The organism is Flavobacterium sp. PS2 (assembly GCF_046250155.1).
Lineage (GTDB): Bacteria > Bacteroidota > Bacteroidia > Flavobacteriales > Flavobacteriaceae > Flavobacterium.
This window is the reverse complement of the sequence record NZ_CP176426.1, coordinates 922745-980415: the sequence shown is the minus strand read 5'-3', so window position 1 is coordinate 980415 and position 57671 is coordinate 922745. Positions and strand designations below refer to the sequence as shown.

59 protein-coding genes (2 of these 59 running past the window's edge) are annotated in these 57671 nt (G+C 31.4%); 19 read left to right on the top strand and 40 right to left on the bottom strand.

Going from position 1 to position 57671, the window contains the following annotated elements; all coding sequences use genetic code 11:
- A protein-coding gene (locus ACJ6WR_RS04155; protein ID WP_409417133.1) for a TonB-dependent siderophore receptor crosses the window boundary here: on the bottom strand, window positions 1-2324 show its 5' portion. It extends 97 nt beyond the left edge of the window; the window shows 2324 of its 2421 coding nt (coding positions 1-2324); the start codon lies at window positions 2322-2324; its stop codon lies off the left edge, out of view.
- Window positions 2325-2600: 276 nt separating this feature from the next.
- Here ACJ6WR_RS04155 and ACJ6WR_RS04150 point away from each other — a divergent pair, with 276 nt between their 5' ends.
- Window positions 2601-3761 (top strand): MFS transporter, encoded by a 1161-nt coding sequence (locus ACJ6WR_RS04150; protein ID WP_409417132.1) that lies wholly within the window; start codon window positions 2601-2603, stop codon window positions 3759-3761.
- 544 nt (window positions 3762-4305) lie between these two features.
- On the opposite strand, the gene ACJ6WR_RS04145 is transcribed toward ACJ6WR_RS04150, so the two are convergent.
- The 11 genes from ACJ6WR_RS04145 to ACJ6WR_RS04095 form a co-directional block, all read right to left on the bottom strand.
- On the bottom strand, window positions 4306-4782 hold the full coding sequence (locus ACJ6WR_RS04145; RefSeq protein WP_409417131.1) for a DUF6265 family protein: 477 nt from the start codon (window positions 4780-4782) through the stop codon (window positions 4306-4308).
- Window positions 4783-5050: 268 nt separating this feature from the next.
- Entirely contained in the window at window positions 5051-7354 is a 2304-nt protein-coding gene (locus ACJ6WR_RS04140; RefSeq protein WP_409417130.1) for a DNA topoisomerase 3, read from the bottom strand.
- 320 nt (window positions 7355-7674) lie between these two features.
- Window positions 7675-8529, bottom strand: a complete 855-nt coding sequence (locus tag ACJ6WR_RS04135; protein ID WP_409417129.1) for an SAM-dependent methyltransferase — start codon at window positions 8527-8529, stop codon at window positions 7675-7677.
- Between the two features lie 217 nt (window positions 8530-8746).
- On the bottom strand, window positions 8747-9478 hold the full coding sequence (locus tag ACJ6WR_RS04130) for an XAC2610-related protein (protein ID WP_409417128.1): 732 nt from the start codon (window positions 9476-9478) through the stop codon (window positions 8747-8749).
- A 20-nt stretch (window positions 9479-9498) separates the two neighbouring features.
- Window positions 9499-9984, bottom strand: coding sequence for a hypothetical protein (locus tag ACJ6WR_RS04125; RefSeq protein ID WP_409417127.1), 486 nt, complete (start codon window positions 9982-9984; stop codon window positions 9499-9501).
- A gap of 277 nt (window positions 9985-10261) precedes the next feature.
- Window positions 10262-11341, bottom strand: coding sequence for an acyltransferase family protein (locus ACJ6WR_RS04120; RefSeq protein ID WP_409417126.1), 1080 nt, complete (start codon window positions 11339-11341; stop codon window positions 10262-10264).
- 570 nt (window positions 11342-11911) lie between these two features.
- The gene (locus ACJ6WR_RS04115) at window positions 11912-12340 is read right to left on the bottom strand and encodes a copper resistance protein NlpE N-terminal domain-containing protein (RefSeq protein ID WP_039117712.1); all 429 of its coding nucleotides are present in this window, start codon (window positions 12338-12340) and stop codon (window positions 11912-11914) included.
- Between the two features lie 201 nt (window positions 12341-12541).
- On the bottom strand, window positions 12542-13615 hold the full coding sequence (locus tag ACJ6WR_RS04110; RefSeq protein WP_409417125.1) for a serine hydrolase domain-containing protein: 1074 nt from the start codon (window positions 13613-13615) through the stop codon (window positions 12542-12544).
- Between the two features lie 68 nt (window positions 13616-13683).
- A complete protein-coding gene (locus tag ACJ6WR_RS04105; RefSeq protein ID WP_409417124.1) occupies window positions 13684-14121 on the bottom strand; it encodes an ankyrin repeat domain-containing protein in 438 nt (145 codons plus the stop codon).
- A 133-nt stretch (window positions 14122-14254) separates the two neighbouring features.
- Window positions 14255-14803, bottom strand: coding sequence for a hypothetical protein (locus ACJ6WR_RS04100; RefSeq protein WP_039111120.1), 549 nt, complete (start codon window positions 14801-14803; stop codon window positions 14255-14257).
- Between the two features lie 119 nt (window positions 14804-14922).
- Window positions 14923-15168 carry a helix-turn-helix domain-containing protein gene (locus ACJ6WR_RS04095; protein WP_131474437.1) on the bottom strand — a complete coding sequence of 82 codons (246 nt, stop codon included), beginning with the start codon at window positions 15166-15168 and terminating at the stop codon, window positions 14923-14925.
- Between the two features lie 116 nt (window positions 15169-15284).
- On the opposite strand from ACJ6WR_RS04095, the gene ACJ6WR_RS04090 reads away from it, so the two are divergent.
- The 3 genes from ACJ6WR_RS04090 (at window position 15285) to ACJ6WR_RS04080 (ending at window position 18016) form a co-directional block, all read left to right on the top strand.
- Window positions 15285-15626: a hypothetical protein gene (locus ACJ6WR_RS04090; protein WP_039111118.1), complete on the top strand. Its 342-nt coding sequence runs from the start codon at window positions 15285-15287 to the stop codon at window positions 15624-15626.
- A gap of 156 nt (window positions 15627-15782) precedes the next feature.
- Window positions 15783-16544, top strand: coding sequence for a PKD domain-containing protein (locus tag ACJ6WR_RS04085; protein WP_082001742.1), 762 nt, complete (start codon window positions 15783-15785; stop codon window positions 16542-16544).
- Window positions 16545-17014: 470 nt separating this feature from the next.
- Window positions 17015-18016, top strand: a complete 1002-nt coding sequence (locus ACJ6WR_RS04080; protein WP_409415845.1) for an IS110 family transposase — start codon at window positions 17015-17017, stop codon at window positions 18014-18016.
- Between the two features lie 326 nt (window positions 18017-18342).
- On the opposite strand, the gene ACJ6WR_RS04075 is transcribed toward ACJ6WR_RS04080, so the two are convergent.
- From ACJ6WR_RS04075 to ACJ6WR_RS04055, 5 genes are all read right to left on the bottom strand, one after another.
- The gene (locus ACJ6WR_RS04075) at window positions 18343-18567 is read right to left on the bottom strand and encodes a hypothetical protein (RefSeq protein WP_409417123.1); all 225 of its coding nucleotides are present in this window, start codon (window positions 18565-18567) and stop codon (window positions 18343-18345) included.
- Window positions 18568-18645: 78 nt separating this feature from the next.
- Complete coding sequence (locus ACJ6WR_RS04070) at window positions 18646-19158, bottom strand: hypothetical protein (RefSeq protein WP_409417122.1); 513 nt, start codon at window positions 19156-19158, stop codon at window positions 18646-18648.
- A gap of 108 nt (window positions 19159-19266) precedes the next feature.
- Window positions 19267-19527 (bottom strand): hypothetical protein, encoded by a 261-nt coding sequence (locus ACJ6WR_RS04065; protein WP_409417121.1) that lies wholly within the window; start codon window positions 19525-19527, stop codon window positions 19267-19269.
- 117 nt (window positions 19528-19644) lie between these two features.
- Window positions 19645-20550 carry an S-4TM family putative pore-forming effector gene (locus ACJ6WR_RS04060; protein ID WP_409417120.1) on the bottom strand — a complete coding sequence of 302 codons (906 nt, stop codon included), beginning with the start codon at window positions 20548-20550 and terminating at the stop codon, window positions 19645-19647.
- Window positions 20543-21526, bottom strand: a complete 984-nt coding sequence (locus ACJ6WR_RS04055; protein ID WP_409417119.1) for an SMODS domain-containing nucleotidyltransferase — start codon at window positions 21524-21526, stop codon at window positions 20543-20545. The genes ACJ6WR_RS04060 and ACJ6WR_RS04055 overlap by 8 nt, the downstream gene beginning before the upstream one ends.
- A 436-nt stretch (window positions 21527-21962) precedes the next feature.
- Here ACJ6WR_RS04055 and prfA point away from each other — a divergent pair, with 436 nt between their 5' ends.
- Entirely contained in the window at window positions 21963-23039 is a 1077-nt protein-coding gene (gene prfA / locus ACJ6WR_RS04050) for a peptide chain release factor 1 (protein ID WP_039111112.1), read from the top strand.
- A 276-nt stretch (window positions 23040-23315) separates the two neighbouring features.
- On the opposite strand, the gene ACJ6WR_RS04045 is transcribed toward prfA, so the two are convergent.
- The 10 genes from ACJ6WR_RS04045 to ACJ6WR_RS04000 all read right to left on the bottom strand — a co-directional run bounded on the left by ACJ6WR_RS04045 (window position 23316) and on the right by ACJ6WR_RS04000 (window position 29695).
- Window positions 23316-23657: a hypothetical protein gene (locus tag ACJ6WR_RS04045; protein ID WP_409417118.1), complete on the bottom strand. Its 342-nt coding sequence runs from the start codon at window positions 23655-23657 to the stop codon at window positions 23316-23318.
- A gap of 32 nt (window positions 23658-23689) precedes the next feature.
- Entirely contained in the window at window positions 23690-24043 is a 354-nt protein-coding gene (locus tag ACJ6WR_RS04040; RefSeq protein ID WP_039111110.1) for a hypothetical protein, read from the bottom strand.
- 39 nt (window positions 24044-24082) lie between these two features.
- A complete protein-coding gene (locus tag ACJ6WR_RS04035; RefSeq protein ID WP_086894582.1) occupies window positions 24083-24340 on the bottom strand; it encodes a YtxH domain-containing protein in 258 nt (85 codons plus the stop codon).
- 37 nt (window positions 24341-24377) lie between these two features.
- The gene (locus tag ACJ6WR_RS04030; RefSeq protein ID WP_117590099.1) at window positions 24378-24530 is read right to left on the bottom strand and encodes a lmo0937 family membrane protein; all 153 of its coding nucleotides are present in this window, start codon (window positions 24528-24530) and stop codon (window positions 24378-24380) included.
- A 38-nt stretch (window positions 24531-24568) separates the two neighbouring features.
- On the bottom strand, window positions 24569-25222 hold the full coding sequence (locus ACJ6WR_RS04025; protein WP_409417117.1) for a porin family protein: 654 nt from the start codon (window positions 25220-25222) through the stop codon (window positions 24569-24571).
- Between the two features lie 49 nt (window positions 25223-25271).
- The gene (locus tag ACJ6WR_RS04020) at window positions 25272-25772 is read right to left on the bottom strand and encodes a DUF4142 domain-containing protein (protein WP_242667443.1); all 501 of its coding nucleotides are present in this window, start codon (window positions 25770-25772) and stop codon (window positions 25272-25274) included.
- 202 nt (window positions 25773-25974) lie between these two features.
- Window positions 25975-27762: a CHASE3 domain-containing protein gene (locus tag ACJ6WR_RS04015; RefSeq protein ID WP_039117723.1), complete on the bottom strand. Its 1788-nt coding sequence runs from the start codon at window positions 27760-27762 to the stop codon at window positions 25975-25977.
- Window positions 27763-27772: 10 nt separating this feature from the next.
- Window positions 27773-28222 (bottom strand): response regulator, encoded by a 450-nt coding sequence (locus ACJ6WR_RS04010; RefSeq protein WP_039111106.1) that lies wholly within the window; start codon window positions 28220-28222, stop codon window positions 27773-27775.
- Between the two features lie 11 nt (window positions 28223-28233).
- Window positions 28234-28788 carry a helix-turn-helix domain-containing protein gene (locus tag ACJ6WR_RS04005; protein WP_039111105.1) on the bottom strand — a complete coding sequence of 185 codons (555 nt, stop codon included), beginning with the start codon at window positions 28786-28788 and terminating at the stop codon, window positions 28234-28236.
- A 433-nt stretch (window positions 28789-29221) separates the two neighbouring features.
- On the bottom strand, window positions 29222-29695 hold the full coding sequence (locus ACJ6WR_RS04000; RefSeq protein WP_039111104.1) for a Dps family protein: 474 nt from the start codon (window positions 29693-29695) through the stop codon (window positions 29222-29224).
- Window positions 29696-29849: 154 nt separating this feature from the next.
- On the opposite strand from ACJ6WR_RS04000, the gene pyrF reads away from it, so the two are divergent.
- From pyrF to ACJ6WR_RS03985, 3 genes are all read left to right on the top strand, one after another.
- Window positions 29850-30677: an orotidine-5'-phosphate decarboxylase gene (pyrF, locus tag ACJ6WR_RS03995; RefSeq protein ID WP_409417116.1), complete on the top strand. Its 828-nt coding sequence runs from the start codon at window positions 29850-29852 to the stop codon at window positions 30675-30677.
- A 123-nt stretch (window positions 30678-30800) separates the two neighbouring features.
- A complete protein-coding gene (locus ACJ6WR_RS03990) occupies window positions 30801-31598 on the top strand; it encodes an ABC transporter substrate-binding protein (RefSeq protein ID WP_409417115.1) in 798 nt (265 codons plus the stop codon).
- A gap of 401 nt (window positions 31599-31999) precedes the next feature.
- The gene (locus ACJ6WR_RS03985) at window positions 32000-33493 is read left to right on the top strand and encodes a catalase (RefSeq protein ID WP_039111101.1); all 1494 of its coding nucleotides are present in this window, start codon (window positions 32000-32002) and stop codon (window positions 33491-33493) included.
- Window positions 33494-33825: 332 nt separating this feature from the next.
- Here ACJ6WR_RS03985 and purU read toward each other — a convergent pair whose 3' ends face one another.
- The 10 genes from purU to ACJ6WR_RS03935 all read right to left on the bottom strand — a co-directional run bounded on the left by purU (window position 33826) and on the right by ACJ6WR_RS03935 (window position 41520).
- A complete protein-coding gene (purU, locus tag ACJ6WR_RS03980; protein ID WP_409417114.1) occupies window positions 33826-34680 on the bottom strand; it encodes a formyltetrahydrofolate deformylase in 855 nt (284 codons plus the stop codon).
- A 134-nt stretch (window positions 34681-34814) separates the two neighbouring features.
- On the bottom strand, window positions 34815-35534 hold the full coding sequence (locus tag ACJ6WR_RS03975) for a DUF4197 domain-containing protein (protein ID WP_086894586.1): 720 nt from the start codon (window positions 35532-35534) through the stop codon (window positions 34815-34817).
- Between the two features lie 565 nt (window positions 35535-36099).
- Window positions 36100-36972: a hypothetical protein gene (locus ACJ6WR_RS03970; protein ID WP_409417113.1), complete on the bottom strand. Its 873-nt coding sequence runs from the start codon at window positions 36970-36972 to the stop codon at window positions 36100-36102.
- Between the two features lie 23 nt (window positions 36973-36995).
- A complete protein-coding gene (locus tag ACJ6WR_RS03965; protein ID WP_409417112.1) occupies window positions 36996-37352 on the bottom strand; it encodes a hypothetical protein in 357 nt (118 codons plus the stop codon).
- A 93-nt stretch (window positions 37353-37445) separates the two neighbouring features.
- On the bottom strand, window positions 37446-38093 hold the full coding sequence (locus ACJ6WR_RS03960) for a hypothetical protein (RefSeq protein WP_409417111.1): 648 nt from the start codon (window positions 38091-38093) through the stop codon (window positions 37446-37448).
- Window positions 38094-38343: 250 nt separating this feature from the next.
- On the bottom strand, window positions 38344-38910 hold the full coding sequence (locus tag ACJ6WR_RS03955; protein WP_039111095.1) for a PTS ascorbate transporter subunit IIA: 567 nt from the start codon (window positions 38908-38910) through the stop codon (window positions 38344-38346).
- A 16-nt stretch (window positions 38911-38926) separates the two neighbouring features.
- Complete coding sequence (locus ACJ6WR_RS03950; protein WP_123912089.1) at window positions 38927-39187, bottom strand: hypothetical protein; 261 nt, start codon at window positions 39185-39187, stop codon at window positions 38927-38929.
- 302 nt (window positions 39188-39489) lie between these two features.
- Window positions 39490-39846 carry a hypothetical protein gene (locus tag ACJ6WR_RS03945; RefSeq protein WP_086894592.1) on the bottom strand — a complete coding sequence of 119 codons (357 nt, stop codon included), beginning with the start codon at window positions 39844-39846 and terminating at the stop codon, window positions 39490-39492.
- A gap of 53 nt (window positions 39847-39899) precedes the next feature.
- Entirely contained in the window at window positions 39900-40187 is a 288-nt protein-coding gene (locus ACJ6WR_RS03940; RefSeq protein WP_409417110.1) for a hypothetical protein, read from the bottom strand.
- Window positions 40188-40905: 718 nt separating this feature from the next.
- Window positions 40906-41520 carry a WG repeat-containing protein gene (locus ACJ6WR_RS03935; RefSeq protein WP_086894593.1) on the bottom strand — a complete coding sequence of 205 codons (615 nt, stop codon included), beginning with the start codon at window positions 41518-41520 and terminating at the stop codon, window positions 40906-40908.
- Between the two features lie 237 nt (window positions 41521-41757).
- Between ACJ6WR_RS03935 and ACJ6WR_RS03930 the strand changes: the two genes are divergently transcribed.
- From ACJ6WR_RS03930 to ACJ6WR_RS03905, 6 genes are all read left to right on the top strand, one after another.
- The gene (locus ACJ6WR_RS03930) at window positions 41758-45186 is read left to right on the top strand and encodes a methylmalonyl-CoA mutase family protein (protein WP_086894594.1); all 3429 of its coding nucleotides are present in this window, start codon (window positions 41758-41760) and stop codon (window positions 45184-45186) included.
- 274 nt (window positions 45187-45460) lie between these two features.
- A complete protein-coding gene (locus tag ACJ6WR_RS03925) occupies window positions 45461-46414 on the top strand; it encodes a DUF4062 domain-containing protein (protein ID WP_409417109.1) in 954 nt (317 codons plus the stop codon).
- A gap of 97 nt (window positions 46415-46511) precedes the next feature.
- Window positions 46512-47081, top strand: a complete 570-nt coding sequence (locus tag ACJ6WR_RS03920) for a TIR domain-containing protein (RefSeq protein ID WP_409417108.1) — start codon at window positions 46512-46514, stop codon at window positions 47079-47081.
- Complete coding sequence (locus ACJ6WR_RS03915) at window positions 47082-47924, top strand: macro domain-containing protein (protein WP_409417107.1); 843 nt, start codon at window positions 47082-47084, stop codon at window positions 47922-47924.
- 36 nt (window positions 47925-47960) lie between these two features.
- On the top strand, window positions 47961-48740 hold the full coding sequence (locus ACJ6WR_RS03910) for a hypothetical protein (protein ID WP_409417106.1): 780 nt from the start codon (window positions 47961-47963) through the stop codon (window positions 48738-48740).
- 91 nt (window positions 48741-48831) lie between these two features.
- Window positions 48832-49749, top strand: coding sequence for a hypothetical protein (locus ACJ6WR_RS03905; protein ID WP_409417105.1), 918 nt, complete (start codon window positions 48832-48834; stop codon window positions 49747-49749).
- A 310-nt stretch (window positions 49750-50059) separates the two neighbouring features.
- On the opposite strand, the gene ACJ6WR_RS03900 is transcribed toward ACJ6WR_RS03905, so the two are convergent.
- On the bottom strand, window positions 50060-50383 hold the full coding sequence (locus tag ACJ6WR_RS03900) for a hypothetical protein (RefSeq protein WP_409417104.1): 324 nt from the start codon (window positions 50381-50383) through the stop codon (window positions 50060-50062).
- 208 nt (window positions 50384-50591) lie between these two features.
- Between ACJ6WR_RS03900 and ACJ6WR_RS03895 the strand changes: the two genes are divergently transcribed.
- The 3 genes from ACJ6WR_RS03895 to ACJ6WR_RS03885 all read left to right on the top strand — a co-directional run bounded on the left by ACJ6WR_RS03895 (window position 50592) and on the right by ACJ6WR_RS03885 (window position 53287).
- Window positions 50592-51005, top strand: coding sequence for a helix-turn-helix domain-containing protein (locus ACJ6WR_RS03895; RefSeq protein WP_086894599.1), 414 nt, complete (start codon window positions 50592-50594; stop codon window positions 51003-51005).
- A gap of 137 nt (window positions 51006-51142) precedes the next feature.
- Window positions 51143-51946 carry a hypothetical protein gene (locus ACJ6WR_RS03890; protein ID WP_409417103.1) on the top strand — a complete coding sequence of 268 codons (804 nt, stop codon included), beginning with the start codon at window positions 51143-51145 and terminating at the stop codon, window positions 51944-51946.
- Window positions 51947-52084: 138 nt separating this feature from the next.
- Window positions 52085-53287, top strand: a complete 1203-nt coding sequence (locus ACJ6WR_RS03885) for a hypothetical protein (RefSeq protein ID WP_409417102.1) — start codon at window positions 52085-52087, stop codon at window positions 53285-53287.
- Window positions 53288-53371: 84 nt separating this feature from the next.
- Here ACJ6WR_RS03885 and ACJ6WR_RS03880 read toward each other — a convergent pair whose 3' ends face one another.
- A complete protein-coding gene (locus tag ACJ6WR_RS03880; RefSeq protein ID WP_409417101.1) occupies window positions 53372-53752 on the bottom strand; it encodes a secretion protein in 381 nt (126 codons plus the stop codon).
- Window positions 53753-54151: 399 nt separating this feature from the next.
- Window positions 54152-54556 (bottom strand): hypothetical protein, encoded by a 405-nt coding sequence (locus ACJ6WR_RS03875; protein ID WP_039111083.1) that lies wholly within the window; start codon window positions 54554-54556, stop codon window positions 54152-54154.
- A gap of 187 nt (window positions 54557-54743) precedes the next feature.
- On the opposite strand from ACJ6WR_RS03875, the gene ACJ6WR_RS03870 reads away from it, so the two are divergent.
- Complete coding sequence (locus ACJ6WR_RS03870; RefSeq protein ID WP_409417100.1) at window positions 54744-55616, top strand: AraC family transcriptional regulator; 873 nt, start codon at window positions 54744-54746, stop codon at window positions 55614-55616.
- 378 nt (window positions 55617-55994) lie between these two features.
- Window positions 55995-57671: the 5' portion of a M13 family metallopeptidase gene (locus ACJ6WR_RS03865; protein ID WP_409417099.1), read on the top strand. Its footprint extends 363 nt past the window's final position; 1677 of the gene's 2040 nt are visible here — the first part of the coding sequence; its start codon is at window positions 55995-55997; the stop codon falls past the right edge of the window.

Below are 57671 nucleotides of genomic sequence, written 5' to 3'. Positions count from 1 at the left end.
TTTAAAATATTGTTTACTATTACGTTAAAAGAGATTTTTCCTTTTTGGTAAGTAACACCACCATCTAAACGGAAATAATCTGGTAAGTTTTGTTGAGAACTATTAGATACAAACCAAGGAGATCTGTCTATTTGATATTGGTATCCTAATGAAAGTCCAAAACCATTTAATACGCCGTGATCCATTTTATAGTTAATCCAAGTGTTTTGGATGTGTTTTGATGTACCTGGAACTTGTGTACCTACTAAAGCGGGGTCTGAATCTTGAGTAACTTTTGCTTGAGTAAAGGCATAATTGATAACTACATCTACATTACGAATAATTTGCCCTCTAATATCAAGGTCAAATCCTTTTACTTTTTGTTGTCCGCTTTGTCTGCTATACTGTTTAGCACTAGTCGAATGTTCAGGATCTGCAGTTAGTACATTATTTTTAGTGATTTGGTAAGCCGAGATTACAGAATTCCATTTTCCATTTAACCAATCTCTTTTTAATCCTAACTCTATGTTTGTCCCTGTTTGAGGGTCAAAACTATTCCCTTGCCAGTCGGTTCCGTAGTTTTCGGTAAAAGCTTCATCTCTTACAAAGTAAGCGGCAGTATTTTTATCTATAGAATAACTAATTCCTAAACGTGGAGTAAATTTACTATCTTTAAAAGAACCTGTATAAGCAGTTGAAGTTTTTAAAGTTGTATAACGCCCTGCAACTGTTACACGAAGTTTATCTTCAAACATTCCAAGTTCGTCTTGAACATAAAATCCTGTGTATCCATTTTGGTATTGAACACCTCTTTCTCTGATATCTTTGCTTCTGTTGAATTTAGGCATTTTATCTGCAGGAACATTTCCATGTATTGGGTTGTAAATATCAAAAGGAACAATATTACCATCGGCATCATAACCATCAAGATCCGCAGATTGGCTCCAGTCATGATAATATAATTTATCGCTCATGTCTAGCCCACCTAATATTTTGTGGTTTATAGGCCCAGTTTTTACTTCGCCATTTACAAACATTTGTCCCGTTTTGGTTATTCCTAAAACATCCCATATTGAAACTTTACGATGTAAAATTCCACTTTTAACGCCTAGGCTAGGATCTGGATCGAATGCATTCCAGGCTGGCCACATCGACATTCCTTCTTGCTTGTAATTAAAATAAGCACCTTGAGCTGTAAATTTCCAATTTTGATCAAGTTTATGTTCTAAAATAGCCAAAATGCTTTTGTCATTCATGTTGGTTGGGTCAAAATTAGGTTCTCCAGTTGTGAAACTCCTAGGCAATTCGGCAAACTGTTTATTAGAGAAAACATAGTTAGAACCAATTATATTTACTTGCGAGAATTGTTGGGTATATTCTAAAGTAATAGATGTTTTATCGTCAACAAGATATTTTAATACAGGCGCAATAGAGTAGCGGTTGTTGTAATCATAATCACGGTGACTTTCTTTCATTTGTCCCATTACATTGATTCGATACAATAATTTCCCATCCTTAGATAATTTCCCATCAAGATCAAGAGTTCCTCTATACATATCAAAGCTTCCCAAAGTAAGATTCATTTCTCCTTTTGTACGTCCGCTTGGTTTTTTGGTAACCACATTATAAAATCCGCTTGGGTTTCCGTTAGCCATCATAAATCCAGCCGGTCCTTTTACAAATTCAATACGTTCTACCATACTCATATCTTCAGTAAGAGGTCCCCAATCGGTACTTACGTTCATACCATTTCTAAAAGCAGCAACCTGGCTACCTCTCATCATGATATTGGCATAAGTGTCCCAATGTTCTACTCTTGTTACACCACTTACATTACGAGTAACTCCTTCGAGCATATCATAAATTTGTTGGTCTTGAATTAATTTTCCAGTAATAACCTGAATGTTTTGCGGGATTTCTATAATTGCCGATTGTAAGCGAAGTGATGATGAAACCCTGTTAGTTTTAAAAGCACTTTTATTACTTAAAACTACAACTTGGTTTAGCTCCGTATTAGATAAAGTAAGTTGAACATTTGTAGTAATCGTTTCTCCAGTAGCAACAGTAACTTCTTGCTCAACATCATTATATCCTACCAAGGTTATAATTAATGTTTGTGTTCCTACAGGTACCTTTTTTATTTCGAAAACACCATCATTATCTGCGATAGTTGCTTTGTTTACTCCTTTAATAGAGATAGATACTCCTTCGGCAGGTTTGTTATCGTTTGTAAGGACTTTTCCTTTGATATTACCAGATTCCTGAGCAGAAACGGCTGTTATTGCAAAGAAAAATAAAACTACAATTAATAATATTTTAGTTATTTGTTGGTTTAGATATTTCATTATTTAAAATATAAAATTTGGTTTTAGGTTTAAATTGTGTTTGGTTTTTGAAATATGCAGCAAATGTAAAATTTAATATTTGTTTAACAATGCTTATTTAGACTAATTATTAATAATATTTTGAAATATTTGTATAAAAATTTTAATGTTGAATTAAAAAAATAGGCGAATTATATTTTTATTTATGAGGTAGTTACTTCTTTTACTTTCAGTAAGCAATGGGATAACACTTAATAAAGCTTAATTTTGCAGCTTTTATAAATTGAAATTTGCAAGATGATTGTATCTTATTTTAAGAAATTACAGAATTCCCCAAAAGGATTTAGACTAGCCAATACCGTATTTTTCTTTGTATCAGGATTCGGATATTCATCTTGGGCGTCTCGTATCCCGAATATAAAAGCACAATTAGGTTTGAGCGAAGCAGAATTTGGAGCTGTTTTATTTGCATTTCCGATAGGCTTAATGTTTACAATGCCATTTACAGGAAAGTTATTAAATAAATACAGTAGTAGGTATTGTATGCTTCTTGGAGCAGTTTTATTTAATATTGTTTTGGCATTACCAGGTTTTAGTGCTTTTGTTTGGCAGTTGGTAATTATCCTATTGATATTTGGAGCTTCGCGAAATATTCTCAATTTATCGATGAATGCGCAAGCTTTAGAAGTTCAGAAACTGTATCCAAAATCGATTATGACACGATTTCATGCTGTGTGGAGTTTGGCAGGATTTGCTGGAGCAGGTTTGGGATATGTTATGGTTGCACAAAATATAGCACCATCATATCATTTACTAGGAATAAGTGTTGCTATGATGGCAATTACAGCCTGTTTTTACCCAATGAGTATTCATACAGAACCTATACCGGATAAAAAGAAATTCTTTTCGATGCCTGATAAAAATTTGATAAAGTTTGCTTTAATCTGTTTTGTTTCGATGGCATGCGAAAATACGATGTATGACTGGAGCGGAATATATTTCCAGAATGTATTACACGCTTCGTCAAAACTTACTACGGCAGCATTTGTGTTTTTTATGACAGCTGTTACTTTAGGTCGTTTTTTTGGAGATTATGCAGTACAAAAACTAGGTGTAAAACGCATCTTGTTTTACAGCGGTATTTTTATCACAATAGGATTTTTAATTTGCTTTTTATTCCCTTTTATTTACCCAACAATATTTGGATATCTCTTAATCGGGATTGGAGTTTCTTGTGTTGTTCCGTTGGTTTTTAGTATTGCCGGACAATCAAAAACCTTGAGTAATGGCTCGGCATTAACCTCTATTTCGACTATTGGATATCTTGGATTTTTAATAGTACCACCAATGGTTGGTTTTATATCCGAATTTCTAAACATGAAATGGGCCTTCTTGATTATGGCTTGTCTGGGAGGACTTATGATTGTTATGGTCAATAAGATCGGGGAGGAGGAGTAGGTTTTTTTTAAGGGACAAAGAGACAAAGGTTCTGAGGTTTTAAGTGAGAAAGGTTTTTTTGAAGCATCAGAGGTACAAAGAATCTAAGCTATTAAACTAGAATATCTTTGAATGCTAACTAACGATTTCAGATTTCGTGTGAATAAATAAAAAAACATCTATTTTAAGAGGGTCACACATCTGAAATCAAAAACCGTTAGTCAAAAATCTTAAATCATTTCTTTAGCGCTTTAACAAGTTCGATGATTCCGTATATAATTAAGTGTAGTATTAGAAATGCTAAACCATAAAATAAGACGGATAAGGAACCCCCATATTTAAAATTATTTTCATCAGAAAAAATATAAATCATGAAAAGGGTATAGACTGAAAAGACTATTAAATTTATCTTGAAGCTTTTCTTTTTGGTTAAGAAGAATCCTAAACTAAAATAAAGAAACACAATAATATAGCTTAAATACAAAAATGAAAATTCGGAGTCAGTTGGAAACATTCAAAATGTATTTATTAATATTGAATTTCAGTTTTTAGAACTTTAAAAGACTTACTTCTTAACCATTACAAACTTTTCTGAAGATAATTTTCCTTGTAGTTTCCCTGAAATTTCTGCTGTTAAAGTATTGTTTGCGTCTTTAGTATAGCTAATTTTTTGTGGATAATCGTGTTTTGGATTTTCGAAAACTAATTCTTTCTCGGTCGAAGTAGTTAATTCAAAAGCGACTGCTTGATCATTATTTTGTCCTTTTACAGTAGCGTTATAAGTTAAGTTTTCCCCTTTTTGTTGTAGTTTAATCGATTCAAAATGAATGGTATCTTTTCCTTTTATAAAATAAGAACTCCCTTGAAAAGTACTATCGTTTACTTTACTCCATGTTTCGGTTAAGGTTCCTTGTGGAGAAACGTTTTCCCATTTTCCGATAAGCCAATCGGCAGTTTTTATTTTTTCTTTTTCTGGAGTTTCAGCATTTTTACAAGAAACAACAGCCAATAAAAGTAGTATGAAAGTAATTTTTTGAGTCATTATATATTTATGTTTGATGTTATTTGGAAGTACTAAAGTATGAAAAAAAAGTTAGCCACAAATTTCACTAATTTATTTTGAAACTTGTCACAGATTTAAAGGATTAAAAAGAATTATTGTTTCACGCAGATTTTGCAGATTAAGGCAAATTTAATTTTGATTTAAAATTACATAAATCTGCTAGTATCTGCTTAAATCTGTAGAATCTGCGTGAAAAAAATCATGACGAAAAAATCTTTTTAATCCTTTAAATCTGTGGCAAAAAAAACTAAACGTTTTCTTGTAAAATAGCGTAAACTAACTCTTTGGTAGGTTTTTGATCTTTTAGTTTTTCTCTAACTACATCAAAAGTTACTTTAAAATCACAACCCAATTTATAATCGCCACAACCATAAGCAGTTTTCCCTTTCATAATTGTTCCTTTTTTGCATTTAGGACATATTAATGAGTCAGGTGTCGCTGCTGAAGCTGCTTTTGGTGTTGCTTTCTTAGGTTCTAGTTTTAGTTTGTAATTTTCCTCAAAACGGATTAAACCTTCTACTATACCAGCATCGGTTTTAAAGCCTTTTATATTTACTGTTGATCCTTTTTGGACTAATCTTAAATATTGGTTCTCGGATATTTTCTTGTCTGCAAAAGTATAAGGCAATACAAAATCACAGCCTGCTTTATAATTGCCACAACCGTAAGCAGATTTTCCTTTTATAAGTGTTGCTTTTTGGCATTTCGGACAGGTTTCTGCCAAGATTCCTGCTGCTTTCTTTTTTTCGACTGTCGCTACTTGTTTTTGAATACTTTGTGCATGCGAAATATTGGCGTGTCTGGTTTCGCTTCGTACTTCATATACCAAGGCTTCTACCATGCGTTTCATATTGATAATAAAAGCACCAGCGGTAAAAGTTCCTTTTTCGATATCTTTCAACTGTTTCTCCCAAGAACCGGTAAGTTCTGCCGATTTTATTAATTCATTCTGAATCGTATCAATAAGCTGAATTCCTGTAGGTGTTGGTAAAACCTGTTTTTTGTTTCGAACAATATACTGACGTTTAAACAGCGTTTCGATAATATTAGCTCGGGTAGATGGACGTCCGATACCGTTTTCTTTCATCAATTCGCGTAAATCTTCATCATCAACCTGTTTTCCTGCGGTTTCCATGGCACGTAATAATGTTGCCTCTGTAAACTGATTGGGTGGTTTGGTTTCTTTTTCTAGAAATGAAGGTTCATGCGGGCCTTTTTCTCCCACAACAAAACTGGGTAATAAATCGGCTTCTTTTTCTTTTGCGTTAGGATCTTCAAAAACAACACGGAATCCTTTTTTTAAGATTTCTTTTCCTGTGGTTTTAAAGTGCACTTCGGCTGCTTTTCCTATTACTGTTGTATTGGCTACCAAACAATCATCATAAAATACGGCAATAAATCGTCTTGTAATAATATCATAGACTTGCTGCTGATTGTATTGTAAATTAGATTGTACGCCAGTTGGGATTATCGCGTGGTGATCCGTTACTTTTTTATCATTGAAAACCTTAGGCGATTTTTTAATCTTTTTTTCTAAAAGAGGTTGGGTCAATACGGCATAATTGCTTAAATTTTGTAGAATACCAGGTACTTTCGGATAAATATCATTTGGTAAAAATGTAGTATCAACTCTGGGATAGGTAACAACTTTTTGCTCGTACAATGTTTGCACAATTTTAAGTGTTTCATCTGCCGAGAATCCAAATTTTGTATTGCAATATACTTGTAAACCTGTTAAATCAAATAGTTTAGGTGCAAATTCGTTTCCGTTCTTTTTTTCAACCGAAACAATTTCAAACTCGCTTTCTTTGACTTTATTGGCTAAGAGTTCTCCATCTTCTTTTTTTAAGAAACGCCCTTCTTCATAGCTAAAAAGAGTTTCTCTATATAAAGTTTGTAGTTCCCAATAGGGTTGAGGTTTAAAATTCTCGATTTCTTTCCAGCGATCTACAACCATTGCCAGTGTTGGTGTTTGTACCCGACCAATAGACAATACTTGTTTGTAACCACCATGTTTTACGGTGTACAAGCGAGTAGCATTCATACCCAATAACCAATCGCCAATAGCTCTGGAAAATCCGGCATAAAATAAATTATCGTAGTTGGCAGATGGTTTTAAGTTTTCAAAACCTTCTTTTATGGCTTCGGTTGTTAAGGACGATATCCATAAGCGTTGTACTTCGCCTTTATAGTTGGCTTCATTCATCACCCAACGCTGAATGAGTTCTCCTTCTTGTCCAGCATCCCCGCAGTTTATAACTACTTCGGCTTTGTCAAATAAACTTTTTACAATCTTAAATTGTTTCTGGATTCCTGAATTTTCCACCACTTTGGTTTCAAATTTCTCGGGAAGCATAGGCAGGTTGTTCAAATCCCAGCTTTTCCAGTGTGGTTTGTAATCGTTAGGTTCTTTTAAGGTACATAAATGCCCAAAAGTGTAAGTTACGGCATATCCGTTGCCTTCATAATACCCATCGTGTTTGGTATTGGCTCCTAAAACGGATGCGATTTCGCGCGCTACACTTGGTTTTTCAGCAATACATACCTTCATTTTTCTCCTTCTTATTTGAGGGCAAAATTAACGATTTTTTATAAGAAAGGGGCAAAGGTTCTTAGGAACAAAGGCACAAAGATTCTTTTTAAATATCGTAGAGGTGCAATTTTTTTGTTTCACGCAGATTGTTAAAAGATTAGAGCAGATTTACTCTGTGAAGACATGGATTAATTACGGATTTTTATCTAATCATCATTAAATCCGTTTTTATCCGCGTTTTCGTGAAAGCGAATCTGTTTAATCCGCGTTCCATTTTATACGTAACAATTTGTAAATAGGCGTCGGACTTCGAAAAGCATTTATTGCACAAAAAAATATTAAGCATTTTTCTTTTCTGCCATAACGAGATAGTATCCCCATTTACCATTTTCGTAGGCTTTCTTTTGGGCAATACCAGTCTTATAATGCACCTTTGAAAAGTGACTTACTTTTTTGAATAAATTATATATTTTGGATGCTACCATACCAGCCAATGAAAGGGAATACAGTCTTTCGACAGATTTTTTAACATCTTTTGTTACGTCGTTTATTTGAGGAGTTTCAAAGTTATGATCCTGTGCTAGTTTGGTTAATTCTTCGAGAGATAATATATCCGAAATTGCCCAGCCATTAAGCATTATTTGCATATCAATTTCTTGGTCGATATCATACGGATACGGTTTAAATGTATCGGCAAACAAGATTTTCCCACCTGGTTTTAAGATTCGTTGCATTTCTTTAAAGAAAAGTTGTTTGTCAAAAGAAGAACCAAAACTTTCCATTGCCCATATTTTATCAAAGGATTGATCTGCAAAACCAGTTTCAAGATAATTTAGCTGATAAAAAGATACTAATTGGTCAACAGAATTTTCTATTGCCAGTTTTTTTGCTGTAGCAACTTGTTTTGCGCTTAATGTTACACCAGTAACTTGGCATCCTACTTTTTTTGAAAGATATATGGCTGATCCGCCAATGCCACAACCACAATCTAATACAGAATCTGATGGTTTGATTTCGCCAAATTTCATGAGTAAAAAGTTGGTATTGATTATCGATTCATGAAGTGTTTTGGTCGATTTGTCCCATATGCCGTAATGAAGTCCCATTGATTTTTCTAGTTCCCAATGCAATTTATAGTGAACTTCTGTTTGGTCGTAATAATTTTCGATGTCTTTACTGGTAAATGTTTTCATTATTTAGTGGGGTATTAATTACTGAATAAATTGAACTGAAGTTTACGCTAATAAGTGTGGTATTACTCTTTATAAAAAGAATGCATTATTCTATCAAATATAGAAATTAATAACGAAAATATTGATGGGAATGGATGGTTTTTATGTCTTTATTTTGTTTTAACTTATTTGTTTGTAGGTGTTTAGTTTTTGTGTTGCTGGAAAGTAGAGTGGTTTTTTATTCAAACTTCTTGTAGTTTTTATTCCAATAGTTCTCTATATAATCCCATTTGTCGCTGTAATAACCAGGTTTTCTTTTTTCAGAGAAAATTCTTTTTCTCGAATCTCCTTTTGTTTTATAAATGAATATGCCATTTTCTTTTTCTTCTTCACATCCAATTCCTTCAATTTCTCCTATCTTGATTACTTTAAAGTTTTCAATCTTAAATAATTCACTTCCCCAGTTTATATCAGCACAGCCGCTTCGATGGTAAGAATACCAATATTTTGTGTTCTTGATTTTAGTTGGATTTGGATAATTAGAAAAGTCTTCGACTGCTTTAAAAATTTTATTGTTTTTGTCATAGAAAATCAACTCACTAACTCCACCAACATTAGTGATTTGGTCAAGTCTTATATCTAATATGCCATTATTATCAAAATCTTCAAAGTTAAAACCATTTGTAGCATAAGTATCATGCACATAAATGGTATCCTTTTTACTATTTAATATAGAAAGGTTCATTTGTTTATCGTCTCTTGGGTCATTTTGGATAACAATAAACTTTAGCAAATCAATTTTTAGCGTATCAATTAGTACCGGATATGTTTCATGCGTAGAATCTGGTTTTCTTTCAGCCACATTTTTTATCGGTTTACTATCTAATTTTTGAAAGGCTTTATTAGCTTGCTTATTTTGATGGCAAGATGCTAATATGAATAAAATAAGGACGCTATATATCTTTATCATTTCTAGATTATAATGGTTTGTTATGCTTTAATTTTTTCAAGTTGTTCAATGTCTAATACGTCACTCAATTTATTTAGGCTTGATTTAGAAAATCTTCTGAAAGCTAATTCAATAAAAAAATATCGAATCATAATTACTTGAAGAATAGCGACGACGACAAAAACGATTGTGAATTTTTCTTCATTAAATATAATTTGAGAAATTATACCTAAAAAAGGAAAGCATAAAAATATACTTAATATAATTTGGAAGGCTTTATTTATTTCTACATGTACTTGTCCGTTTTGATTCTTAATTTCTCCCGTTAAAACACAAAAAGCGCCTCTTCCAATTTCTGATGAGATTATTCTAAATGTATTATTTTTAACGATTCCTCGAAATGATTTATCGGTTATTTTTGAAGTCAAGCTTTCAGAAAATTCTGTTCTTCGTTGTAAACGATCAAGAGCATTAGTTTCTTCTCCAATTATTTTGAAAGTGTAATCGCTTGTTGGAAATAGTTTCATTTTTTTATTTATAATTGAGTTTAGCATTGTGATGTTTTCGCGAAGGCGAAAAGCCTCAAAGTTTTTAGAAATTGTTTTATCCTGTCTTGACGTTTTGGTATGTTCTGCCGGCAATATTGCAAAAAATATTCTGATGAAAATCGAAGACCTAGCCCTGATGGGAACGGCATCCTTTTTCTGGCTTCTTTAGCCAGGAAAAGATACAGTGGACGACAGGAAATAGCTCCTTAAGGTTTTAAAAGTGAGAACGTTTTAATTTAACAATCGGTTTCTAAAATTACTCTTTTTTTCTTCTATCTGTTAGATATTTTCGAACCGGAATATCATATAAAACCATTGTAAGGTAGGCGATACCCACCAGAAGAATTGTTCCTATGATTATAATAAAAGTAAGTTGGCTTGTATCTGGTTTGTATTTTGTGTAATAGCCTGCAAACATCCACATTACGGCATAATGCGTCATGTATAAAGGATATGATATTTTCCCGAAGAAGATACATAGTTTTTTGAATACTGGTGCCAGCGTTGCTCCAGCTCCTAATACGATTAATAAAGGGAAATAGAGTAATACAACGATAGGTTCTGTAAGCCAATTCCAGCTTGAAAACGGTACTAAAAAGGCTAGAAGTAGTAATACGGATAAACCGATGAATCCTAGTTTTGATTTAATAATCCAATTAGAACGATAAATAAGCATTCCTGCCAAAAAGGAATATGAAATACGAGCACATCCATCCCAAAAGTTTTCTCCGCTCCATCCGCCCATTAACGAACCTCCCGCACGATGACTGACAAAACAGATTCCTGCTGCGGCAAAAATGGTTAGTAAAAACAGGGAACGACGGCTTAATTTATAAAGGAAAAGAGCATATAGAATATTGGCTACATATTCCCAAAACAGAGACCAACCTGGTGCATTTAAACCAAATAGATTAAAATAACGATCTGCCATTACGGGGAAAGGAATTAGGAAAACGGAAGCCAGAAATATCAAAATCAGTTTGCCTGTTTCGTAGGTTCCAGATTGACTGCCAAAAGGGTCGAAAAGGAAAGCCAAGAATCCTAACACTGAACCAAAAATAACCAAAGGATGTAACCTGATAAGTCTTAATGTGAAAAAATCGGTAATTTTCATTTTATCAATTCGGTCATGATACGCATAAGCAATAACAAACCCAGAGAGACAAAAGAAAAAATCGACGGCTAGAAATCCGTGAGCGATGAAGTTTTCGTTGGGAGGATAAACTATTTCCATAAAATGAAAAATTACTATTGCCACTGCGGCTATTCCTCTTAATCCATCAAGGATTTCAAAATGTTGTTTTGGTTTTAAAACGTTGGTTTCTGGTTTTGTCATGGTTAGTAGTGTGGTATTTTAATATGTGGTTTATTATTTTATATGTGGCGTGTATAATTTTTACGGGTCAAATTTAATGTTTTTTCTTACGGTTAAGTGATTGCTTATAGTTTATTACCAAAGAGGTAAGGAACTTGGTTTTATGTGTTAAAGGACTCTAATTTATTAAGTACCGCCAAAGAATAAAGGGTATTGTTCCTTTTGTTTCTTTGATTTTATCCTATTTTGGTCATAGCCCACGGTTTCAACCGTGCGGTACGAATTGTGGAAATGCATTGCGCTCCAACGGTTGAAACCGTTGGCAATGTTTATAAAATGTTATTAGTGTTTACAATCTGTGTTTTTGGTTTGATTTGCATTGTTTGTTTAAGTTTCCTCATATCAAAAAGTCAAGATTGTGTATGGTTATATTAAAGAGCGTAAGGAAATTTCGAAAGAAAGTTCCTTACGCTCTTAGTTTTTTGGTTGGTTTTTAATTTTTAGGCTAGCGCCAATTAGGAAATATACAAAAGCTTTTATACTGAAAACTTTCTCAAAAACGAAAATATTGCAATAAAGATTGATGCTGTATTATACTTTAAAAACATCAAGTTTTTTGATCCAGAAAATTCCTGATTCTAGAAACGTAAGTTTTGTTTTAATTACCTGATCTGTTTTATCTTTAGGATTTTTGGATGTAAATCTAGCTTTAGAATTATTAAAATCTAATGTATATTTTTCATCAAAGTCTTCTTTTTTATCTGAAGAAAAAGTGATTACATTGTCTTTTGCATTCCATTTTCCTTTTCCGTATTTATCTACTTCAGGAGGATTTCCGCCTTTAATTTTTGAATAGGAATGAAACAAGAAAGTTCCGTCTTGATTTAAGGTTAGTTTATATTCAATTTCATGTTTTCCTTCTTCACTAAGTGTGCGATTATAATCGCCAACGAACGGAGTCGATTGTGCGAATAATGTCAGGTTGAAAATTAAAAGTAAGGTGGTAATTAATAGTTTCATTGATTTGGTTTTATTGGTGTTAAAAATGGATTGTTTATGTTGTCGTATTATTTTGATTTGGTGTTAATAAATAAAAAAAAAGCCTATTTTAAGAGGTTTCATATATCTGAAATCAAAAATCGTTAGTCAAAAATCTTAAATCATTTTAAAATTATTGCTTAGCTTAATGACTGCTCACGCCAAGAGTCATCATTATGTCCTTTATTTTTTATCCGTTAGATATAAATTTGAAATATCTTCTATAAAACGTTGTGGATGTCCTCCTTGTAAATTGGTCAAAATAACTACTGAAACATCATCTTTTGGATAAATATACAAAGCGTTTCTAGCACCGCCTAAAGCAGTAATTACAGGATTTTTATCTCTAAAATTAGTGTCAAAACCAATAGCGGTTCCGTTGGTAGAATCGGCTGAACCTGGTTTTTTTCCGTTGTTCAATAGAGTAGGAGTCCAAAGTGTTTTTAGGGTTTCGGCTTTAAGTAAAGTGTTGCTTTGTAAAGCAATAACCCATTTTGCCATTTCGCTAGCGGTAGAATATATACTTGCTGCTGGATATAAATTTGTTGGTATTACTTCGTAAACATTGGTTAAACTTCCATTTCTAAAATAAGAATAAGGTCTGGCTGAGTGATTCACTATTTTATAATAATCTCCTAAACCAGCTTTGATGGTATTTTTCATACCTGCTTTTTCAAATTGATTTTCTACAAGGAATTGCTCATACGATTTTCCGCTTATTTTTTCGATAATCATTCCAAGCAGCATGTAATTTGTTTGATTGTATCTTCGATCTTCTCCGGGCTGAAAAACCACAGGTAATTCTGTTATCTTTTTGAATAAAGTTTTACTGTCTTCAGACAACATATGTTCTGGTGATTCCCAAATATCAGGAACTCCAGATGTGTGGGTTGCTATTTGTTTTACCGTAATGTTTTTCCAGGAGTTTGGCAGACTGTCCAGATATTTAGAAATAGGATCTTCTAGTTTTAATTTACCCTTTTCTACCAATTGCATAATGGCAACACCCGTAAATGCTTTCGCCATCGAATTAATGCTAAAAACAGTTTTATTGTCAACACGAATGGAATCCTGAATACTGGCTAAACCATAATGATTTTTTTTAACGATTTTATTGTTTTTGATTATTGCCAATTGTAAACCCACAATTTTATTTTTTTGCATTAGCTCTTTTATTGCAAGATCAACCTCGTCTGATTGGGAATGAATGGAATTGCTAAGGGCAAAAAATGATAGTAAAAACAGTTTTTTTTTCATGGTTTTGGTTGGTTTATTTGGTTAGTTTTTTATGGTTTTAAAAACTGATTGTTTACGGAGGGAAGAAACTATTTTAGAAGTTGAATTATTTCGTTATTCTTTGTTTCTTCTGCGGCTTTTAAAGCTGTCATTCCGTTATTATCTTTGATGTTTTTATCGGCACCTTTATTTAATAATAACTTTGTTAGCTCTATGTTTTGGTTTGCTGCTGCCCACATTAAACAAGACATTTTAAAACCATCTGTTTTATTGATATCAGCACCATTTTCTATCAAGAATTTTGAGATTTCATACTCATCATTCATTACAGCTTGCATTAATACAGGGATATAAAAAGATTCGTTTATTTTTCGGATATAATTAGCTTGCGATTTATCTTTTTCGATAATAGTTTTCACAGCATCTAAATTATGGTCAAAAATGGCTTTAAAAAGTTTTTCTCCTGATTCCTGAGAATATGTGCTTATTGAAAATCCTAATAAAAATAAAAGTAATAATTTCTTCATCGAAATGGTTTTTGTGAGGTTTGTAAAGTGTTGGTTAATGTTTGGTTTCTTGGTTATTATTTGTGAATCATTACATGGAGTGAAAGACTTTATAAATCAAGATTAAAATAGGATATCTGAGTATATTACATCATTATTGTTCTTTTTTATTTGTTAAATTAAATACTAATGTGTCAGTTATAATACTTTTTGTCCAGCCAATATTTTCGTTTGGATTTCGTTCTGTCACAATTATTTCTAATTTATTTGGCAAATTTTCAAAATGCATCTCTTTTTTATTTTCATTAAGTCCAAATGATCTTTTACCAAATTTATCTTCTGTTAAAGGCATTAAATTAAAAATGAAATCTTTATTAGTTTTTTTGAATTCAAGAATCACATTATATCCTTCGATTTTTTCGCGTTTAGGAGATTTGCAATCATCAGTATTTATTAGCCAAGATTGTTCAATCCAAACATTTGTTATGATAATTTTTTCGTTGTAGTTTTTTAGTTTGATTGTATCTAATGTAGGTTTATAATTACCAATGTAAAATCCAGATTCTTTTGAAAATTTAATATTTTCGGATGTCTTAGGGCAATTTTTGCATTTAATTTCGCATTTACATAGAAAATCAGTGACGTAATTATAAGCAATTACAATTATTAACAATCCTAAAATGATTCCTATGATTTTTTTCATTGATTTTTTTCAAAAATGTGATTACTTACAAAGATTGATTTTTTCTCTTTATAAATGTTAAAAAGCTACAAAAATATTTTCTTGTAGCTTTTATTTTATCAGATTGAAAGAAGTCTGTATTATTTAGGTTGTAAATCTTTAATTAAATCGCTTGGATCTATTTTTAAAGATTGAGCAATTTTAAACAAAGTACTTATTTTCATTTCTTGAGAACCTTTGATGTACTTTCTTAAGTTTTCTACATCCAGTTCGGCATCATGAGCAACCTCTCTTTGTTTGAGTTGATTGTCTTCTATTATATTTTTTATTCTGATTCCTAATTGTATTACAACTTCAGGAACCTCACTTTTTCTTGTTCTTTTCATGAAGATGAAATTACAAGTAATAGATTGTTTTTGTTTGATTGTAAAAAATCGATTGTTTGCAACCGAATATTTTGTAGTTTTGTTTTTCAATTAGTAAAACATAATCCAATTCAATAATGGAAATAGAACATAAAGAATCAGCCGCAGAATTGTTAGAATTAATGAATAAAGGAAAATATTTCACAAAACTAAAACCAGAGAACAGTATTGATAACTCGTTTAGTGTAACACTAAAAGTATCTTGTTATGATGAACTTAATCTAATGGTTTCTGATTTGCTTAAAGCAAGTATTTTGATACTTAAAACGGAGAATTTGTCAAATCTTACAACTAATGCTGATATTAATGTAATGACTTTGCTTGAAATTGCTTTGCAACTTCTGCCAGAGGAAGAAATGGAGTTATTGGATGATTTGCATAAGATTCATTTGAAGTCTAATGTAACCTTCTCTAAATGATTTTATAAAACTGAATAGTTTTGAATTGCATTAAGCAAAGCGATTAAAAGACTTTGTAGAGTGAGTAAATAGCTCTTTATAATAAAAATTGTTTTTTATTATATAAGTTGATTTTATTTTATTTCTTTGTGAGAATACTTATTAAATTAATTAACTATGATGAAAAAAACTTTACAATCAATTACCGCTTTATTTTTTATATTCTTTTTAAGTTGCTCTTCAGACAATGAGATGCCAAAAGAAGAACCAGCAACATTGCCTACTGCTGATTTTTTATTCAAGGCTGAAGTAACGGCACCTAAAACGATATTATTTGAGAATAAATCTACAAACGCAACTAATTATTTATGGGATTTTGGAGATAAAACTACTTCATTAGAAAAAAGCCCAAGTCATTCCTATACTGCTGCTGGTACGTATTTAGTAAAATTAACCGCAACAGGAGCGGGAGGTACGGCTACAACAACAAATACCGTAATTATTGCAGCGCAACCAGTTGCTACTAGTGTTAAAATAACAAAGGTAACGATAGTTAAAATGCCATTTATGGATGCAGATGCTAATAGCTACGATACTGCGTATATTAGATTTCATATTGTTGATAAAGAAACTTATATGGATCAAGTAAGTTCTGAAATTTTTAAAAATATTTCAAAAACACAATTGCCTTTTTCTTGGACTCTAACTGAACCAAAAGTAATTAAGGATCTTTCGTTAGAATATGAATTTTCAATCAGTAAAATTGAAGGATGGTCTGGTAATACAATTGGCGGGAGTATGTTTGCTATAATGAAAGATTATACTACTGGTGTAAATGCATACCCTAAAACAATTACTCTAAATTATGTCCCTAACAACCCAATCCCATTCCTAGAAAGTCAAAATGTTACATTAATATTAGACGTAACTTGGCAATAGAATAGCTTAACGGTTTTCTATTATAAACAAAAGGTTCTTAATTATATTAATTAAGAACCTTTGTTTTTTGAGATTATCCGCGCATCTGTGTACAAATGTAATGACTTTGCTTGAAATTGCTTTGCAACTTCTGCCAGAGGAAGAGATGGAATTATTGGATGATTTGCATAAGATTCATTTGAAGGCTGATGCAGAATAAGCATTCTTGAAAGGCAAATCATTAAAATTTAGAATGTTGTACGAAGCCCGAAGACTTCGCCTTTACTTTGGATTAGATAAAAAACTTTAATTTTATTCAAAGGAAAGCAGAGGTGAACTTTAGACTTCGCTAGTTAAGAACCATGCTGTGCATTAGTCCTCTGCCTTCTCCTTGAATCCCGTTGAATTGCTTCAAATAGAATGATAGACATGACGGTCTAATAAAGGCTCTAAAGAAGTTCAACATTTTTATTCATCTTAAATTCAAAGTTATGAAAAAGTATTTATTTTATGTTGGTATTGATGTATCAAAAGCAAAATTGGATATTAATATTCTTGATTCTTTAACTCTTAAATCAGAGCATTTTATCATAGAAAACAATATTAAGAGTATTTCTATTTTTATTAAAAAACTGGATAGAAAAGTTGATAAAGGATGTACTCTTTTTTGTTGCGAGAACACAGGTGTTTATACCAATCATTTATCAAGTGTTTTAGTGAAACTTAATCTAGATTTATGGATTGTTCCCGCTATTGAAATAAAAAAATCTAAAGGAATTTCAAGAGGAAAAAATGACAAAACTGATGCTAAAGATATTTCTTATTACAGTTATAGAAATATAGATAAATTAAAACTATTCGCTTTCGCAAGCATGGATATTCAGAAATTAAAAATTCTTTATACTGAAAGAGAGAAAATGCTAAAAGCGTTATTACTTCTACAAGCGACTAAGGAAAGTAAAGCTTTCACGGATAAAATAATTTTTAAAGAAGTATCACAAATTAACCAAACTCTTGTCAAATCTATTAAAAATTCCATCCATAAAATTGAGTCAAAAATTAAAGAAGTCATCAAAGCAAACGATCAATTAACTAAGCAAGCTCAACTTATCAAATCGATTCCTGGATTGGGAGAACAAACCAGCGTATATTTGATTATTGCAACAAAAGGATTTACAGCTTTTAAAAACTGGAGACAATTTGCCTGTTATTCTGGTGTTGCGCCTTTTGAACATAGTTCAGGTTCGAGTGTAAAAGGAAGGACAAGAGTAAATCATATGGCAGATAAAAAAATGAAGTCATTATTGCAAATGTGTGCTATGACAACATTAAAATATGATCCACAATTAAAAGAATATTACAAAAAGAAAAAAGCGGAAGGTAAAAACTCAATGTTGGTTTTAAATAATATTAGATGCAAACTTATAAGCAGAGTTTTCGCTGTTATAACTAGAGAAACTCCCTATATAAATACTTATAAATTTGCATCTTGAATTTTAACTCTTTTTACTTGTTTTTCATCATAGAATGCACAGCTATTCCGATATTTATAAAAGGAATTCTTCGCAGTGCAAGAGCTATTTAGAAGGTCTTGGTGCTGAGGGTCTAGAAGGGGAACTTGGAGGGTTGTTTCCTCTTCCTGGTCCTGATGGGTTTCCTGTTGTACTTGGTCCGTTGGGTGGTCTTTGATTACTCATAGTTATAAAATTTTTAAAAGTTAAATATTCAGTATTGTTATTTTATAATGTATCTCACTGTTGTGGGTACGGATTGGAAATCCGCGCTATCGAACGTGAAGATATACACGTGCCATCTGAGTTTATTGAATATATTTTAAATATTCATCTCTAGTTGTAAAATATAGAATATCTAAAACTTTTACACTCTTTACATTGTCTAGATTTACTTTTAAGTATTCAACTACCGAATTAGTATTTATTGATGTAAATCCTAGCGAAAGCTCATGAAGAGTAGGTCTTCTAATTTCAGTTCTATTATCATTATAGACCACTTCACATTCAATAATACATGCTATTTCTTTCATATGATTATATCTGTATTTTTATGTTTATATCTATCCGGATGACACATGTTTTTAATTGGTGCCATAAAGATTTGTTTTTTACTTAAGATTATTGTTGTGTCTCATTGTTACGGCACAGAGGCTGGGAACACTTCCGAGAACGGTAATAATATTTTTTTTTAAACACTCTGTTTTATTGATGTTTGATTTGTTATTAAGTTGTGAAGAATCTTTGGATAAAGATATTATTAAGGCAAGAATTGAAATAAAAATAGGAATTAACCAAGCGATTCTTTGTAATGTTTGGTTTATTGATTTTTCATTAATTTCTTTGTTAAAGCTTTTAGTTTTAATTTTCATATATCCTTCAAAACTTATAAAAATTTTTCCATCGGATTGATTTATAAAAACGAAATTTTGCTTTACTAGATACTCAATGGCAAATTGTAAATCTATTAAAAGATCGGGACTAAATTTAATATTTCCTGACATTCCAAAAAGATCAATTGGAGTTATTTTATTTTGAATATCTTGTGTTGAAAATGATTTTCCGAAATCTTCAGCGAGAATATTTAATATTTTATCTAAGTATTTGGCTGGTTTTTCAATCATAATATGAAGTTTTTAGAATTTTATGAGATAATTTTTGTTAGTATAATTATGTGAATCATTCAATATTCATTCTATTTAATGCGAAGATATATCTGTGTCTTCTGGCTATTATTTGGAATCATTGTTTAACTTGTTTATAATTAATTCGAATCTTTCGCGATTGTCTTTTAAAATATCTCCCTTTATAGTTATTAAATCTTTTTTTAAATTATTTAGTTCTGAAAATAAACTTTTAGCAATTAAGTCTTGATAGTCTAAAATCAATTTAGTGTGTATGTCTAGTTCTGTGACTTCTGAATTTTGATTAAAAACAGCAATAAATTGTGCTCTAGTTGTGATTAAATGTTGGTCAAATTGGTCAATTGTCATAATTTAGTTTTTAAAGGTTTTGTGTTTTTGATGATATATTTATGTTTTAGTTTTTCAATGCAACTTATTTTGATTAATCGTTTTCCTATACTTATACTTAGTATTTAAAAAATAAATTTAGCTTAACTCGATAATTTTATTTTTAACAGAATAGTTCATTTGATCTTCTAATTCACCCCACAATAAATTATAAATAAAATTAGGAATTAAAGGACTTAGTATTCTGTTTTGATATATTCTATCTTGTATTTTTCGTAGCTCATCAATTTCTATTGAATCATTTATAGAAGAGGAATTTAATTTGTCTTCTATAATTTCTCTTAATTTTTGTAAGTTATCTACAGTTTCTAAATTTGTTTTATATTCTTTATATGTAAATATAAAAAGTGGCATCGATGGAGAAATTACTTCTATTAGGAATTTTTTTAAAGTAAAACCACTAGAAGTTGCAAATATCAATAAAATAAGGAATGTTAATATAGATATTGAAACTAGGAGAATACTATATTTTTTTTTGATATTTTGGTCGTAACAAATATTCATTCTTTGACAAAATAGAATTGCTATATTAGTTTGAATATTGTTAATTTCTTTTGAATACCAATCAGTCACTTTATTAACTTTTTCAGGTACCAATTTGTCTTTTTTTGAGTATTTCCTAATAATGTTTAAATCAATAAAGGTTGTATTTAATAGTTCATTTTCTGGAAGTAAGTATACTGAAGTATCAAAATCTTCTTGAATGGATGCGGCAGTTTTTTTACATCTGTCAATGTATATTTCTAAAATCTTTTCTCCGATAATTACAACTACTGTGTAAATAACATAAATCCAATTTTTGTCATCAATTTTAAGAGTTGTGAAATTTGTAAAAAAAGAAATTAGAATTGGGACTAAAACTGTAATGGCAATTAATAGATAGTTTGTTTGTTTTGCATTTGAGTATAATCTTCTTTGAGCAAGAAGTTTATCAATATTTATATCTAAATTTTGATTGTTTAATATTTCTTGACCTTTATTCATAAGAAGGGAATTTGTTTCCGAAAATTTCTCTCCATTTATTTATAGATTTTTCTTGATTTTTTTCAGTTGTTTCAAAATATATAGCTTCTTTTGATCTATCAAATGCCCAAGCTGCTTTTTGAGAAATTGACTGTCTCTCTAAATATGTAAGATTATTTAAATTTCCTTGAATACCTTTAGGATCATTAACTGTATAATGAATATTTGTAGATAAATAATTGAAAAAATCCTTTATGTTAAAGTCAATCCATTGGTTCAATTCATTTTTTGAATTAATAAAATTCAATATTATTTGTTCGTATAAATATGACGAAATTGTATAAGATGAATTATGTCTGTTCCAATATTTCAGAATTCTAATTAATTGTAAAGCCTTTCCATCACAATTTTGATTTGTTGTACTTACTAAATTTTGATCAATTCTAGGATCAGTTGCTTTCCAATTTCCATTTGTATCAGGTATCAAATATAACTCAGTATCAGTATAAAAACATGGTACAATGTCAAAAACCCATTCATAAGATTGTAGATTTAGTGTAACTGCTTCACCTTTGCTATGCAAATCAGCTTCGTTATAATGCGGAATGTTTGAAAGAGAAGTCTTAAGTTTATTAACTATTCTTTTTGAATTTAAGATGCCATTATCTGATAAGTTTTTTAGCCTTTGTCCCGCATTTGGTGTGTAAATAGTGTAAACATTTTGATTTTTTAAATAGGTAGCTCCATCTCCTGTCATGCAAAACATAATATCAACATCATCGAGTTCTCGAATTTTAGTTTTTCTAGCAAATGAACCGTATTTTATATTTTTCTCTTCATATTTAAAAGGAAAATTTAAATCTTCTTTTCCATCTAAATTATTTAATTGACTAAATAGCCAATCGCGACTAGAGATTGCTTTGTTGGTTCTCGTGGGATCGAGGTTAACAGTATTTGTATTAAATTCATTAAATGCACTATTTACATAAGTTGCCATGAGAATTATTATTTAGTTTTATAATTTTGTTCCATTCTATAAATCATATTGATAATTAAGTTTTTATAAAAAACAAACATCGCTTTTAATTTAAATTTACCACCAAGTAAAAACACCTGATTTTTATGAAAAGATTATCTATCAATTATTTAAAATAATTTTCACCAAAACTAATTCCATTTAAAACAACTATTTTACTGAAAACCGTAAACGCTCTTTCTATTGCAAAATACCTAGCCCTGATAGAAGTAAAAATCCTTTTGTGAAGCTTTAGCGGAACAAAAGATTGCAACGGATAGCAGGAAAGAGCTCCTAAAAAAGACCATAAGCAAGCTAAAATTCATCATGAATTTGTGGTTAAAAAACTCAGAACTTTAATGATAGAATTTTAAACAAAAATTTTGTAATTTTGCAGTCCAAATAAAGGACTTATAAAATGTTAGATAGACTTCAAATAGTAAAACAACGTTTCGACGAGATTTCGGATTTAATCATCCAACCGGATGTTATTGCGGATCAGAAACGTTATGTGCAATTGAATCAAGAGTACAAGAACTTAAAAGCATTGGCCGAAAAACGCGACGAATACGTGCTTTTGATGGCAAATATAGAAGAGGCAAACGAAATTATTGCAGACGGTAGCGATGCCGATATGACCGAAATGGCCAAAATGCAATTAGACGAAGCTAAGGATAGATTACCAGAACTGGAGGAAGAAATTAAGTTTATGTTGATTCCTAAGGATCCTGAAGATGCCAAAAACGTAATGGTAGAGATTCGTGCTGGTACGGGTGGAGATGAGGCAAGTATTTTTGCTGGAGATCTTTTCCGTATGTACACTAAATATTGCGAAAACCGTGGTTGGAGAACTTCGGTTGTAGATATGAACGAGGGTACATCAGGAGGATTTAAAGAGGTTATCTTTGAGGTTACTGGTGAGGATGTTTACGGAACATTGAAGTTTGAAGCTGGTGTGCACCGTGTACAACGTGTTCCTCAGACAGAAACTCAAGGTCGTGTGCATACATCGGCAGCTACGGTTATGGTACTACCAGAAGCCGAAGAGTTTGATGTACAAATTGATATGAACGATGTACGTGTTGACTTTTTCTGTTCGTCAGGACCTGGAGGACAATCGGTTAATACAACTAAATCGGCTGTGCGTTTAACGCATATTCCAACTGGTTTGGTGGCTCAATGTCAGGATCAGAAATCACAACACAAGAATAAAGATAAAGCGTTAAACGTATTACGTTCTCGTTTATACGAACAAGAATTAGCCAAAAAAGAAGCTGAGGATGCTACTAAGCGTACTTCGCAAGTAAGTTCTGGTGACCGTTCGGCTAAGATTCGTACGTATAACTATGCGCAAGGTCGTGTAACCGATCACCGTGTAGGTCTTACTTTATACGATTTGGGTAATATCATGAATGGTGATATCCAAAAGATTGTAGATGAATTACAATTGGTAAATAATACGGAGAAATTAAAAGAAGCTTCGGAAGTTTTCTAAAAAAAAGGTACTGAGGTACTAAGTTTCTAAGATATGAAAAAGCCGAATTACTTTGTAATTCGGCTTTTTTTTTGGTGGTATTTTTTCTTTAAGGTTCTGAGGTACTAAGGTTCTGAGGTGCAAAGGTTTTTTAAGAAGGTTCAAAGGTGCTGAGTTGCAAAGGCTCAAAGGTTTTTTAAAAAGGTTCTATCCCGAAGCTTCGGGACTGAGTTGCAAAGATCGAAAGCTTTGCGACCTTTGCGGTAAAAAAAACTTTACGGTAAAAAAACTTTGCGTTTAATCTTTATTATGTGCAGCGGTTTTTCTCGAAATAAAATTAGTTACTACTAACTGAAAAATCGAGCCAAAGAATTTTGTAACCTTATTATGTGTGGTTCCTACCAATATGCGTTTGGATAAATATCCTGCGCCAATACTAAAGATAGATTGAAGTAAATTACTTTTTATATCGATACCGCTATTAATTTCCTCTAAGGTATCTTTTATTATATTCAGTGGTTTTAAATGCTCTTTTAGGTCATGAAATTTATCTTTTAAATCAATCCATTCGGCTTCTTGCTGATTTTTTAATTGCAAAATCATCTGATTTAAATCATCGGTTGCGTTATTGGTTTTCATGATGAATTGTTTTAAAATTAATTTCAAATCATTTAACTCCTGTTTTTTAATAAAAGCGAAATTATGATGTTTCCTATAGGTTTCTTAATCCATTTATTCTGATTTTTATACAGTACGATTGCAAGAATTAAATAAGCAAATGCTAGTACAAAAAAGCCATAATAATATTCGCCAAGGAGTTGGCCAATTAATAAACTAAGTCCAATGTTGAGGAATAAACTAAAAAAAACAACAACAACAGCAACAATAATTTGTGATGTTAGGGATGATAGTACATCGGCGGATACAGATACCGATTTAAGTTTGAAAAGTTCAAAGCTTGTTTTGGTATAGTTTTCGGCCTTATCAAAAAGTGTATCTGTTGTTGTTGTCGTTTTAGTTTCCATCTGATTGTGTTTGCTTATTAAATAAAATCACACTTCTTCTTAATTAGTTACGTGCTCAATTCCGTCGCTTACTTCGGTTTTTGCACTATTGTATTTGGCTTTTCCTTGATTCATAAGGTCTTTTCCAGTACTTACGATATTATCTAATTTGCCTTTAAATTCGTCTTTGTAATCTTTGCTTTTGTCAGCTATTTTTTGTCTCGTTTTTGATCCTTTATCTGGTGCAAACAATACTCCTAATAATGCTCCTGCTGCTGCAGCTCCGATAATTCCTAAAATGGTGTTACTAGTTTTCATAATATTTGTATTTAATGTTTAATAATATAACTTGTTTCTAAACTTCTTTACCTTTAATTAATCTGAACAATACGGCGATAATTGCAATAACCAATAAAATATGAATAATACTTCCCAGGCTATAAACAAAGAATCCCAGTGCCCACATAATGACTAAAATAACGGCGATGGTGTATAATAAATTCGACATGGCATATATATTTAAGGGTTAATAATTATTAAGAATGCTTAGTTTAATTTATACGCAAGGTATAAGCTTAAATTGCTATTCTTGGCATCTGGAAAAGTGTAGTTGGTTCCTAAGAAACTGCGTTCTTTTCCTACGGTTGTTAATCCGTAATTATAACGTAATCCTATGCTAAGCGGGTCAAAGTCGACACCGACACCTGCTGATAATCCAGCATCAAATCGATTAAAATCATCGGCATTGATGTTTTCTTCAAAGTCAAAAGCTGTACCAGCACTAGATTCGTTGGTAACTTTTCCGTCTACCAGATAAGAGGCGTAGCCCCCTACATGTACATTGAAGTTTTGTGTTACTTTAAATTTTACTAATAAGGGAACTTCGATATAGTTAAGTCTAAAACGACCTACACCGCTTACGAAATCACTATTGTATTCTAGCTCTGCACCCTTGGTAGTGTATAATATTTCGGGTTGTATGAAGATATTATCTGCAATAGGAAATGCAGCATAAACTCCGACATTAAAACCATATATGGCATTTTTGTCATCGACTTCTCCAGAATAAAGATTAGACATATTTGCTCCTCCTTTTATCCCGAATTCGGCATTTACAGGAGTGTTTTGGGCTTGTAATACTCCAAAAGAAGCTGAAATAAATAATGTCACGGCATGTAATAATTGGGCTTTGTTTTTCATAGTTTTAAAATTTTAGGGCTTATAAATTACGTTGTTGCTATTTAAATAATCATGATTCTTTTTTTATCGCTTTTGCTGTGTCCAGAAAGCGGTATTGTGTTGGCAAATATTTAATCGATAATTTTATTATATCAGTATCATTGGTTTCTCTTGTTATCGATTTTAATAATTCAATCTGATCGCTTATAGATTCGATTATTAAATCTATGTATGCTTTATCAAAATCGGCCTTGGTTGCATCAATCAATGAATATAAATCGTTATTAGTTTCCTTTTCGTCGGTGTTTATAATAATGATTAGCTTTTGGTTGGCCATTCTGGCTATTTCATGAAGCAATTCATTCTGATTGGTTTCTATTTCACTGCTTAATTTTTTTATTTTACCCTCTTGACATTTCTGCTGTGCGATTTGGCTTTTTGATATTATAGCTTTACTAATATTAGCTGTAGCTATTAAAAAATAAGCATCAATTTCTTCTGAAGCCGTTTTGCTAAAAACTTCATTATCTGATGTTTTTTCAAGCGCTTCGTTTTTTTTGCATGAAAGCATTGTCGTCAGAATTAAAAAGACAAAAATTGCTCTAACAAGCAAAAATTTAGAGGGGAACAGTGGGTTAATTTTCACTTCATAAAAGTTTATATTACAAAGTTGCAACCTAAATACAATTAATACTTTACAGCATAAAAAAGAATCGTTATATAATTCCCATAATATGAATTATATAACGATAAAAGTTAGTTTTTTGAGAGGATTATTCGGGTAGAAAAATGGTAAAAATAGATCCTTTGCCCGGTGTACTATCGGCAATGATATGACCTTTATGGTTTTCGACTATTTTTTTGCAAATAGCCAGACCTATTCCAGTTCCAGGATATTGATCTGTTTTAGAATGTAAACGCTGAAACAATACAAAAATGGTTTCTTTAAACTGAGGGTCAAATCCCATCCCGTTATCGGTAAACGTAATTTTGTAATATTTTTTTATAGATTGTTCTAGCAAATCAGGAAATTCTGTGGCAAGAATTTTGGCACACGAGATATTGATTTTTGGTAAAACATCTGGTTGGTCATACTTTAAAGAATTGCTAATTAGATTAATAAATAACTGTTCTATTTGGTACGGAATAACATGTAGTTTTGGTAGTTTATCCGATAATATAATGGCGTTTTTCTCCTGAAGTACTTCAGTGAATTCTAGTTTTACTTTTTCGAGTAAGTCGTTTAAATTCGTTTTTAAGAATTCTTTCTTGGTAGTATTAGTTCTGGAGAACAACAATAAATCATCGATTAAAATACGCATTCTTTTAGCAGATACTCCAATCTTGTTGATGTATTCTCGTCCGCTTTCAGACAAAGCGGCTTTGTCGTTATCCGAAAATCTCGAAATAAAAGTTTGGATTTTACGAAGTGGTTCTTGCAAATCGTGACTCGCCACATGGTTAAAGGATGCTAGTTCCTTATTCGTTTTCTCTAACTCTTTATTACGTTCGTAAATTGCAATATTCTGAAAATGTTCTTCGGTAATGTCAAACGTTATTCCTAACATGATTTTACTTCCTTGCTCGTCTATTAAAAGTTTACCAATAGACTTAAAGTATCTGATATCGCCGTTTTTTCGAATAATTCTATAGTATATAAGCGGAAGTTGTTTATTCTCGATAATCCCCTGCATTAGGTTTGAGAAAGCTTCTTTATCTTCGGGATGTACAAAATCCAGAAAGGTATCTTTTTCTGGAACAAAATAGTTTGGCGGGTAGCCTAATAAGCGATATTGATTATCAGAGTAAACCATTTTATCGGTTCCTAAATCCCATTGCCAAGTGCTAAAAGCTCCAATTATTTCGGACTCAGCCATTAGTTTGCTAGAAATTAATAGCTTTTTGTTAAATACACGCAAGCGATCAATATCATTACTAATTTGTCTGTACGAAAGTAAAATAAGCGAAAGCGCTACCAGAAATAAGGATATGGTAAAGACAGGAGTTAATGAAATCTCGCTTTGGTATATTTTTTGTCTTTTTTGTAAGATGTCTTTTTCAAAATCATTCATTTCATCTATCTGAAAGCGAATGTTTTCCATTACTATTCTTCCTCCAAACATACAGTTATCGAGTTTCCTTTTGTCATAGGTTTTTTCGTTGCTGTATTTTAATGAACCTTCAAGATAGGTATAACGCTGGATGATTAAATCGAATAGATTTTTAAGATTTTTTTGTTGCTTAGGATTGTCTGCCGTTAATTTTCTAAGTGCGATAAAGGATCGATTTACTTTATCGCGAGAAAATAGGTAAGGAGCAAGAAAACGGCTATTTTTGGTTATTATATAACCTCTTTGTCCCGTTTCTGCATCTTTTACAAACGAAAGTAGTCGCTCTAATTGAATGTTTATTTCATAGGTATGCATCATTAACTTGCTAGAATTCTGCAAGTCACGATTGTGTTGATAGGATACCGATGAAATAAACAATAAAATAAATATCGATATTGCAAAAATAATCCTCAGCGCACGTGGGGAATTAAAATTGGGTATCAATTTCATCCGATTTTAATTATTTTAAGCGTAACAAAAATGTATCACGGTTTAAACCAGAAGTGTGATAATGCCAATTTAAAGTTACAACTTCATTAATAATCTTTTTTAGAGCATTAAAATTGCTTGGTTTTTTAATGTAAATATTTGCTCCTTGTATAAAAGTATCTTCAATATCTTCCTCTGATGAAGAAGTAGAGTAGATAGCAATTATAAGGTGTTTTAAATGATCTGTTTTTTTTATTTCCATCAAGCATTCTTTACCTGTTTTTTTAGGCATATTTAAATCCAGAAATAAAATATCGGGTAATATGGTATCAGGATGCATTAAATGCTCCATCAACTCTATTCCGTCATGAGCAAATTGTACTTGTGTCTGTATTTTTACTTCTTCAAAGGCGTCTTTGAAAAAAAGGCGATCATCTTCATCATCATCTGCCAGTAAAATATGTAATGCGTTTTTTTGCATTTATAAATTCTTTATTTTAGGTTTTCGCGTCGTTTTTTTATGATTCTCTGAAAGGCCGAAGGAGTGATTCCTGTTGTGTTCTTAAATTGTGTGCTTAAATGCGCAACGCTAGAGTAATTGAGTAAAAATGCAATTTCGGTCAAGCTCATTTCATTTATAATAATGAGATGTTTGGCTCGTTCAATTTTTTGTAAAATGATAAAATTCTCAATAGACGAATAAGTAACTTCCGAAAATACGTTTGATAAGTATCCGTAACTATGATTTAATTTTTCGGCTAGATAAACTGAACTTTTTAAGTTGTTCCCGTTTTCATCCATAAAAACCATTTCTATAATAGCATCTTTTATTTTTTGTACTAAAACACTCTTCTGATTCTCTACAATTTCTAACCCAAAAGGCTCTAACTCATTCTTCATGCTATCCAATTCTTCGGATGTTAGGTTTTTGTCCAATTCAATTTCTCCAAAACCCAACGGTGTATAATTTATTTGGCGTTCGCCTAATTTCTGTTTCAGAAATTGGGTGCAAACTGTATTAATGTCAAACTTAATAAATAACTTCATCGTTTAAAAAATATTGCTAAAGATAGATAAAAAAATATTGCTAAGTAGTAATAAAATGAGCAGTAAAGTAAGTGTAGGGGAGTGATTGTTATTATTTTAGTAATTAACAAAAAAATACCGCCTAATATAAAATTAGACGGTACTAACTGAGTTAAAAAGAATTTACAAATCAGATTGATTTGATTCTCTACTTTTTTTGATTTCCCTAATTTTTGCTGAAGTCTTAAATAATAATTTCGACTTCCTCACTTCAGCAAACATCAAATCATCATCTGAAAATGTAGTGCGTAATATTTCAACTTTTCTTTATAACCCGTTTTCTTTATTTTATTTACACTTCGAAAAGTATAGTATGTAAATGTACAAAATATTGAGAGTTAAATAGTTATATTAAAATGGGTATTTGTTGCAGAATTCCCATTTTAGTAAAAATTTAACTTAGATAACGTCTTAATATCCAGGACATTTTTTCGTGTTGTTCTAATAAGCCAGTGATAAAATCGGCAGAACCAATATCATGATTTTCATTTTCGAAAGCAGGAATGTATTTTCTAAATTCTGTAATAACCTGTTCGTGATTTTCTAATAACTCACTTAGCATTTCTTTTTGCGACGGATACTTATTAGGAAACTCTTTTAATGTCGAGTTACCAATAAATTCTGTCATGGTTCCGATTGTTTTTTCGCCAAGCTGATTAATTCTTTCAGCTACTTCATCAATGATAGTTTCTAATACGCCATATTGGTCTTCAAATAGTTTATGTAACTCCATAAAACTGTTTCCAGATATATTCCAATGAAATTTTCTTGTTTTTACATATAAGATCATTTCATTTGATAAAATTGAGGTTAAGATGTCGGCACTTTTCTTTAAATCTTTTGGAGCTATTCCTATATTGGGTTTCATGTAATTTACTTTAAACGTTGTTTTCCAAATTTAGTTTTAACAACAGCTTGACTTGTTACACAATTACTGCTCTGTTTTATAAGAATTCTATGTTTGCCGAAATTCGAATACCAATAATATTATTTGTAATTTTGCCGCACTAGCAAATTACAATATGACAACACAACAACTACACGAACAAATTCTTCAAAAAAAATCATTTTTATGCATCGGTTTAGATGTCGATTTAACCAAAATCCCACAACATCTTCTAGAAACCGAAGACCCAATTTTCGAATTCAATAAAGCAATAATTGATGCGACACACGATTTGGCAATTGCTTACAAACCCAATACAGCTTTTTATGAAGCTTACGGAATAAAAGGTTGGTTGTCGCTGCAAAAAACGATTAACTATATCAATGAGAAACATCCTGATATTTTTACAATTGCCGATGCCAAACGTGGTGATATTGGTAATACATCGAGCATGTATGCCAAAGCTTTCTTTGAGGATTTAAATTTTGATAGTGTAACAGTTGCACCTTATATGGGGAAAGATTCAGTAGAGCCTTTCTTAGCTTTCGAAAATAAGCACACTATAATGTTGGCGTTAACATCTAATGAAGGCGCATTCGATTTCCAGACTTTAATTACCAATGGTACCGAATTATACAAACAAGTTCTGGAAACTTCTAAAACATGGAAAAATAGCGAAAACCTAATGTATGTTGTTGGAGCTACCAAAGCCGAATATTTTACTGAGATTCGTAAGATTGTACCCGATAGTTTTTTATTGGTTCCAGGAGTTGGCGCTCAAGGCGGAAACTTAGCAGAAGTATGTAAATACGGAATGAATGATAAAGTAGGATTACTTATTAATTCTTCTCGTGCTATTATTTATGCTTCTAAAGGAACAGATTTTGCCGATAAAGCAAGAGAAGAAGCTTTGAAAGTACAACAAGAAATGGAAGAGATTATGAGTTCAACGTTCAACGTTTAAAGTTTAAAGTTGCTGCACGCTTAAAAAAAATAACCGCAAAGGTCACAAAGATTTACGCAAAGAACACTAAGCTTGGCGAACTTTGCGTAAATCTTTGTGTTCTTTGCGGTAAAAAAATAACAAATGAAAACCCTAATAGACCAAATCGGTACTTCACATTCTTTCGGAACTGCACCAAAACGAATTATTTCGCTTGTTCCTTCGCAAACCGAATTACTTTATGATTTAGGTCTCGAAGATAAAATAATCGGAATAACCAAATTCTGTGTTCACCCATATCATTTTAAATCAACAAAGAAAATGGTTGGCGGAACGAAGAAAGTGCATTATGAGAAAATCCGATTATTGAATCCAGATATTATCATTTGTAATAAAGAAGAAAACACAAAGGAAATTGTCGAAAAATTATCAGAGATATGCCCAGTTTGGGTTACTAATATTTTGACTATCGAAGATAATTTCCAAATGATTACCGATTTCGGACAATTGTTTAATTGCCGTACCGAAGCTCAAAAGTGGAACGATAAATTAGCTTTTGGGTTGAAGGATTTTAAATCCTATATAAAAGACAAGCCGTTTAAAAAAGCAGCTTATTTTATCTGGAAAAATCCTTTTATGGTTGCAGGTTCAGATAATTATATCAATGAGCTACTCAAGCTCAATCACTTTACAAATATATACCTTGATAAAGGACGTTATCCTGAAATAGAAATTAAGAAAATGCGTTTAGAGGGCGATCCAGATGTAGTTTTATTATCCTCAGAACCTTATCCTTTTAAAGAAGAAGATGCATTCGAGATTGGTCGATTTACACATCATGCCAAAACTGTTTTTGTCGATGGCGAAATGTTTTCTTGGTATGGAACCCGTTTGCTAAAAGCATTCTCCTATTTTAAGCAAATGCACGAACGCTTGCAATAATATTTTTTTATAGAGAATTTCCATTAAAACAAAAGTGCTCCTATAAGTGTCAATAGGAAGAATTGGTTTTTGCATGCTTTAAAATGTAGGAAATTATAATGCAAAAAAAAGCCGACATCTAACAGATGCCGGCAATCATTTAACTAACCAAAACCAAAATAATAAATAACCAGTTTATTACATTGCAAAGATCAGACATAAGCCAATGTTATCCTGTTAAGGTTTTGTTATTACTTTGTTGTACATAAGTTAACTTTTTTTTGATTACTTTTAGGTAAATTAAAAATGTACTAATTTAAAACTTTTCAATAGTTTGTAGTTATCAGAATATAAAAACAATCAATTTTGTTTATATATGCAAGTACGTTACCTTTGAATATAATCATTAAAATTTGTTACTTATGGAATCGAATGACAAACTTACCACGGCAACAGGAACGCCTGTACCAGACAATCAGAACATAATGACTGCAGGACCTCGTGGTCCGGTATTATTGCAGGATTTTTGGTTTTTAGAAAAAATGGCACATTTTGACCGAGAGGTAATTCCCGAAAGAAGAATGCACGCCAAAGGATCTGCAGCCTACGGAACATTTACCGTAACTCATGACATTACTAAATATACTAAAGCAGACATTTTTTCGGAAATTGGGAAAAAAACAGACATGTTTGTTCGTTTTTCTACAGTTGCTGGCGAAAGAGGTGCTGCTGATGCAGAAAGAGATATACGTGGTTTTGCCATGAAGTTCTACACCAATCAAGGAAATTGGGATTTAGTAGGAAACAATACGCCAGTATTCTTTTTCCGTGATCCAATGAAATTTCCTGATTTAAATCACGCCGTAAAACGTGACCCACAAACCAATTTAAGAAGCGCAGATAACAATTGGGATTTCTGGACATTACTTCCAGAAGCACTACATCAGGTAACAATTGTAATGAGTGATAGAGGTATTCCTAAATCGTACCGTCAGATGCACGGATTCGGAAGCCACACTTTTAGTTTTATCAATGATAAAAACGAAAGACACTGGGTTAAGTTTCACTTTGTAACACAACAAGGAATCGAAAACTTATCTGATGAAGAAGCTGCAAAATTAGTTGGAGCCGACAGAGAAAGCCACCAAAGAGATTTATTTGATGCTATCGAAAGAAAAGATTTTCCAAAATGGAAATTGTCTGTGCAAATCATGACCGAGGAGCAAGCGAAAACCTATAAATATCATCCGTTTGATTTAACCAAAGTTTGGTTAAAAGGAGATTTTCCACTTATTCCAGTTGGAGAATTTGAATTAAACAGAAACCCAGATAACTATTTTGCCGAAGTAGAGCAAGCAGCTTTTAATCCAGCCAATATAGTTCCGGGAATCGGATATTCTCCAGACAAAATGTTGCAAGCACGTTTATTCTCTTACGGAGATGCACACCGTTACCGTTTAGGAGTTAATAATGCTCAGATTCCTGTAAATGCAGCAAAATGTCCAGTAAATAGTTTCCACAGAGATGGCGCAATGCGTGTAGATGGAAACTACGGAAGCAAAAAACATTATGAGCCAAATAGTTTTGGCAAATGGCAAGAACAACCAGAATTTAAAGAACCACCTTTATCAATTCACGGAGATGCGTATGCTCACAACTTTAGAGAAGATGATAATGATTATTTCTCTCAACCAGGAAAACTATTCCGCTTAATGACCGATGATAAAAAGCAATTTTTATTCAAGAATACTGCTGCACAAGTAGGAGGAGCGCAAAAGTTTATTCAGGTAAGACATATTCGTAATTGCTTTAAAGCCGATCCAGCTTATGGAGAAGGTGTTGCAAATGCATTAGGAATGACAATGGATGAAGTAAATAATTTTAGTGATCCAAGATTATTAATAGAAGTTAAATAAGCTTCTTTAAGTTGCAAAGGTTCAGAGTTACAAAGGTTCAAAGAGCTTTAAAGAACGCTTAATCTTAGATTTTAAATAAAAAACCCGTCAGATTTTTAAAATCTGGCGGGTTTTTCGTTTTAAAGGTACTGAGGTTCTAAGTTACAAAGGTTTTTTTTTAAAAGGTACTAAGGTACTAAGGTTCTAAGGTTCTAAGTTACAAAGGTTCAAAGGTTTTTAAAAAGGGACTATCCCGAAGCTTCGGGACTAAGTTACAAAGGTTCAGAGAATTAAAACTTTGCGACCTTTGCGTAAATCTTCGCGCACTTTGCGGTTAGAATCAGGGTAAACCCTTAAGAAAACACAACCGTTTTATTACTATAAACCATTGTTTTACGCTCAGCATGTAATTTTATGGCTCTTGCCAGAACAATACGTTCCAGGTCACGCCCTTTCATAATAAAATCATCTACCGAATGTATGTGCGAAACACGTGCAATATCTTGCTCAATAATCGGACCTTCATCTAGTTCCTCAGTTACATAATGACTTGTTGCCCCGATAATTTTTACTCCTCTTTTAAAAGCCGAATGATATGGTTTTGCTCCAGGAAACGCGGGTAAGAATGAATGATGTATATTAATGATTTTGTTTTCGTAAAGCGCAATCAGACTAGGTGTGATAATTTGCATGTAGCGCGCCAGAACAATAAAATTTATATCGTATTTTTTTAATAATGCAATTTGTTGTTTTTCGCCTTCTTCCTTAGTGTCTTTTGTAAAAGGAACACAATGAAACGGAATATCAAAACGTTCGGCAATCGATCTTAAATCATTATGATTGCTTATAATTACCGGAATTTCTACACCCAGTTCATCAGCACTATAACGTCCTAAAATATCAAACAAACAATGATCGTATTTAGAAACAAATAATGCCATTTTAGGTTTTTGTTCCTGATTGTATAATTGCCATGACATCTGGAAATCGGTTGCGATAGTAGTACTAAAGTCGGTTTTTATATCTTCAATACTAATATTGCGATTAGTAAGTTCGCATTCCAATCGCATAAAGAATACATTTTGCTCCACATCCACATGTTGGTCAATGTAAGTAATGTTTCCTTCAACTTTTAGGATAAAATTGGTTACAGCCGCAATAATACCTTTTTGGTCCTTGCAGTGAATAAGAAAAGTTATTTTTTGCATTTTATTTTTTGGTTAATCGGTTAGCTGTTTATTTGTTTAATTGCCTAATCGTTTTTTAGTTAATCAGTTAGCTGCATATATTATATTCAGTTTTTTCAATTAAACAAAAAACGATTAAACAGTTAAACGTAAAATTACTTCTTATCCTGCAAAGCAAAAACACTTTTTAATAAAGGCGTAGTTCTTTCGCTTATATCAGTTCTAATGCCTTTTTCTTCTACAGCAATCATTTTAAAAACTCCAGCAAGAGCTTGGTTAGTAGTGTAATCTGTTAAGTCAGGATTTACTTTCTTAACAAGCGGGATACTATTGTATTTAGCAATAATGTTCGACCAGATTACGTCGGCACCAACTTTACTAAAAGAGTTTTTAATAACAGGATTAAATTTGCTGTATAAAGCAGTAGTAGTGCTAGATTGTAAATAAGTTGTTGCAGCATTCTCATTGCCTAACAAAATAGATTTAGCATCGTTAAAAGACATGTTTTTTACAGCCGAAACAAATATAGGCGTAGCTTCTTTTACAGCATCTTCAGCAGCACGGTTCAATACCTTAATACCTTCATCAGCTAGTGACGAAAGACCAATTTTTCTTAAAGTAGCATCTACTTTTTGCAATTCGGCAGGCATAAGGATTTTAACCGCTTCATTTTTATAAAACCCATCGGTAGCTGTTAATTTTGTTACTTGTTTAGATATTCCTTTATCCAAAGCTTCTTTTAAGCCCGATGCAATATCTGCGCCGCCGCCCAAAGTTTGTATTTGCGAAGATAATTCATTTAAATTTTTCGGTATTTTTATTTGTGCACAAGCAGTTAGAGAAAATGTCAACGCAAGGAGTAAAATCTTTTTCATTAAATATTAGTTTTATAAGTTTCAAAAATACTACTTATTCAAAAACAAAGCCACAATTTTATTTTAGGAGCAGAAACATTTTGTTTTATTAGTAACAATGTTCCCGCTGTACACTATATCCGCGCCAAAAAGAGCGCAGGATGCCGTTTCCATCGGGGCTAGATTAGGAAAAATAGTTTGTATTAGGAGAGAATTTGAGATGTGAGAGAATAGAAGCAAGACAATAGAAGTAAGATGATAGAGGCAAGACAATAGAAAAAGTGGTAACGATTATTTTGTATGTAAATAGAACTGCAAAAGATTTACAGCAAAGAGCAGGATTTTTACCGCAAAGTGCGCAAAGTTTTAATTCTTTGAACCTTTGAACCTTTGTAACTCAGTACCTTTTTTTAAAGAACCTCAATACCTTCCTAAAAACCTTTGTTCCTTTAAACTTAGAAACTTAGTCTCTCAGAACCTTAGAGTCTTTTTTAAACCTTTGAACCTTTGTAACTTAGGACCTCAGTACCTTCCTAAAAACCTTTGTCCCTTTGAGCCTTTGAACCTCTGAACCTTTTTTAAATCCTCATCTATGTATCTCAATTGGATAAATAAATACATCATTAGGTTCAAATAATACTCTTAGATCTTTATTATAAAATGCTTTTCTGTTCTTGAATATTCCTTTTTTTGTATACGGACTTTTCACTTCAGTAAAATCATTTGGGTAGATAAGCTTTTTATCTTTACTCGAATAAATTTTAGTTTCTTCAACGTAAATATCTATTGTTGTGGCCGAGTTGAGTTTGATTTTTTTTAATTTATTCTTTTTGCCAAAAGTTAGTTTAAAATCTTCCCAGACTTGATATTTTTTTTCTTCTTGTAAAGGTAATTTTCCTATCAATTCCTTTATTTCCTTTTTCGTCATGCCAAATTTCAAAAAATCTAAACTTACTCCAGGTTTTAAAACAGAATTAAGCGCTAGTTTTTTACCAGGACCATAAATATTATTATAAGTTCTGCCCGAAACAATTTCTTTTTCTTCTTTCTTCTTTTTGTTTTCGGAATAAACGGCAATCTGAATTATTTCATAAGGAGACAACAGGCCACTAATCATCATGTTTAAATCGGTGAATATTAAATCTCGATTTACAATATATGGGTTGTGTTTTGATAAAAAGAGGTTTTTTTCGTCCTCATTACCTATCGTATATTTGGTTTTGTCTATTTCGATACTAGTAGCATCGTTTAAAATTATAGTTTTTAATTTATCATTTTTAAAGTAAAAATAATAACCAAATTCTTTTGTTGAGCTTAATGTAAAACGAGATCCATTTGTATATTTCTCATACTCTCTGAATTCGTTTTTTTGTTTTAATATTTTCTCCACTTCATTAGGATTCATGTCTATTTTATAATCATCAATCCCGTCTTTATATATTAAAAAAGTATTTTTCATTTGTAGTTATTAAATTTTGGTAACTAAGCTTTTTCCATGTAGTTTAAAACAAAAAGTTCTTGCAAGATTCCGTCTGTATTCTCATCATTCAAAAGTAACTGCGGTTCCAGTTTTTTATCCGGATTTACATTTCCATCTAAGATTCCTAAGACATCTACAACAGTTTCTGTAATCGTATTTTGTATAATTTCAAAAAACACCTTTTGGTTTTCTTTAGACAAGCTATTAAATAAATTTAAAGCCGATTTGTAATAGGGGATTAACTCATCGGTTACAGTAGTTTTTTCGTATATCTCTTTGTATAAATTAGTGCCCAATAAAACTACATCCTCATATAATATATCCAAAAAATGTTCGCTCATTTCTTCCGTCGTTTTCATATTATCTATTGGTTTTAAATTAATCTATTTGAATTATAAATATCAAAATCGATAAAACCCATTGTATGACTTTATCGATTTTGATTATTGTGTTTATTTTATGTCTGCGTAATTATCGGTAAAAAGGCGTCCTTCGCCTATAGATATTAAAGTATTGTATGGGTCTTTGTAATCATCGGACATGATTGATGCCATTTGTAAATCTTTGATGCCCTTAATTTTATTGTCCTGAACATCAAGTTCACCGGATAAGATAATCAGATTTTGATATTTTGCAATATAAGCCCCTTTATCTAGCTCGCCATTACTATGAAATAAGATAGTGAATTTATTGCCTTCGCCAGATATAAAAGTGCCTTTTCCTTCCCATATTTCATTATTGCTATCATAGGAATAAATTAGAAAATTTTTAAAATCGATACTTAATTTAGCCGTATTTTGGTTAGAGAGCGTAAGAGTCGATGTACCGAAAGTAGTTCCTGATGCAAGATCTGCAAAGTTGGATTTAGCACAATAAAACGGGTCAATGGTGTAAACACCTTCTACCAGAGGTGGAGTAGTGCCTTTGTGTATGATAATCCCTAATTGGTCAATCGATTTTTGCATGGTACTATTTATATAGTAATCGTACAAGATTTGTTCTGGTAGTACAGGACGGTCTTCATTATCATCACTAGATGAACATGCGGTAGTAGCCATTACAATACATAAAAGAAATAACTTGATCGTGGTAATTTTCATAGCATTAATAATTTTGGAATTAATAGTGATAAGAAGTATTCTCAATAAGAATGTTTGTAACCAAAATAATTACAATTAAATGCACTTATTGAGAAATAGTTTCAGTTTAGTTATATGCGAATATCATTTTTATTAAAGTTATTTCAGGCTATTATAAGTTTAAAAACGAGTATTTTAGGGTAATGTTTTTAGGTTTTATTGATGGTATTTATTTAGGAAATAGAACAAAAAAGCTTATTAATATGATTAATTAAAGAGTTGTTTTTGGGTAAGATTTTGCTCTGTTTTTAATATGGATAATAGTTTTTCCTGTTGTTGCATCAATCTCAAATCTTTCCTCGCTTACACCATGAGGAGTAAATTCGCATGGAATAATAATAAAATACTTCATTACTTGTGAGTTTCTAGATACAGACGAAACATAATTATTAGTCTTGATTTGGTCATTTTCATTCATAAGATCTATATCATATTCCTGTTTCATTTTCTTTACCAAATCTTGCCAACTAAATTTAAAAGGTTTGTCGTTATTTATCTCCTTTATAAGTTCTCCTTTTTCATTAAATTCTCTTCGGAAACCAATAATACAATCATAAAAGCTTTCTATTTCTTTTGTTACATTTAAAGTTTTCTTATCATACAAATGCCTTTTTTTTATAGGTGTATTTAAGTATGTCACTGTTTGTTGGTAAGAATCTGTATGTTCCAAGAGATAAATTTCAAGGGCATTACCATTGCTATCTGTAGTTATATATCGGCAATAAGTAGCGCCGTTTTTTTTGTGTTTGTAAAATGATTCTAAATCAAATTTTCTCATGGTATTTTTTTTATAATTACAATTGGGTATAGCGAGAAATTTTTATTTTTCTGTCAGATGGTATATGATTTGTCCTGGTATAGCCCCAAAGAATAAATTCTAACTCTAGGTATTGAGCATCTTTTTTTAAAACGGTAGTTGAGTCTGGAATAATTTTAAATGAGTCAGTTTTTTCATCTTCAATGATTGAACTATTAGTGTTATCCTTTAAATCTTGATGATTGTTTTTACAATTAGTAAAAAAAATGCTAAGAATTAATAGTTGCCAGCTTTTCATTTTGCATTGCCCATTAGGCTTCGTTAACAGTGTCAATAACATGATGATTGAGTAATGTTTTGTAATTAAAAATGAACAAAACAGTCTTTGTCTGAATGTTTTTGACTTATTAAATAATAATTTTGTCGAAACAACAAAGGTTCTCTTAATTAATGGCGATTAATACTATTATAAGTTTTAAAACTACTAGGTTAAGGTAATATTTAAGTAAAAATGATTGTAGAGACTGAGAGCCAGCTTATGGGGAAATTCATAAAGTTGAATTTTATGAGTTCTGTGTACAGAATTATTTGTTTTGACTTTTATGCAAATTGCAAATAATGTAGATCAGGAGTATAAACAGGATTGTTTTGTTCTAGGTCATTTAGTATTATTTGGGTACAATCTTTACCGCCAATTATATGATAATATAACGAGCTAATTGTGTGAATTGGGCCTAAAGGAAGTCCCCACCAGCCGAAAATTAAATTTAGCATAAAATAATTAAAAGAGTACTTGAGCGTATTCTCGTTAGGTCGAACAAAATAAATAGGAGACTCTTTTTTATAAGATAAAAAAAGGGCAGAAACGGTGTAAGGAAATGCAACAAATTTTCCTCCTTGTTGTATTAGTTGTTTTATTTCAAAAAGTGTAAGTCCTTCAGTGTTATTCGTTTTCATTTTTAGATTTTTTATAAGTTATATTTCAGAAAAGAAAATTGACAGGGTAATCCTTAAAGTAAAAGAATCTTTGACCCTAATAGTAAATAAGTCGTAATCGAAAAAACTGCGATGATAAATAGTAATGAAATCCATCCGAAGATGTGTCTTTTATTATAGTAAACTGCTATTGTTGATAATATAAGTGCTGCTAAAAGCGTGAGAGGAGTAATTGCAACGATAGAAAATTTGCAGAAATCCTCAATTTTTGCCGGAGCAATAATAAAAATGATTATCAATATAAGAAGAGTACTTAGAGATGTGAAGCCTAAAATCTGGACGCTTTTTTGTTTACTTTGCATCAAATGGTATTTTAATAATTAAATAAAAATTTGATTCTGTTTTAAAAGTATTGTGACTAAGAAATTTTAATCACATAAAAATTCGCATTTATTTGTTGTTTAAAATATAACTACTTCTAATTCAGTATTTTTTGAGATTCAAGAAAAGTCATATATAACTCTTAAATCAAAGTGCAAAGGTCTGTTTAAAGAAAGCTGTTTTACGCCACTAGAAGTTTTAAAATTAGCAAGTTAGGGTAGTTTTTTGCTGTTTTTGGCAATAGAGAATTGATAAGTAAGAATACTATTATAAGTATGTGATTTTGTAAAGGAATTTAATCTGAAAAGAATATAATAACTCGCTGGGTGTAATTAATTTTAACACATAGAAACATAGGTCTTGTACGCACAAAAAAGGCGTTTCACTTGTTTTAAATGCATCCCGTCCCGATGCTTCGGGATCGGGACTAGCTATGTGAAAGAAATAGATTTCTTTTTGTACTCTTTTTTACACATAAAATCTATGTTTCTATGTGTTAAATAATTTTTTCACGACCCGAGCGAAGCGAATAGACGCAGTAATTGCACCCAACGGGTTATAATAGTATTCAATTATAATGTACTTGATCTTTTATGTTTCAATAAAATATCTCTATTCTTAAAATGTTTATGGATATGATAAGTAGAATAGTTATTTAATAATAAGGTGTTTATAATAATTAAGAGTCGAATATATTTATTAATTTACTTTAGGTTTGTCGATAACGAACCATTTGTTATTTATCATAACCATGATTTTATCTTTTGAAAAAAAACTTGCCATATCATCGTATTCAAAAGGAACGATGGTTTCTCCGTTTTTATTTATCATTCCCCATTTACCATTGAGTACAACTCTGGCTAAACCATCTTCAAAAGCATTTGCCAGTTTATAGATAATCGGAATTATAATTTTGCCGTTTTTGTTTACATATCCATATTTTTCATTTTTGGATACTAAAGCTAAACCCTCAGAGAAAAAACTTGAAGAAAAATCGGCTGGGTCATATATTAACGGAATAACTTCTTTTCCAGTCGCATCAATAAAACCACTTTTATTATTTAGTTCAACATAAGCCATGCCTTCGCGAAAAGCGGCTATGTTGTCATATTTTAAAGGTGTAATTTCATTGGCAGTTGCGTTTATAAAGCCCCATTTGCCATTTAGTTTTACAGCAGAAAATCCCCCTTGATAAGCCTCTATTTTATCATACTTTAATAAGGAATCATCAGTTTGCGTAGTTCGGTTTTTCATGCATCTGGCAGAAAGAAGTCCGACACTAATTGCTGTAATAAATACTATTATTTTTTTCATACACTCTATAAAATTGGATAAATGACTATTTAGGTTTAAGTGAAATCAAATATATAAGAAAAAACGTATGTTTTAATACTTTTGAGTAAGAAAAAATGAACAGAATAAGTTTTTTTTTCCGTATATAACTTGAGCCTGCTTTAAAAAGAGTATTTTTTTTGATAAGGTTTAAAACTAGATTCAAGAATCATTAAATTTTTTTGTAAATTGCTCTCCTAAAATTATCATATTCTCAAAATGGAACCACAAATACCTTATATTCCTAAAAATAAAGTAAGAATTGTTACCGCAGCATCACTTTTTGATGGACATGATGCGGCAATTAATATAATGCGTCGTATTATTCAATCCACTGGAGTTGAGGTAATTCATTTAGGTCACGACCGAAGTGTCGAAGAAGTTGTAAATACAGCCATTCAGGAAGATGCAAATTCTATTGCGTTAACTTCTTATCAAGGTGGTCACAACGAATATTTTAAATATATGTATGACTTGCTTCATGAAAAAGGAGCTGGGCATATCAAGATTTTTGGTGGTGGTGGTGGTGTAATCTTGCCAAGCGAGATTGCAGAACTACACGAATACGGAATTACACGAATTTATTCTCCAGATGATGGACGTTCTTTGGGATTACAAGGAATGATTAATGATTTGGTAGAACGTTCTGATTATCCTATTGGAGATAAACTTACAGATGAAATAAATCATATCGAAGATAAAAATCCAACGGCAATTGCACGTTTGATTTCTGCAGCCGAGAATTTCCCTGAAATTGCAAAACCTGTTTTTGATAAAATACATCAAAACAATGCAACTTCTAAAATTCCTGTTCTGGGAATTACAGGAACTGGAGGAGCAGGAAAATCATCTTTAGTAGATGAATTGGTACGTCGTTTTTTAATCGATTTTCCAACAAAAACTATCGGAATCGTATCTGTAGATCCATCAAAACGTAAAACTGGTGGAGCACTTTTAGGAGACAGAATCCGAATGAATGCTATTAATAACTCAAGAGTTTATATGCGTTCGTTGGCAACTCGTCAATCAAATCTAGCTTTGTCTAAATATGTTGCCGAAGCGATTCAGGTTCTTAAAGCAGCTAAATATGATATTATCATTTTAGAAACTTCGGGAATTGGTCAGTCAGATACAGAGATTATGGATCATTCAGATGTTTCCTTATATGTAATGACACCAGAATTTGGAGCAGCTACGCAATTAGAAAAAATTGACATGCTTGATTTTGCCGATTTAGTAGCATTAAACAAATTCGATAAACGTGGTGCACTAGACGCCATACGTGATGTGAAAAAACAATACCAACGCAATCATAATCTTTGGGATAAAAATCCTGATGATATGCCTGTTTTTGGAACAATTGCTTCGCAGTTTAATGATCCGGGGATGAATACATTGTATAAATCTATCATGGACAAAATTGTCGAAAAAACGGAATCAGATTTAAAATCGACTTTCGAAATTACTCGTGAAATGAGTGAGAAGATATTCGTAATTCCACCTCATAGAACAAGATATTTATCTGAAATTGCCGAGAACAATCGTAAGTATGATGATACTGCTTTGTCGCAACAACAAGTGGCACAAAAGCTATACGGTATTTTTAAAACTATCGAAAGTGTTACGGGGAAAGTTCCTGTGATTACCAAAGCAGGAATCGATGATAGTGCTTTTGTAAACGGAGCCGAAGAAAATCGTGTGTTCCTGAATCTTTTACTAAATCAATTTGATAAGGTAAAAATGGATTTAGATCCTTATAATTGGGAGATGATCCTAACTTGGGATGAAAAAGTAAATAAATACAAAAATCCTGTTTACAGCTTTAAAGTTCGTGATAAGGAAATAAAAATAGCAACACATACCGAAAGTTTATCGCACCAACAAATTCCAAAAATAGCTTTGCCTAAATATGAAGCTTGGGGAGATATCTTGCGTTGGTGTTTGCAAGAGAATGTTCCTGGAGAATTTCCGTTTGCTTCAGGTTTATATCCTTTTAAGAGAGAAGGAGAAGATCCATCTCGTATGTTTGCAGGAGAAGGTGGACCAGAAAGAACCAATAAACGTTTTCATTATGTAAGCGCAGGATTGCCTGCAAAACGTCTTTCGACAGCTTTTGATAGTGTAACATTATATGGTAATGATCCCGATGTACGACCAGATATTTATGGTAAAATCGGAAATGCCGGAGTTTCTATTTGTTGTCTTGATGATGCTAAAAAATTATATTCAGGTTTTGATTTAGTTCATGCTTTAACATCGGTGAGTATGACCATTAATGGGCCAGCGCCTATGTTGCTTGGTTTCTTTATGAATGCTGCAATCGATCAGCAATGTGAGTATTACATTAAAGCCAATGATTTAGAAAAAGAAGTAGAGCAAAAAATCATCAAATTATACAAACAAAAAGGAGTTACAAGACCTAAATACCAAGGCGATTTGCCAGCGGGAAATAATGGTTTAGGATTAATGCTTCTGGGAGTTACTGGTGATGAGGTTTTACCTATTGAGGTTTATAATGATATAAAAGCCAAAACACTTTCGCAAGTACGTGGAACAGTTCAAGCCGATATTCTTAAAGAAGATCAAGCACAAAACACTTGTATTTTCTCTACCGAGTTTGCTTTACGATTAATGGGAGATGTTCAGGAATATTTTATTACGCAAAACGTACGTAATTTTTATTCGGTTTCTATTTCAGGATATCATATTGCCGAGGCAGGAGCAAACCCAATTACGCAATTGGCATTTACGCTTTCTAACGGTTTTACTTATGTAGAATACTATTTGAGCCGCGGAATGAACATCAATGATTTCGGACCAAACTTATCATTCTTTTTCTCGAATGGAGTTGATCCAGAATACGCAGTTATTGGTCGTGTAGCGCGTAAAATTTGGGCAAAAGCCATGAAGATTAAATATGGTGCAAACGAAAGAGCACAAATGCTTAAATATCATATCCAGACTTCAGGGCGTTCATTGCACGCACAGGAGATTGATTTTAATGATATCCGTACGACATTGCAAGCTTTGTATGCTATTTATGACAACTGTAATTCATTGCATACCAATGCGTATGATGAAGCAATTACAACGCCTACCGAAGAATCAGTTCGTCGTGCAATGGCAATACAGTTGATTATTAATAAAGAATTAGGTTTAGCCAAAAACGAAAACCCAATACAAGGTTCATTTATAATCGAAGAATTAACCGACTTGGTAGAAGCGGCTGTTTTACAAGAATTTGACCGTATTACAGAGCGTGGTGGAGTTCTTGGTGCAATGGAAACGATGTACCAACGTTCTAAAATTCAAGAAGAAAGTTTGTATTACGAAACCTTAAAACATAACGGAGATTTCCCAATTGTGGGTGTAAATACTTTCCTGAGTTCAAAAGGATCTCCAACTGTTATTCCAGCAGAGGTTATTCGTGCTACCGAAGAAGAAAAACAATATCAGATAGATATGTTGAATAACTTACATGAGTATCATAAAGAATCGGTAAAAGACCATCTTAATACTTTGCAAGAAGCAGCTATTAAAAACGAAAACTTATTCGCCCATTTAATGGAAGCGACCAAAGTATGTTCGCTTGGTCAGATTACTTCGGCATTGTTTGAAGTTGGCGGTCAGTATAGAAGAAATATGTAGATTTTACTATTTTATAGATTTAGGAAACCTCTCAGAAATGAGAGGTTTTTTTGTAAAAAAAGTTTCTCAAATTATGGAAACCCGTAAAAATATGATTCTAGATAACTCTAGATTTACAGTCAAAATTTTATGGAAAGATTCATAAGATTGATGATTGTTTTGCTATATATTATTTTTTTTAATAATTAAAATAAAAACCTTCTATTTTTTTGTAGTAATATATTTCTATATTAGCATTTAAATAGCAGAAAGACAATAAAAAACTGAAAGAAATATGGCAAAACCAAGAATATTTGTTAGTTCAACTTATTATGATTTAAGACACATTAGAAGTGATATCGAAAGATTTATAAAAGAGCAAGGGTATGATGCTGTATTAAATGAACAAGGAAACATTGCCTATGGTAAAGATGAAAAGTTAGAAGATTACTGTTATAAGGAAATAAATAATGTTGATATTTTAGTATCTATAATTGGAGGTCGATATGGCTCTGAAAGTAAGAATGATAATAATTCTGTTTCACAAATGGAATTGAAAACAGCATACGAATTAAATAAGCAAGTTTATATTTTTATTGAAAAAAGTGTATACAATGAATATCAATTTTATCTAAATAACAAAGAAAACGAAACTACAATATATACTTATGCTGATAATGTGAAAATTCATCAATTTATTGAATTTGTCGAGTCTTTGCCAAATAATAATACTATTCACGGTTTTGAAACTTCAACAGATATAAGTTCATTCCTTAAAGAGCAATGGGCAGGTCTTTTTCAGCGATTTCTTCAAGATCAAACTAGGAATAAGGAATTAAATATAATTAAAGGCATTGAAAATACTGCAAAAACATTAAATCAATTAGTTACATTTTTGACGGAAGAAAAAAGAGGTTCAGAAAATGTAATCAATGAAATTCTGCTTAGTAATCATCCAGCAATGGAACAAGTAAAAGATTTGCTAAAAATACCATACCGTGTTTTTTTCTCGAATAAAGAAGAATTTATAGATATACTAAAAGCACGTGGTTATAGAGAGTCAAGTCTAAATTTACCTTTTGATACAGAACAAATTTGGGAAATGTTCAAATCAGATATAAGATATGAATTAACATATAATGAAGAAATTTTTAATACGGATAATAAATTGAGAGTATATACTAAAGAAGAATGGAATCCAAACTTTATAAGGTTAGTTATTTCAGATATAGAAGATTTACCATTCTAAAAAAGTATTTCTGTAAACGGTGTTTGTGTTTAATGTGAAAATTTGACAATGATATTAGACATCCCTTAAGTTAATAACCAATTATTCAATATAAATTATGAGTAAAATTTACAATTATTGCGCATTTTATGTAAGTGAACCATTCAATGAATCATCTCTTGGAGCTCACGCAACTGAAGATTTTTGTTATTATAATATGCTTAAAGCGTGGAAAGGTTTAGATAGCTCTTTCCCATTTAAAAATGCACACGATACAACCTATAACGTTCGTGATAATAGTGATTGGGAATCAACTCTTAAACCAAGACTTAGAGAAAGACTTAGAAACTCTAAAAACATTATCTTATTTTTGAGTAAAAAAACTTCCAATTCACAAGCCCTAAAAGAAGAAATTGATTACGGAATTAATATTTTAGGTCTGCCTGTTATTGTTATATACCCTGATTTAAAAACAAAGGAGGATTTACTTACGTCTGATAAAAGTAAATTAAATAGTACTGTAACAAGTTTGTGGAATAGATTGCCAGTTTTCAGAGATTCTAAAGCAAAAGTACCTGTATTACATATTCCATTGAACAAAGATGTTATACGTGCCTCTCTAAACAATTCTGATTTTATAGTTAGTTCTGGCAAAGCCCCAGGTGATTATTTTATAAAAACTAATTAAATGAAAGTTAATTTTTTTGACAAAGGAATTTGGAATAAATTCTGGGTTTGCTTTTCAGTAATATCTGGTATTTTATCATTCATTTTACTTTTTGATATTATCCCTGCAGATTATAAAGAATACTTAAAGTACATTGGTTACTCATTATTTTTTATTTTGATAATTATATATCTAGTTATTTGGTGGAGAGCCAATAAGCTAACAGATATAAATATTGATATAGATGGAAGTAATGTGAATATCAAATGTGGAGATTTATTTTTAGAAGATGGTCTTAAAACTATTCCATTTAATGAGTATTTTGATACTATAGTTGATGATAAAATAATATCTGCTAAATCTTTGAATGGTATTTTCATTGATAAATATTTTAGCGGAAAAGTACCAGAATTGGATAATTTTTTAGTAACCAATTCAGATATATTGGATATAGTTGATAATAATGTTAACAGAAGGTTAGGCGGTAAAAAAGTGAAATTCAAATTAAGTACCATTTTTGTTCATGATGAGTTCATATTAACTGCATTTTCTAAATTTGATGAAAATAACCAAGCAACTCTAACAATGCCCGAATATATAGAGTTTTTGATTAACTTTTGGGATAGAGTTAATCGCATTTATGCTCAAAAATCTGTTTCTGTTCCAATTTTTGGTTCTGGAATTACCAGAATAAAAGAACACAAAAATATTAGTGATGAAGATTTATTAAAAATAATGTTATGGACATTTAAATTGAGTGAAATGAAATTTAAATATCCTGCTAAATTGACAATAATAATACATAAGGACAAAATTGATCAAATTAATTTGTTCAATGTTAAATCAATTGAATTAGGATTGTAAAGAACAGTAAAAATCCCACTTAAAAATCGATTAAATATGGAAAAGTGTTTTGTAATTCAACCTTTCGACAATGACAAATTCGACAAAAGATTTGTTGACATATTTGAACCTGCAATTAAAAAGGCAGAATTTGAGCCCTATAGAATTGATAAAGATTTAAGCGTAAGAATTCCGATTGATGAAATAGAAAAAGGTATTGCTGAAAGTAGAATTTGTTTTGCTGAAATAACCAGTGATAATCCGAATGTATGGTACGAATTGGGTTTTGCTTTCGCTTGCAATAAAGATGTTATACTGGTATGTTCTGATGAAAGAGTTGGTAAATTTCCATTTGATATACAACATAGACATATAATTACTTATAAGACTAGTTCAACAAGTGATTTTATAACCTTAGGAGATATAATAACACGGAAAATAAAAGCATTTCAGTTAAAATCAAGCACTATTAAACAATTAAATGTAACTCCTGTAGTTGAAACTGAAGGTTTGAAAAGCCATGAAATTGCCTTATTAATATTAATGATGGAGAACCAAGTTTCATCTGAAGATAGTTCTGCTGTTTACACCCTCAAAAATGAAATGACAAAAGCGGGTTATACTGATATTGCAACTAGTGTTGGAATAAGAACTTTGACTAAATTAGGAATGATTGAAACTTATAAAGAAATTGATAGTTGGAATAATGAACAGGAATTTATTGCTTGTAGATTACTAGAAAATGGAGAAAATTGGATTTTAAATAATCAAGATCAATTGGAGTTCCGAAAAAAGAATATTACAGAAGTTTCTGAAGTTGATGATTTACCATTCTAGGAAGAAAGTGTAAGGTATTGAAATCAAATGTGTTGTATAGAATATTATTCAAATTATTTCAAAGATAGAATTTACATTATAAAATAGGCTTATGAACTCTTTTTTTAATTTACAATTTGGAAATTTTAGCCAAAGTACGCCTAATTGGTTTGATTGGTTCTCATTAATAAGCTCTTTACTAGTAAGTGGTTTAAGTATTTTTTTCGCTTTTAAACTTGCTGAAAAAATTTATCAAAAAGAAAAAGTAGATAAAAATTTAGAAGATTTAGAAATCCAAAATTCCGAATTGGAACTTTTTAAAAATAGTCTTATTGAATTAAATAGCTCTATTGAAAAGCAAATTATAGATTTACAAAAATATAGTGATAATAAAGATTTTAAATTAGTGTTTCATCCTGATATACAGGTAGATTTTTTGCAATTTATAGATATAAAGTACTTGTACAAAAAGATTGGATTTTCAAATACTGAAGCCATAAAAAAGATAAACAATTTGATGACATTGTTATATACGCTTTATGATTTCAGGGCATCTTTGAGAGATGAATTTAGAACCTATATGAAAAAATATAATTATCATGAAGGTAAGTTTTATCAATATCGTCAACTTTTATACACTAAATATTATTCAATTTGTCATCATCGAGCTGAGGTCGAACTTTCTGGGGATGGAGGTATAAAAAAATGGAAGTTTAAAGGAGATGATGAATTCATTATAAGATACTCAGAATTAATAGACAAGATTTCAAGTGACGATTCGATAATAGATAGTACAGGTCTAAAAGATAGAGCTAAATTAAATAGGGAATTTGTTATTCCGCTCACTAAGATAGCTTACGAATATGTACCAGAAGATTTAGATGCGATAGAAGTAAATGATATAGGAAATGAAGTTAATTCAGCATTCCTTGACATGGAATCAATCACGGAAAAGCATTTTTATGTGATTTATACGTATTTGCATAACTTAAAAAATATAAGCGCTAAAATCAAAGAATTTCTTGAATGAGAAACAAATGCTTTGTTATAATGATTTAGTCTAAGTGGAAATTGTAGTTGTGTCTAATTAACACCCCTCCACGAAGTGTTCACAATTGCTGTACAAAGTCTCCCGACTTTGTACCCACTCCAATAATCCGCAAAAGAGAATTAAAAAGATAAAATTGGAACAGAGAAATCTTCGCGAGAAGCTCGACTAAGATTGAACTTTCGTTACGGAGTTACTTGTGAAGATTTCTCCTTCGTCGAAAAGACAATATTGTGGTTATTTTTCAGCGTAACCTCTTTGTTCACATAAACGAAAAGGTAAAACATTATATTCATTTCCCACCAACCATCTCCCCAACATCACTCAAAAATTCCAACTCATCCATAGGAAACATTTCCAGTATCATTTCTAGAATTAGCCCTACATTAATAGGTGAATGTTTAATTGTGGTTGAGGTTTTATGTGCGTCATGATCTAATGCTACAATGCATAATTTTAGGATTTCGGTAATAACACAACCTAGTTCAAAATAATTTACAAACTTAATTTGAGCGATATACGCTTTCGATTTGTCATCGGCAGGTTTTAGGGTACGGAAATGTAAGGCGGTTAATCTTTTTAGATTTTCTAAAGTTTTAGTTTCATTGGTTTCCATGATAATATATTTTTATTAGTTGTATATTGTTAATCGTTTTACAATTTGACTTTTATAATTTTATTATAAGAAAAATTGTACTTTTGTTTAGCTCGGCGAAGAAAGTGATAGATTGTACCGTACCAAATCATTTTTAGCCGTATTGTACATTACTAAATATGTTTTTTACTTATTGCCAGTTATTATACTTAATTATTATCTTTGAATTATGAGCACACTAACAAAACCAAATCATATAGGGCGAAAAATAAGCCGTATTCGTGAACTTCGAGATATGAAACAAGAAGCTTTGGCCCAGGCTTTAGGAACAAACCAACAAGCTATATCTGCTTTAGAGAATAGCGAAACTATAGACGAAGAAAAACTGATTGAAGTTGCAAAAGCACTTGGTGTAACGGTTGAGGCAATTAAGAATTTTTCGGACGAAGCTGCAATTAATTATTTCAATAGTTTTAACGAAGCAGTAAATAATAGCCATTTTGGAAATAATAATCATTGCACTTTCAATCCATTAGATAAATTAATGGAAACTGTAGAAGAAAATAAAAAGCTTTACGAGCGTTTGCTTCAAGCTGAAAAAGATAAAATCGAATATCTAGAAAAATTACTGGCAGGAAAATAATATTCTCTATAAAGATTTACTAATTAAAAAACAGCTCCATCCAGAGCTGTTTTTTTGTTGTTGTTTTCTTGTTTTTTATGGGAAGAATACCCCAAAGAATTACTTATTATTTTTAAGTTTGGGAAAAATTAGAAATTATGACACATCAACAAATTTTAGATAAACTGGCTGCAAAATCATTAGTTCAAAATATTGATGAGGATTTGGCGAGACTTACTGGTACAGCGATGAGGTATGCCAAACATGATAAAGAAATAGCAGCAAACTTAACGAATTACATACTTCCTAAAATGTTACTACGCTGGAATTGTATATTAGAAGCAGATAGTACAGAAGTGACAATTAATTATAAACGTAAAGCCAATATTGCTTTGGCGTTAACGCTTCATAAATATGGACTAACAGATGAGATAATAAAGGAAAAGGCTATAAACGCTATTGATGATTTAAATAATGAAGTTGTTTTAGGTGATGATTTTTTTAGAAAAACAGCCGAGATAAAAACTTTCATAAATTCTAAACCGACGGAATTAAAACGAATACCATCATCTCTGGATAATATTACTTTTTACAGACCGAAGGATGTAATTTCTATTCAATTAGGAAAACAATATTTCTGTGCCTATATACATAGCCATGAGCGTCCAAATGAAAGTCCTGTACTTGAGTTTTATGATAAGATATTTGATAGTGTGCCTAAAATTGAAGAATTAGAAAAAATAAATGCAAAAGGAAGAATGAATGACAGTGGTGTTGCACGAATTTCTAAATTTTCGATTGCAGGGATTAAATTTTTACCAGACTTAGCAAATCAAATAAAATTAATAGCTGCTTGTGTTGAAGCTACGCCCTTTAATGCGCATTTAGATAAGCCGATGGGCTTGTATACAATAACTGATGTTTTTGGAATGCAGGATGATATTCATAACTTATTTAAGTAAGATTTATTTCTCCCCTGATTATTTTATGCAAATTATAGTAATCAGGAGGACAGTATAGAAGAAATATATAAAATATTTAGATATAAGTTATTTAGAAAAACCTTTCAGAGATGAAAGGTTTTTTTATATTTTAGTGTTATGAAAAACACTGCCTATTATATTCTGTTTCTTTTTGTTACGGTTTTTGGTTATAGCCAAGACAAGCAATTGTTACAAACGGGAGTTATTATCGATTCGGTTAAAATTGCAACGACTCCATCAGAATCGTATGCAATATATTTCCCTAAAAAGTATGATGCCAAAACTCCAACGGCATTGGTTTTTATTTTTGATCCAGATGCAAGAGGAAAAATAGCAATTGAGCCTTTTATATTGGCTGCAGAAGCGTATAATTATATTTTGGTATGCTCTAATACTTTAAAAAATGGATCTACCCAAGTTAATATTGCAGTTGCTAATAGATTATTTGATAATGTATTGCAAACCTACGCCATTGATACTTCCCAACTTTATATTTCAGGCTTTTCGGGTGGTGCAAGATTAGCTAGTTTTTACGGAATATCTTCGGGAGCTTTTCAAGGTGTTATTGCTTGTGGCGCTTCTTTTAATGGTATGGATAAGCTTATTCCTCCTTCTAACAATTTTTCCTATGTAGGAATGGTTGGAGATAGAGATATGAATTACCTGGAAATGATAGCAAACAAAGAATGGCTAGATAATGCAAAGATTGTAAATACACTTTTTATTGCACATGAGGAACATGTTTGGCCTAAACAAGCCGAGATGCTTCGCGCATTTGACTGGTTGGAAATTCAGGCATATAAAAAAAATATCAGGCCAAAGAACGATACCATTATTAAAAGGATTTATGATACCAATTTGCGAATAGCAGATAGTTTAAAGGCTAATAAAGAAATGATTGCTTCGGTGGATGCTTATGAAAAAGGGATTACCTTTTTTAATACAAATGAAGACAATTCTTTAAGAACCAAAATTGCCGAAATCAAAAAAACTAGAGAGTATAAGGATGAGGTTGCAAAAATGGAGAAGATAAAGGTTCAGGAAAATGAAATTTTAGACAAACTTTCGCTTCGTTTTGATCAAGAATTAAAATCGGCTAAGAGCAATACTAATTTTAAGTTTTGGAATGCCGAAATGAAGAAGTTGAAAGCGATGAAGCTTGATAATAATGATATTCCAACCCAGAATATGGTTATTAGAGCATTATATTGGTTTCAGGTTATAGTTTATGAAACTGGAGAGGAAAATAAAAGAAACCAACAAAAAGATAAGGCTGATTATTGTACCGAATTGTATAAAATTATTACGGAAACAAATTAAAGATAAAAGCCCAATTCTTAATGAGAATTGGGCTTTCTATAATAACTAAATTGTAATTGTTTTGCTTAATAAAAAGCAGATAAATTAACGACGAAAAGCTGGGCTTTGATTATAAGATTCGTCAGTTGTTTTGTTTGCTTTTGAAGATTTTACGATAATTTCGTGTTTTACTTTTTTAGCATTGTCTTGAAATTCTAAATAATAAGTTCCCGCAGGGTATTCTTCTAAGCTTAATGTTTTTGAAGTTTCTAATTCATTAGTTGCTATTCCTTTATATATCAAATGACTTTCGTTATCAATAATAGAGAAATTTGATTTCTGTTCTCCATTCAAAGTAAAACTAACTACTTTGCCATTTCCAGTTTTTATATTCAAGATATAATCCCCTTTTCCATCAATTGCATAAGTACTCATTGATGTCAAAAAAATAACCAATACTAAGCTTAATCCTAAAATCTTCTTCATGTCTTTGTTTTTGTTTTTTAATTTTCAAATCGCGGTGCGCAAAACTACAAATAGTTCGCTAACTACAAAATGTTTTTTATATTATTTTTAGTCCTAAGTCGTTGACTTAAAAGTGTTTCGGCTGAACTCGTGATTATATACGGATTTATAAGATTCTTGGATGTTATTTTTATAACTTTTGTCAAATCAGTATTTTGCATTTTTGTAGTGGTTGACGCACAAAAGATAAATTTAGAATAAAAAATGATCGAAAAAATAGCTCTCTTTTGAATATTTAGCACTATTATATAAAAAAAAACAGCTCTTTTAACCATAAAAGGGCTGTTTTTAAACGATGACGTTTTTAACTTTACTAAACTAAATTAATTCATTTTTATAAATGAGTGGGAATGCAATTTTCTAACGTGATGCTACAGCTGTATTTTTAGCATTAGTTGTTTTGTATGTTTGTGAAATAGATTTATTAGACAATGTAGATTCTCCATTGGTAACATTAATTTCATATCTCAATTTTTTTACGTTGTCTTCAATATCCAGAAAATAAGTTCCTTCTGGAAACTCTGTTAGATCAAATGCTTTTAAAATTCCGCCTTTACCTGTTGCGTTTTCAGAGTAAATTAAGATACCATCTTTATCATAAATAGAAAGATTTGCTTTTGATACATTGTTTAAAGCAAATGTAATTAGTTTACCGTCGCCTTTTCTTACATGAAGTGCAAAATCGGTATTTCCATCAATTGCATAAGTACTCATTCCTGTAAAAAGTACTGCACATACTAGACTTAATTTTAGAATCTTTTTCATGGCTTTAGTTTTTTAATTATTAGTTCTAATTCTCTGATGCTAAATTACTTTAAGAATATATTGTTTTACACATCTCTATTTGCCAATTTCTATGCTATATTCTCATTTACGAAAGCGTTATAGGTTAAAGTTTGAATTATATTAGGTGTTTTAGTTAAATTTGTTTTTATTTTTCAAAGAACTTATCATGAAGAACACCGCCCCAGCTCTTGAAGTGATATCAAACTCCTACGGAAGCTCTTTTAGCTATATTAGGCATGCCGAAAAGACCAATAGCAAATCCCATTTATGGCATTATCATCCCGAAATCGAATTGGTTTATGTAAATGGAGGAGCAGGAAAACGACAAATAGGAAGTCATGTTTCATATTACACCAATGGCGATTTGATTTTAATAGGAGCCAATTTGCCTCATTGTGGTTTTACCAATGAACAAACTGGGAATAAAAACGAAATCGTTATCCATATTAAACCAGAATTTTTAGGAAATGATTTTTTTGGAGTTCCCGAAATGAAAAAAGTTCAAAATGTTTTTGGTCAAGCCAAAGCAGGAATCGCATTTACAGGAGAAACCAAAGAACGAATTGGTAGGAAAATAGAAATGATGGAAAACCAACTTCCATTAGAACGATTGCTAACACTCCTGAGTATTTTAGACGAATTAGAATCTTCTGAAGATTATACGGTGCTTAACGCCGATGGGTTTTCGTTAGAATTATACACTCAGGATAATGACCGTATTAATGTTGTTTTTAATTATGTAAAAGACCATTTTCAGGAATCGATTGCTATCGATGAGGTTTCGAGTTTAGTAAGTATGACTACACCTTCTTTTTGTAGATATTTTAAAAAAATCACTAATAAAACCTTTACTACTTTTGTTAATGAATACCGTTTGGTACACGCTTCGAAGCTTTTGGCAGAAAAGCCTATTAGCATTAATGAAGTTTGTTATGAAAGTGGATTTAATAATTTTAGTCACTTTAGTAAATTATTTAAGACTTATACAGGGAAAAGCGCATTGCAATACCGTCAGGAATTGAAAACTGTGATTAAGTAGGGAGAATTAACAGCAAAGAGTTTAACCGCAAAGGGCGCAAAGATTTTATAAGTGAGATTCTATAAAAACGCAAAGTTCGCAAAGCTGTATGTTTTATCAGCTTTGTGAACTTTGCGTAAAACCTTTGCGTGCTTTGCGGTTAATTTTAAGCTGAGCGAATCCGTGTCATCCGCGTTCCCTTTTAGACAATCTTTATAATTTGAGTTCTATCTAAGTCTTTGTCAGAGTACCATACTGGGCGGTAATAATCCATTTTTTAGAATTGAAGTTTCATTTTGTATGTGAGAAAAAATTATATTTACATTCTTGTTTTTCGAATATTGTAACAAACAAGTAGTAATTAGTTAGATTTAATCAAAACAATCAAAATTATACTTAATGAATTTATTTAGAACACTCATCGTATTTACACTTACGGGAATAGTTGTTTCAAGCTGTGGCAAAAAAGAACCAGCAGTATTTCCAGATCCTTTAATAACCAATCGTGATACAACAATAAATCCTGCGGATGATTTTTTTAACTACGCCAATAATGGTTGGTTTAAGAAACATCCAATTCCGAGTACCGATAGTAGCAACGGTATCGGGAGGATTGTTATGGATACAATTAATGAACAAATAAAAAGTATTTGCGAAAAATCAGCAGCAGATGAATCAGCAGCAAAAGGAAGTAACAAACAAAAAATCGGTGATTTTTATGCTTCAGGAATGGATACAATTGCCATCGAAAAAGCGGGTTTATCTCCGCTTAATAGCGAAATGCAAAAAATTGCAGCTATAAAAGATGTTTCTTCTTTGGTAAATTCTATAGCGCATTTACAAACTCTTGGTACAAGTCCGGCTTTTTCATTTTATGTAGGTCAAGACGATAAAATAAGCACAAAATATGCGTTGTTTTTTGGTCAGGGCGGATTAGGAATGGGGCAAAGAGATTTTTATCTTGATACCGATAAGCGAAATGAATCTATTCGTAAGGAGTATTTAATTCATCTTAAAACGATGATGAAATTTACAGGCGAAGACGAAGCTACGGCTGCCAAAAGCGCTGCAACTATCATGAAGCTGGAAACTGATCTGGCAAAATCTTCTCGTAAACTAGAAGCGCTTAGAGATCCAGTAAAAAATTATAATAAACTTACTGTTGAGCAATTCAGCAAAACGACTCCAAATATTGATTGGAAAACAGTTTTACCAATTTTGGGTATTGCCAAAGCAGATACGGTAATTGTAGGTCAGCCTGAGTTTTTTACTTCATTAAATAAGTTATTAAAAACATATCCTGTTGAGGAATGGAAAACTTACCTTAAATGGAATCTGGTAAATTCTTATGCCGAATATTTAAATGCAGCGGTTGAGAAGCAAAACTTCAAATTCTTTTCGACAGTAATGAATGGAGTAAGTACTCAAAAACCACGTTGGAAAAGAGTTGTTGGGCAAACAGACAGCTATTTAGGTGAATTAGTTGGACAAGTATATGTAGCCGAATATATGCCAAAAGGGGTTAAAGAAAAATTACTAGAAATAGGTAATAACATACGTGATGTATTTGCTGTACATATCAAGAAATTAGATTGGATGAGTGATGCTACAAAAGAGAAAGCATTACAAAAATTAAATAAAATCGTTATGAAAGTTGGATATCCAGATAAATGGAAGGATATGAGTAAACTTTCTACAGATAGAAGTTCATTTTGCAGTAATGTATTAAAAGCTAATTCTTGGCATTACAATGATATGGTTAACAAATACGGTAAACCTGTAGATAGAACTGAATGGAGTATGCAACCACAAACATATAACGCTTATTATAATCCTAGTAATAACGAAATTGTGATTCCGGCTTGTAATATTATCGTTCCTGGTTATGAAGGAAGAATGCCTGATGATGCTATCTTATACGGAATTCTTGGAGGTTCTTTCTTTGGACATGAAATCACGCATGGTTTTGATGATCAGGGAAGCCAATATGATGATAAAGGAAACCTAAATAATTGGTGGACTGCCGAAGATTTGAAAAAATTTAAATCTAAGACGAAGTTGATTGTAGATCAATAT

Coding starts and splice junctions, on each gene's coding strand:
- ACJ6WR_RS04150 (WP_409417132.1), top strand. CDS start 2,601: ATGATTGTATCTTATTTTAAGAAATTACAGAATTCCCCAAAAGGATTT.
- ACJ6WR_RS04145 (WP_409417131.1), bottom strand. CDS start 4,782: ATGACTCAAAAAATTACTTTCATACTACTTTTATTGGCTGTTGTTTCT.
- ACJ6WR_RS04140 (WP_409417130.1), bottom strand. CDS start 7,354: ATGAAGGTATGTATTGCTGAAAAACCAAGTGTAGCGCGCGAAATCGCA.
- ACJ6WR_RS04135 (WP_409417129.1), bottom strand. CDS start 8,529: ATGAAAACATTTACCAGTAAAGACATCGAAAATTATTACGACCAAACA.
- ACJ6WR_RS04130 (WP_409417128.1), bottom strand. CDS start 9,478: ATGATAAAGATATATAGCGTCCTTATTTTATTCATATTAGCATCTTGC.
- ACJ6WR_RS04125 (WP_409417127.1), bottom strand. CDS start 9,984: ATGAAACTATTTCCAACAAGCGATTACACTTTCAAAATAATTGGAGAA.
- ACJ6WR_RS04120 (WP_409417126.1), bottom strand. CDS start 11,341: ATGACAAAACCAGAAACCAACGTTTTAAAACCAAAACAACATTTTGAA.
- ACJ6WR_RS04115 (WP_039117712.1), bottom strand. CDS start 12,340: ATGAAACTATTAATTACCACCTTACTTTTAATTTTCAACCTGACATTA.
- ACJ6WR_RS04110 (WP_409417125.1), bottom strand. CDS start 13,615: ATGAAAAAAAAACTGTTTTTACTATCATTTTTTGCCCTTAGCAATTCC.
- ACJ6WR_RS04105 (WP_409417124.1), bottom strand. CDS start 14,121: ATGAAGAAATTATTACTTTTATTTTTATTAGGATTTTCAATAAGCACA.
- ACJ6WR_RS04100 (WP_039111120.1), bottom strand. CDS start 14,803: ATGAAAAAAATCATAGGAATCATTTTAGGATTGTTAATAATTGTAATT.
- ACJ6WR_RS04095 (WP_131474437.1), bottom strand. CDS start 15,168: ATGAAAAGAACAAGAAAAAGTGAGGTTCCTGAAGTTGTAATACAATTA.
- ACJ6WR_RS04090 (WP_039111118.1), top strand. CDS start 15,285: ATGGAAATAGAACATAAAGAATCAGCCGCAGAATTGTTAGAATTAATG.
- ACJ6WR_RS04085 (WP_082001742.1), top strand. CDS start 15,783: ATGATGAAAAAAACTTTACAATCAATTACCGCTTTATTTTTTATATTC.
- ACJ6WR_RS04080 (WP_409415845.1), top strand. CDS start 17,015: ATGAAAAAGTATTTATTTTATGTTGGTATTGATGTATCAAAAGCAAAA.
- ACJ6WR_RS04075 (WP_409417123.1), bottom strand. CDS start 18,567: ATGAAAGAAATAGCATGTATTATTGAATGTGAAGTGGTCTATAATGAT.
- ACJ6WR_RS04070 (WP_409417122.1), bottom strand. CDS start 19,158: ATGATTGAAAAACCAGCCAAATACTTAGATAAAATATTAAATATTCTC.
- ACJ6WR_RS04065 (WP_409417121.1), bottom strand. CDS start 19,527: ATGACAATTGACCAATTTGACCAACATTTAATCACAACTAGAGCACAA.
- ACJ6WR_RS04060 (WP_409417120.1), bottom strand. CDS start 20,550: ATGAATAAAGGTCAAGAAATATTAAACAATCAAAATTTAGATATAAAT.
- ACJ6WR_RS04055 (WP_409417119.1), bottom strand. CDS start 21,526: ATGGCAACTTATGTAAATAGTGCATTTAATGAATTTAATACAAATACT.
- prfA (WP_039111112.1), top strand. CDS start 21,963: ATGTTAGATAGACTTCAAATAGTAAAACAACGTTTCGACGAGATTTCG.
- ACJ6WR_RS04045 (WP_409417118.1), bottom strand. CDS start 23,657: ATGAAAACCAATAACGCAACCGATGATTTAAATCAGATGATTTTGCAA.
- ACJ6WR_RS04040 (WP_039111110.1), bottom strand. CDS start 24,043: ATGGAAACTAAAACGACAACAACAACAGATACACTTTTTGATAAGGCC.
- ACJ6WR_RS04035 (WP_086894582.1), bottom strand. CDS start 24,340: ATGAAAACTAGTAACACCATTTTAGGAATTATCGGAGCTGCAGCAGCA.
- ACJ6WR_RS04030 (WP_117590099.1), bottom strand. CDS start 24,530: ATGTCGAATTTATTATACACCATCGCCGTTATTTTAGTCATTATGTGG.
- ACJ6WR_RS04025 (WP_409417117.1), bottom strand. CDS start 25,222: ATGAAAAACAAAGCCCAATTATTACATGCCGTGACATTATTTATTTCA.
- ACJ6WR_RS04020 (WP_242667443.1), bottom strand. CDS start 25,772: ATGCTTTCATGCAAAAAAAACGAAGCGCTTGAAAAAACATCAGATAAT.
- ACJ6WR_RS04015 (WP_039117723.1), bottom strand. CDS start 27,762: ATGAAATTGATACCCAATTTTAATTCCCCACGTGCGCTGAGGATTATT.
- ACJ6WR_RS04010 (WP_039111106.1), bottom strand. CDS start 28,222: ATGCAAAAAAACGCATTACATATTTTACTGGCAGATGATGATGAAGAT.
- ACJ6WR_RS04005 (WP_039111105.1), bottom strand. CDS start 28,788: ATGAAGTTATTTATTAAGTTTGACATTAATACAGTTTGCACCCAATTT.
- ACJ6WR_RS04000 (WP_039111104.1), bottom strand. CDS start 29,695: ATGAAACCCAATATAGGAATAGCTCCAAAAGATTTAAAGAAAAGTGCC.
- pyrF (WP_409417116.1), top strand. CDS start 29,850: ATGACAACACAACAACTACACGAACAAATTCTTCAAAAAAAATCATTT.
- ACJ6WR_RS03990 (WP_409417115.1), top strand. CDS start 30,801: ATGAAAACCCTAATAGACCAAATCGGTACTTCACATTCTTTCGGAACT.
- ACJ6WR_RS03985 (WP_039111101.1), top strand. CDS start 32,000: ATGGAATCGAATGACAAACTTACCACGGCAACAGGAACGCCTGTACCA.
- purU (WP_409417114.1), bottom strand. CDS start 34,680: ATGCAAAAAATAACTTTTCTTATTCACTGCAAGGACCAAAAAGGTATT.
- ACJ6WR_RS03975 (WP_086894586.1), bottom strand. CDS start 35,534: ATGAAAAAGATTTTACTCCTTGCGTTGACATTTTCTCTAACTGCTTGT.
- ACJ6WR_RS03970 (WP_409417113.1), bottom strand. CDS start 36,972: ATGAAAAATACTTTTTTAATATATAAAGACGGGATTGATGATTATAAA.
- ACJ6WR_RS03965 (WP_409417112.1), bottom strand. CDS start 37,352: ATGAAAACGACGGAAGAAATGAGCGAACATTTTTTGGATATATTATAT.
- ACJ6WR_RS03960 (WP_409417111.1), bottom strand. CDS start 38,093: ATGAAAATTACCACGATCAAGTTATTTCTTTTATGTATTGTAATGGCT.
- ACJ6WR_RS03955 (WP_039111095.1), bottom strand. CDS start 38,910: ATGAGAAAATTTGATTTAGAATCATTTTACAAACACAAAAAAAACGGC.
- ACJ6WR_RS03950 (WP_123912089.1), bottom strand. CDS start 39,187: ATGAAAAGCTGGCAACTATTAATTCTTAGCATTTTTTTTACTAATTGT.
- ACJ6WR_RS03945 (WP_086894592.1), bottom strand. CDS start 39,846: ATGAAAACGAATAACACTGAAGGACTTACACTTTTTGAAATAAAACAA.
- ACJ6WR_RS03940 (WP_409417110.1), bottom strand. CDS start 40,187: ATGCAAAGTAAACAAAAAAGCGTCCAGATTTTAGGCTTCACATCTCTA.
- ACJ6WR_RS03935 (WP_086894593.1), bottom strand. CDS start 41,520: ATGAAAAAAATAATAGTATTTATTACAGCAATTAGTGTCGGACTTCTT.
- ACJ6WR_RS03930 (WP_086894594.1), top strand. CDS start 41,758: ATGGAACCACAAATACCTTATATTCCTAAAAATAAAGTAAGAATTGTT.
- ACJ6WR_RS03925 (WP_409417109.1), top strand. CDS start 45,461: ATGGCAAAACCAAGAATATTTGTTAGTTCAACTTATTATGATTTAAGA.
- ACJ6WR_RS03920 (WP_409417108.1), top strand. CDS start 46,512: ATGAGTAAAATTTACAATTATTGCGCATTTTATGTAAGTGAACCATTC.
- ACJ6WR_RS03915 (WP_409417107.1), top strand. CDS start 47,082: ATGAAAGTTAATTTTTTTGACAAAGGAATTTGGAATAAATTCTGGGTT.
- ACJ6WR_RS03910 (WP_409417106.1), top strand. CDS start 47,961: ATGGAAAAGTGTTTTGTAATTCAACCTTTCGACAATGACAAATTCGAC.
- ACJ6WR_RS03905 (WP_409417105.1), top strand. CDS start 48,832: ATGAACTCTTTTTTTAATTTACAATTTGGAAATTTTAGCCAAAGTACG.
- ACJ6WR_RS03900 (WP_409417104.1), bottom strand. CDS start 50,383: ATGGAAACCAATGAAACTAAAACTTTAGAAAATCTAAAAAGATTAACC.
- ACJ6WR_RS03895 (WP_086894599.1), top strand. CDS start 50,592: ATGAGCACACTAACAAAACCAAATCATATAGGGCGAAAAATAAGCCGT.
- ACJ6WR_RS03890 (WP_409417103.1), top strand. CDS start 51,143: ATGACACATCAACAAATTTTAGATAAACTGGCTGCAAAATCATTAGTT.
- ACJ6WR_RS03885 (WP_409417102.1), top strand. CDS start 52,085: ATGAAAAACACTGCCTATTATATTCTGTTTCTTTTTGTTACGGTTTTT.
- ACJ6WR_RS03880 (WP_409417101.1), bottom strand. CDS start 53,752: ATGAAGAAGATTTTAGGATTAAGCTTAGTATTGGTTATTTTTTTGACA.
- ACJ6WR_RS03875 (WP_039111083.1), bottom strand. CDS start 54,556: ATGAAAAAGATTCTAAAATTAAGTCTAGTATGTGCAGTACTTTTTACA.
- ACJ6WR_RS03870 (WP_409417100.1), top strand. CDS start 54,744: ATGAAGAACACCGCCCCAGCTCTTGAAGTGATATCAAACTCCTACGGA.